This is a genomic window from Streptomyces sp. NPDC043738 (assembly GCF_056436545.1).
Genome location: NZ_JBWKCJ010000014.1, coordinates 1 through 57,671, shown reverse-complemented (window position 1 = coordinate 57,671; position 57,671 = coordinate 1). Strand labels below are relative to the sequence as shown.

Sequence of the window (57,671 nt, the reverse complement as noted above, 5' to 3'; positions counted from 1 at the left end):
GGAGATAGGTCTTATTGCGCGGCACGGAACGCAGCATTTCGGCGTCCCAGCGGTCAGGATTGAAGACGTCGGGGTCCGTGTAGTAGCGCGCTTGGCGGTGCACAGCATAAGAGCTGTACGCGATGGTCGTCCCGGCCGGGATGTCGTAGCCGCCCAGGCGGGTGTTTGCCGTGACGAGCCTGGTCCAAAGCATCCCGGCCGGCGGGTACAGCCGCAGCGTCTCGGTGATGATCTGGTTAGCAATTTTCAGGTCGGGCACGTGGTCGAGGGAAACCGGCCTGCCGTCCAGGACGCGATCGGTCTCGGCCCACAGCCGCTCCTCGATATCCGGATTGCAGGCGATGAGGTACAGCGCCCATGACAAGGCAATCGCCGTTGTCTCCGAACCTGCCACCAGGAAGGTCAGGACCTCGTTGCGGAGTTCGGCGCTGCTCAGCCGCTCGCTGTGGCTGCCGTCGGCCGGGTCATCGGGGTTGCCCGGATCGCGGGCTGTCAGGAGTGCCGAGAGCAGATCCCCGCGGTCCTCCGGGTCCACCTGGGCCTTGGCGATAATGTCGGTCACGGTGTTATGGAGTCCGGCCACAGCCCGCTGATAGCGCCGGTTGCCGGGGGTCGGAATCCGGTTCAGCAACGCTGGGCTGAATGTCTGCCGGTACGTCGCGTGTAGCACCTCGATGGCGTCGCTGACCGTCTGACGCAGGTCCTCTGGGGAGACCATCCCGCCGAGCATCGCCTGCAACATGTTGTGCATCGTCAGGCTGAGCATTTCCGCCGGCATATCCAGGACCTGGCCATCACGCCACGGGCTGGTCCGCAGGATTGTCCCCTCGGTCATGGCCCGGGCGTAGCCGGGAAGCCGACTGCGGTGGAACGCGGGCTGAACCAGCCGGCGCTCCCGTCGGTGCATGGCATGCGGGCAGGTCACCAGACCGTCGCCGAATACCTCCCTGGCCTTGTCGAACAGCAGGCCGCCCTTGTCGTAGGTGCGATCGTTGAGATATATCTGTGAGATCAGCTCCGGGTCACAGACCATCACCGCCTTGAGCGGGCCGACGTTGACGCGCATCATGTCGCCGTCCGCGGGCAGCGAACGCAGGAATCCCCTTGGGTCACGGAGTGCCTTCACCGCATGACCCACGACCGGGAGGCCTCCAGGTGCTACAGGAACGGTCTCGCTGGGATCTGCGGTGGTCCTCTTGCGTGCAAGCACGTTGCGCATGCGATTCCCCCCAGGTGCGTCAAGTCACATTCAGGCCCATCTGAAAAGAGGGCCGATAATGAGTGATTGAGTGTTGCGACGTAAATGAGCGCCTTTCGCGGCAGTCAGACTACCAGAATTCGTACCGTCTGGCCGGTTCAGTTTCCAGAACGTCGCCTTGCTCACTTTCAGGGCTCTCAAAAAAGTCGCCTCACGCCAATGCGCATACGAAAGGCGACGGTGCAGATCACGGCGGGAGAGTACCGTTCCACTCGCTCGGACGGAATCACCCCGGGCCACAGCCATGTTCACTGTGATCTCGCCCCGGTGGGAAACCGTAGCCGGATACGCTGCTGCCGTATCAGGCCCGCGCCGAGCAGCTAAATCGATGTGCGCCCCATGCGACCGTCGCACGAGTGGACCCGAAGCGGGGGTCCCAATGCCAGCAGCACAAATTCGTCATTGAGCGCGGTTTCCGGTTCACCTTCGGTTCACCGTTGAACTGGTCCATGGAACCTCCCTCGAGGCTGCCTCGGCGCCTACCGTAGAAGTTCCCGCGCCCCGGTCTACCGGTGTGGCAGCTAGATGCCACTCCCCCAAGGCACGCGCAAGGCATCCACAGACACGATCGTGCTCAACTCCGTGGCCGCCGCGCCCAGGCCCGCCGCCGCGGACAGTGAGGCAGCTCCGAAGGGCGCTGTCGAGCAGACCGCCCGGAACTGCAGGGATCCCCGTCATGGGCAAAGCCTGGGTGGACGACCAGTTCGAGAAGGTCACCGGCCGCGACTCCTTCGCCGAGGAGAAGCAGCGGCGGACCCTGCAGCCGCTCGGGGTGCCGGGCACCGTGGCGCCGGGCAACCGAACGGAGACACCCGCACCGCACGCCACGGCTACTGCCGCTGCCAGCACGCCGAACTGCCGCCACCAGCACGCCGCCCAGTGGGAGACGATCGACGTCATCCGCCAGGACCTCTCCCTACTGGCCGGCGCCGGCGACATGATCTCGATCACCCAGGAACTCCACACGTTCATCTCCGCCTTGATGAGCGGACCGTAGGGTCTTGACGGCAACCGCCAAAATAATGATCGAATAGCATCGTGCGTCGGGAGCCGAGACGCTTCATGGCTTCATGGCCTCATGTTGGCGGGAACTGCTACTCAGACGGGGGGCCGAAGTGCAGTTCGCAATCAGGGGGCCAGTTACGGTGCGCTTTGCGAACAGCGATCCCTTGGCAATTATGAGACCCCGCCAGCGGAGCACCTTGTTCCGCTTACGTAATGGCGAGCGCCGCTTTAGTAAAAAACTTCTTGCTCACGCGTTGTGGGGTGACGTGCCGGACCTGCATCGCCTCCAGAGTCTGGCCCAGCAGGTGCGGGCGGCCCAGCTGTTGGGCGGCGTCGACGGCGCCGCCCGGCTTTCCCGGCGCGCCCTCGACACCTGGGGCGACCCGCCGCTGGCAGACATCCCGGCCACGCCGACCACGGCCGGCCCCCGGCGACCTCGACAGCGCCGCCCTCTTCTCAGAGGTGACCGAGGCGTGCGCACGGCTGTCACCGGCGCTGGTGGTAGCGGCCACGCGAGCGTTGGCAAGACCCACGGTCCCACTGGCCAACGTGGAAGAAGACCGGCCACAGGACAACACGGCACCGTAGCGGTGTCGGCGATCGAGTTGTCGTCTGTGGTCGACCTGCACGGGATAACCGGCGGGACATCGTGGGCCATCTGATGCCCGGAGGCGCACGACGCCCGGGCCCTGGCCGAGTTGGCCGGCGCCGGGGCCTGCCGCAAGATCAGCCTGCTCCGCAAGGCGCTGGAGGGGGCCGAGTCCTTCACCGCGCGCCACGCGGCCCCTGCTGGAGGTAACACCAGGCCGGATCGACGGCCTCGATGCCGGGCAGGGACGCCGCGCCGCGCAGGACGCCTTGGCAGAGACCGGCTCGGACATGACGCGGTTCCCGACCGAAGCGCACCTGGCTTCCTGCGCCGGGTGCACCCCGCTGGACAAGGACTGCTGACACTGCAGGGACAGGTCGGCGCGGTGATCGCCGTCAGGAGCGGTCCAGTCGCCACCAGCGCAGTGGCCGCTCAGGTGGCGGCCGTGAGCAAAGGGACGAGGAGGAAGACCTTGAACAGGCAATCGCTGGCCAGGCTCCGAAATCGAGTGCGGCCGGGAGCCGTTCCGTTGCGGACCGACCGACCCATGGGAGAGGGAGACCGGGTTCCGCTGCCGTACCCGTCGGGGTGGTTCTGCCTGGCGCTGTCCCGCGAGGTGCCGGCCGGCGCGGTGGTGAACCGGCGCTTCATGGGCCGCGATGTCGTCCTCTACCGCACCAGGGGCGGCGTCCTGCGGGTCGTGGATGCCCACTGCCCCCACCTGGGCGCCCACCTCGGCGCCGGAGGGGCAGTTGAGGGCGAGCATCTGGTGTGCCCGTTCCACCGCTACGCCTTCGACGTCGAGGGATCCTGCGTCAAGGTCCCCGGCGGAGCGCCGCCCCGGACGACGCTGGCGCAGTACACCGTGCGCGAGCGGGGCAAGATCATCTACGTGTGGCACGGACATGACGCCGCACCGCCTGCCTGGGAACCTTCAGAGCTACCTGATGACAGGTTCGCGCCCGCCGCCTCCTGGAGCACGCTCCTGACCTCGCACCCCCAGGAGGTCATGGAGAGCTTCGTCGACTACCAGCATCAGCCGATCGTGCACAACGTTGCCCTTCGTGAGGTAACCCCGCCGATAGATGAAGGGCCGTTGCTGCGTATAGCCTTCAGCGCGGACATCAGGCTGTCCGTCCGCTTGGCGACCATAAACGTGGAACAGGGCGTGGTCCTGTCCGGCCCTGGCCTGGCGTCGGGGGAGGTGACGCTGCACCAGGTCGGAATGACGTTGGGCGTAGTGCTCACGGCGACCCCGGTCGGGCCATGGCAGACGCACTTGCGCGTAGTCATCGTGACAGAGGCCGCGTCGCGCGCGAATCCCTCCCGGCTCCGGAAGGCCGCCTCCATGTCCTTGTCCACGGTGGCGGCGCAAGCGCTCATGCAGACCGTAGCCCACCAGATGCGCCAGGATGCCAGGATCTGGAACTGGAAGCGGTACGAGCCAAACCCCGGGCTCACCCCTGAGGAGAGCGCCATCGGCCACTACCGCCGTTGGGTGCGTCAGTTCTACCCCCCGGACACGTTGCCCACCGGGACGTCATGACCGCCGCTGACTTGGTACCGCCTGCCACCGCACCCTCCGGCGCCGCGACTCCGGTCCTGGTCCGCGAGCGCGCGTTGATTCCGCAATCCGTCGTAGCACCCACTCGTGTCGCCGGCCCGCCCGCCTCATCCGGGGCCGGCGGGCGTCCCTCGGTTTTCGGATACGTCCACCTCCGCTTCCGCTTCCTATTCACCTGAGGGGTTTCAAGGGCCTGTATGCGGCAGCTCGCGCCGCCGTGGTCGATGGCTCTCGTGCGGTAGCCGGTGTCGGCTCTTGCTTTGGTCACGCGAGGGGCTTGCGCGGGAAAACTACGCCCGGTCGGCCAGGACGCGGGAGGGCCGGGTGCGCGGACTCGGACTGCTGTCCGGATCCGCATATCAATATCACGCCGCGTCAATCGCGCAGCAGGCGAACCGGACCGATCTCGACTACGCAACACCCTTGCGTGACAAGCACGTTGACAAGCACGTTGACAAGCGCCTTGACAAGCGCGTCCCGGAAGACGCGTCATCCGGACGCACGGAACCGTCGAAAATAGATTCGACCATCACTCCGCTGTCGCACATTCTTCCGGTCGCCATTCTTTGGGCGCTGGGAGAATATCGCGGATCCTGATGGATGCGAAGGGTTCTGCTGGTGACGCCAGGCTTCAGCGGATACGCTATCGCGCGCTGCTCGCGATGGCGGTCGGTGAGGTCGGGGGTGGGGGGCGAAGGCACCGTGACTGAGCTGCAAAAACACGCAACCCAGGGCGGCCCTGACCAAGGTCGTGAACGCGCGTTGGCTTTTCCTGGTCTGCGGCTCTTACCACTCCCGCAATATCCTCATGCATTCACCACGAAGCGGTCCACGCAACAGCAGTGGGCCCTTTTTTCTTCCGTCACGTTCGCGACCGGCGTTCGCACCTGCGGTCACGAAGTGGACCTGTAGCGAGTAGCGGGTGCTTCGTCTTCACGACATGAGAAGTGTGGAGTGTGATGCCATGAACCGACTCGGCAGAGACTCGCGCCAGTTAGCCAGGAGGCTTGCGGAGCCGCCGACGCGCATCGCGTTATCCGTCCTTTTGCTGGCGGGCGGCACCGTGGGAGCGACGACTGGACCGGCCGCCGCTTCGACCGCCGACGGCACGCTGACGGTTGAGGTGCTGCGCGACTTCTTCGGCACCGGCGTGATCAACGCGACGATGAACGTGCCGCAGCGGGGCATGAAGGTGGAGGTCTCCGACCCCGCTGGGCACGTTGTCACCGGCGTCACGGATGCCACCGGAAAGGTCGTGGTGTCGCGGTCGACCGTGCTGAGCGGCGGCCAGTACCGCGTCGACGTCAGCATCCCGGCGCCGTTCAGCGGCCATCTGCAGGCGGCGCCCGCGTCGACGGCGGGGAACCACTTCGACAGCTTCACGTCGTTCGTGGATGTGTCGGGTGGGAAGAACGCCTCGGTGGTGACGGGGGTGTGGGACCCGGCCGACTACGCGCTGCCGGACTCGCGGTACTTCGTACCGATCCACAACGGCGCCAACGGGACCGACAACCGGGCGTTGGTGGCGTTCGGAACGAAGACCCGGGGCACGTGCCCCACCGATGTGGCCTGCCCGACCACGCTGGCCACGCAGGCCCAGGTGGGCACGACGTACGGGCTGGCGTACGACAAGGACCGGACCCGGCTGTTCCAGAGCGCGTTCGCCCGCCGGTACGCCCCGTACGGGCCGCAGGGCGGGGGCGCGATCTACACGGTGCCGGCCAACGGCTCGGGTGCGCCGGAGCTCTTCGCGCGGGTGCCGGATGCCGCGGTGACGCGGCACGACACCGCCAACATGATCAAGGATCCCGGGTTCACCGACGCACCGGGCAAGGAGAGCATCGGCGGCCTGGCCCTGTCGGAGGACGGCTCCACGCTGTACGCGGTGAACCTGCGGACCCGCAGCCTGGTGAGCTTCGGCGCGACGGGGGCCACCGCCGCGGCGCCCGAGTCGACGGTCCCGATCCCGGACCCGGGGTGCGCGAGCCCCGACGACTGGCGACCGTTCGGTCTCCAGATCCACGACAACACGCTCTACGTCGGCGGCGTGTGCAGCGCGGAGAGCACACAGCGGCGCGCGGACCTGAAAGCCTTCGTCTCCACCTACGACGGCAAGCGGTTCACCACGGTGCTGAGCCACCCGCTCACGGCCGAACGCGGCAGCGTCTTCGGTTCCGGCGACAAGGCGACCCACTGGAATCCGTGGAACACCAGCCTGGACACGTGGGACGACCGGAAGTCGGGCAACGTCTTCATCGATCCGCAGCCGGAGTTGGCCTCCCTCGCCTTCGCCCGCGACGGCTCGGTGATCCTCGGTTTCCGCGACCGGTTCATGGACGTGCTCAGTTGGGGAGGGCTGGACCCCCGCCCGGGGAACGGCACGGCGGAGAACGGCATGTCCGGTGGTGACATCACCATGGTCTGCGCCACCCCTACCGGTGAATACCAGTGGGAAGGCACCGGGAGCTGCCCCAACCACGCCGCCCCCGCCAATAATGGCGGCCAGGCCGCCGATGTCGTCGAATACTTCCCTGGCGACTTCTACGCCAACGCGCACCAGGAGACCGCGCTGGGGTCGGTGGCCTATATCCCGCAGCAGCAGTGGGTCGTCAGCACGGAGTTCGACCCGGTCGTCAACGTCGCGACCTCAGGGACCGGTTACCACGACATCACGACCGGTCAGGGCCCGGGCAACAACCCGACCGCCAACGGGTTCCAGTTCGTCAGCCGGGAACAAGGCGGGTTCGGCAAGGCCGGCGGGCTCGGTGACATCGCGTACGCGGCGGCGAACGCGCCGATCCAGATCGGCAACGTCGTGTGGTTCGACGGCGACCACAACGGGATCCAGGACCCGGGGCACGTGCTGCTGCCGGGGGCGACGGTCAACCTGCTGGACGCGGACGGCAAACAGGTCGCCACGACCAGGACCAATGCCGCCGGCGAGTACTACTTCGGCGGTGTCGGCGCCGCGTACGAACTCACGCCTGGCGCGAAGTACACGGTGCAGTTCGACGTGTGCACCGCGGACACCAGCCAGGTGCCCGAGAAGCCCCCGGCGAGCGAGCTGAGGTTCACGCTCCCGCGGGCCGGTGCCAACCGTGCGCACGACTCCAATGTGACCCCGCCGACCACCGGACCGTTGTGCAACGGCAACGCGCCTGTCACGGCGCCGGACAAGCCGGGCGGGGTCGATCACACGATCGACGCCGGGGTGTACATCCCGAAGGAAACACCGACTCCCACACCGACTCCCACACCGACACCGACTCCCACACCGACTCCGACGCCGCCCGCGGCCTCCACTCCGCCGTCGCCCGCGCCGTCCGCCAACCACCCGGCCCCGGCCGGTCGAGGCGGGGGTTCGCTGGCGAACACCGGTACGCCCGGGGTGGCGGAGATGATCGGCATCGTCGGTCTGCTGGTGGGTGCGGGCCTGGTCATCGCGTTCGTGACCCGGAATCGTCGCGCCCGGCAACACTGAACGAACCGCACAACGGTGATCTGCCCGTCCGCGATCCGGACGGCGCGGACGGGCGGATCACGTCTCGGCCGGTCCAGGAGGGCCGGCCTCGGCGTCGTCTGCCACCAGGCTGCCGCGTGCCGCCGCGAGCCCGCGGCGGCCGGACGGTGTGGTGATCGAAGGGATGAATCGGAGAGTGTCACCCTCGAACCGCGTGCGGAGCGTGAGAATTCGGCAAGCCCCACCGAGGCGTCCGTCCGACCGGCGCCGATGGCCGCGGCCGCGTCGGGCCGCGGCGGTCATCGGCATCGCGGCCGTCGCGGTCGCCACGGCCGCCGCGTTCCTGGTCGCCGACGGCGGCTCCGACGCCGGCGGTCCGCGCCCGCTGACGACGGATGAGGCGGGCCGGCTGGCGATCACGCGATTCCGTAACTACCAGGCGCAGGGCCGCGCGGTGACGATCACCGTGCCGGGCACCGCCGGCGGGCTGACCGTCACCGGGTCCGTCGACTACCGGCGCAAGGTCGGTTACGGCGTGGTGCACGGCACCGGGCGCGCCAGGTCCAGCGACGGGCTGATCCAGTGGACGCCCACCTCGGTGCACGTCCGTCCGATGACGGACGCCCCGGCGCAGGCACCCGCGTCGCCGCCCCGTTCGGGCTGGTACGACCGTCCGCCGCTGTCGTCCGGCAGCGCGCTGGACACCTCCCTGTCCATCGCGCTCGGTCTCGGTGGCGACCGACCGGACAACGCCGAACTGCTGCCGCAGAACGGCGCCGCGTGGTGGGGGCGGGAGCAGGTGGACGGGCGCTGGATGGACGTCATGACCGGGCCGTCCTCCCCTGACCGCTCCGGTACGGCGGGCAATGTGCGCTACTGGATCGGCTCCGACGGCACCATGTACCGGGTCCGCGTCAGCGTGGGTTCACAGCCGGAGCCGGTAGTCATCGATTTCGACACCCACAAGTACGTGCCGGTCGAGCCGGTACGCGGAACCGCCCCGACCCGGTAGCCGCTGTTCAGGACGTCTGCACCCGCGCGTTCGCGGCGAGCAGGGACGCCGGCGGCAGCCGGATGCCCGCCGTCTTCGGCAGGGCCGGGACGGGCGGGACGGCGGTGGCGCCCGCGGTGGCGGCGTCGGGGAACTGCGGCTGCGGAGCAGGCGCCGCGACCTCGGTGAACGGGATGCCACCGGGTGCCGACGGCGCCGCCCACGTGCCGGCCGGCGAGGACGACCCGGCCGGAAGCGGGCAGGCCGCAGTCGTCGCGAGCCGGGCGGGCACGGTGGTGCGCAGATCGTTGCCCCGCAGGCAGTTGCCCCGTCCCCGCGTGGCGGTGGGGAACGTCCAGCCGACGTCGACGCCGTTGCCGCTGAACGTGTTGTGCACGATCTGGTTGCCGACCGGAGGTAGGTCGGCGGTCGCGGTGATCACCAGCCCGGCGTTGCGGTTGCCGGCGATGCGGTTGCGGACGAACCGGTTCTCGCTGCCGCCGTCGATGCCGGCGCCGATGCCCCACCCGCCGTCGGCCTGTTCCGGGGTGGCCGTCTGCTGGTTGGCGGCGATCAGATTGCCCGCGATGACGGAGCCCTTCTGCGGGAGCAGTTTCTCCTGGTGGTCGGAGTTGGTGGTCAGTCCGACCCGGTTGCCGACCAGGCGGTTGCCGACCACGTACATGTCCTCGCTGGCGTTGGTGCCTTCGTAACCGACGGCGTTGAGTTCGGCGACGTTGTCCCGCACCACGATGTTGCAGGGCCTGCACTGGCCGACATAGATGCCCGAGTCGGCGCCGCCCGACGCGTACGAGTGCTCGATGACACCGTTCTGGGCGGAGAACGCGTAGATGCCGTACAGACCGTTGCGGGTAGCGGTCACGTGGGAGACCAGGAACGACTTCAGGAAGGTGACGGGCTCGTCGCCGGTGTCGTAGCCGCCGCTTCCCCCCGGCAGGCCGGCGGCCACCTTCGCCGAACCGGTGACCAGGACCCCGTTCTGCGTGTTGTTCTCCACGGTCAGGTTCTCCACGGCCACCCCGGGCGCCGAGACGACGACGCCGTTCGGCTGCCGCAACCGCCCGTCGATGACGACCTTGTCCCGGGACACACCGCGGAGAGTGATGCGCGCGGTGTCGATCCTCACCGACTCGTGGTACACGCCCGGTGCGACCAGCACCAGGTCACCGGGCCGAGCCAAGGACACCGCATCCGCGATCGTCGGGGCATCGGCAGGTACTCGGATCGTCACCTGCGCACCGGCCGGACGCCGGCCCTTGCCCGATCCGCCATCGCCGCCGCAGCCTGCCACCAGTGTCAGCGTGCCCACTACCGCCGCCAACACGCGAAGGGTTAATCGAGGCATGATCCCAGTCTGGCATGACGCCCAATTCCACGCCAGAATCGCGAGGTTGAGCGGCGTGCGCGATTCGGGTGTGGCACTCTGCACCCCATGCGCCGAGCCGATCACCGTCCGTCACGCCGCACGTTCCTCGATGTCACCGGCGCCATGCTGGCCGCCGGTCTGACCGCCGGGTGCACATCGGACTCCGCCCGGCGAAGCCGGCACACCGCTGCCTCGGGCGCCACGCCCATGCCGGTTCCGGCGACGGGCCGCCATCAGGCAGGCATCACGCTCCCTCAGCCGGCCCAGCCCAACCTGCTCGCCGTGGTGGCCGACCTCGGTGCCACCGTGGCTGCCGGCCCGTTACTGGCCGAACTCGGCCAGGCCATCCGCACGCTCACAGCGGGGACCGACACACGGCTGCTGGGCCTGCCGCCGGGCGACCTCACCGTGACCGTCGGCGTGGGCCCCCGGCTGGTGCGCACGACCGGCGCCTCGCTGCCCGGCTCGGCCGACCTGCCGCGATTCTCCCGCGAGCGGATCGCCCCGCAAGCACGCGGCGGAGACCTGCTGATACAGATCTGCGCCAGCGACGCGCTGCTCTTACCGGTCGTCGCCGCCGCGCTTCTGGACCAGGCCGGTGACCGCATCCGCGAACGCTGGCGCCAGTCCGCACGCCGCGGTACGAACGTGTCCGTCGGCAACGGCCTTACCGTGCCACGCAATCCGCTCGGTTTCATCGATGGCATCGTGGGCCCGCACACGGCCGCCGAACAACAACGCGACCTGTGGCTGGCGGGGCCCCCTGCGGTCGCCGGCGGCACCCTTGCCGTACTGCGGCGCATGGAACTCGACCTGCCGCGGTTCGCCGCCTTGTCCGTAGCCGAACAGGAAGCGGTCTTCGGGCGACGCCGGGCCAGCGGCGTACCCCTCTCCGGCGGCACCGCCGCCTCGGGCCCGCAACTCGGAGCCAAGACACCCGACGGGCGCTACCTCGTCCCCGCGGACGCCCACGTGCGCAGAGCGCACGCCAATGTCGTCGGGGTCGGGCTCATGCTCCGCCGCTCCTACGGCACCGACGATCCCGCCCCCGGCCTGCTCTTCATCAGCTTCCAGAACGACCTGCGGACCTTCACCGCCACCCTCACCCACATGGACACCTCCGACGCGCTGCTGCCCTTCACCACCACAACCGCCAGCGCGACGTTCCTGATCCTCCCCGGCTTCGACCGGCAACGCCCGCTCGGTTCCCAGCTGTTCGGCTGAGCACGACCGACTCGCAGGCGGGGAGACCGCGCCGCGTCGTTCGCGGCAAATGGCAGGGCCGGTTGTCCCTGCGCGATCCGCGCCGGACGCGTGGAGCGATGCCGGCCGGTCCAACGCGCGGGCGCACTCACGTGACCGCGCCCCGTGGCCCGGGGCTGCGGCCATGACTCGGCCCCGCGACGGCACCCGCCGACCACAGCGGATGACTGGCCCCGACGCGCGACGGCAGCCACCTACCCTTCGGGGGCTGCTCACCGGCACACCTGCATGGCGGCCGCCAGTCGGTCCGCCTGTCAGCCTGGACAGCGCTCGCCGTCAGCGGGTGAGCAGCAAGGCGTCGCCCACCGCTCGCTCAGTGCCGTCCGACGGTGAGTTGATCAGCTTGCCGTTCACCATCGTGCTCACCGAACCGCCTCCGTCGAGGGCCATGGCGCGCACCGCACCGAGCGACTTCATCAGCTCCGCCCCGTCGCTGAGCCCGAGTCCGTCGCTGTAGCCGGGTTGGTACGCCGTCCACGATCGCGGACGCGCCGCCCGCGCGGACCCCGAGTTCCGTGCGGAGCTTGTTGAACTCCGGGCGCAGACCGTCGCCGCGCAGCACCGACGAGATCCGGCCGTTGGTCGCCGCGCTCTGCAGCTGCCCGTCGTACGCGGCGATCCCGGCCGAGGCACCCGGTATACGCCGCGCCAGTGCCTCCGCTCGCTGCTCGGTGGCGAGGCGAGCTCCTTCGGTGCGTACCGTGACCGTCCAGTGGTCCGCGCCGGGACGGCCCGAGATCCTCCCCTGGTACAGGTCGACATCGGAGGCGAGCCGGTCGTGCCGCCAGCCGGCGATCGGCCGAGGGGCAGCGCCCGTCGAAGCGGCGGCCGCGGAGTCTCCGTACCGCTCGACGACGGCACCTGGGACGACGAGTCCCGCCGCCGCGACGGCGATCACCGACGATCCCGCGGGTGAACATCGGAAGTCCGGTCGGCCAACTCGCCTGCTGCGCCGCCCTCGGACGAGAGTACGGTGCGCGGGTCCTGATGGCCGTAGGTCCGCGGACCATCGATGGCCTCGGCGCGCCGACTCGTGCGATTCGGGCGCGTCTCGGACCATGGGAAGGTGGGATGGAATCCGGATTTCGGCGGGGCGGAGCCGGTGGACGTGCTCGAGGTGGCGCCGACGGCCCGGACGGCGGTGGCCTGGCTGCCGCCGCGGGAGCTGTGGCCGGCGATCCAGGAGATCCGCTGGGAGCATGATCCGCAGGTACGGCGGTGGCCGCCACATGTGAATCTACTGTTCGGCTTCGTACCGGAGGAGGAGTTCGCACAGGCGGTGCCGCTGCTCTCCGCCGGCGCGGCGGAGTGCGCGGCGTTCACGGTGCGGCTGGTCGGCGTCCGGTACTTCCGGCACCGGCACTACGCGACGGTGTGGCTCGATCCGGCCGCGGCGGGCCTGGGTCCGTGGACCCGTCTGCACCGGGCACTGGGGCTGCGGTTCCCGCTCTGCCGTGGGCGTGGCGATCGCTTCACTCCGCATCTGTCCCTCGGCCGCACTCGCGATCCTCGTCCACTGGCCGCCGCGTGCGCCGGCCGGCTCGGCGCATCGTCGGCCGTGGTGGAGGAGGTGGTCCTGCTCTCCCGGCGCGGCGAGGGACCCATGCGGCCCCGGGCCGTGGTCACGCTGGGCAAGGGCGCGGTCCGCCGGCTGCCGGAGGAATAGCGGATCAGGCGCTGTCCGGTGGGTTTCGACGCCGTGCACCGCCCCAATGCGTGGCGGCTCCCGTTAGACGCACGGGAGTTGGCGGACTGACCGCCTGACGCCCCGTCGCAGGGGAGCACCCGTCGCCGGCGGTTTGAGAACGGATGGTTCTGGATGTCAGAAGTGAAGGATCTTGGACTTCCGGCGGGTACCCGGCGACCCTTGAAGCCGGCCTCGGCTCCGGTTCATCGCCTATCGGGGCCGGGGCCGATCCCACGGCGACTCAGCCGCCCCACGCCCCTGCACCGGAGCCGACGCACATGCGCATCAAAGTCGTCCATGGATTCGCCCTGCTGAGCACCGGCCTCCTCGCCGGTGCGTTCGGCTACGGCGCGGTCAATCTCGTCCCCACCTTCCGTGCGGTACCACTTGAGATGCGGCTGTCGTTCCACGCCGAACTGATGAAGATGAACGGCATCAGCATGCAGGCGGCGATGGGCGCGTCGATCCTGAGTTCCCTCACGCTCGCCGTCCTGACGGCAGGCCGGGCCCGGCTGCTCGCGGGGGCGGCGGGTCTCCTGGCCCTGGCGTCCTTTCTCATAACCCGGTTCGGCAACGTGCCGATCAACGGGCGGATCAAGCAGTGGGCGCTCACCTCGGCCCCGGCCGATCACGGGGAGATCCTGCGGCGCTGGGAACTGTTCAACACCATGCGCACATTCGCCGCCCTCGCCGCCTTCGTTCTGCTGATCGTCCTCGTCGTCGGCTGCTCGCGGACGGGGGCTGTGGTCGAGGCGAGCGGCGGGCGGGTGTGGGCACGGGGCCGGGAGCGTCGTAGTGCCAGGTGCCAGACGGTCATCAGGGCGGCGGTCAGCAGCGCGCTGTGCCACAGCAGGGCGTCCAGTCGGCCTGCCGCGAGGTAGGCGCCCGTGGCCACGGCCGCCAGTGCGCACACGGCACGGTCGACGATGCTCTCGACGGAGAGCAGGGTGGCACGGGGCGCGCCGTGGGGAATGGCGTCGTTCACCAGCTTGCGCTGGAGCGGGTAGACGAAGCCGCAGACGGCGGCGAACAGGCAGAGCAGGACGAGGACGGTCCACGGGCCGCCGAGGGCGAGACCTGCCAGTGTCGCGGCCATCGCGAGGCTGAGCAGTGTCACCCATGACGCCGGTCGCAGCCGGGGGGTGAGCCACTGCGGGCGGGCCGAGGCCACCGCCTCCGCGACGGTCATGGCGGCCAGTACCGCGCCGTGCGAGCCTTCGCCGATGCCGTGGTCCAGCAGAACGGGCTGGAAGAGGTTGACCTGGCAGATGCGGGAGAGGGTGAAGACCGCCACTCCCTGCACCATGACCAGCGCGAGCCACGGGGTGGCGCGCAGGGTGCGCAGCGCGGCGGTGGCGTCGTGCAGTGCCGCGGGCCGGCGGCGCGGGCCGTCCGCGTGCGGGGAGGGGGCGGTCCGGCCCGGCAGGACCATGGCGCAGAGGAGGGAGCCGGCGGCGCTGACGGCGCTCAGTGCGTACGGTGCGCCGTGCGCGAGGCTCATGAGGGGGCCTACCAGCGGCCAGCACAGCACCTTCGCGCCCAGGCCCCACGCCCTCGCCTGCCCCTCGGCTTTCAGATAGTGCTCGCCCGCGCCCTGGGCGCGCAGGCTGTCGTAGAGGTAGGCACTGGCGGCGCCGGAGGTCAGGGAGCGACCGGCGGCGATCGCCAGGAAGTGCGCCAGGAAGCCGGTGTAGGTGGGGGCGAGGAGGGGCGCCAGGTTCGCCGCGGTCATCACCACGGCGCCGGCGCGCAGGCAGTTGCGGGCCCCGATGCGGTCGGCCACCAGTCCGGTCGGGATCTCGAACAGGCAGAAGGCGATGTAGTAGATGCTCTGGATGCCGAAGATCTGTCCGTCGGAGAGGCCCGCCTGCCGTTGGTAGGCGTAGAAGACCGGCATCCACCACAGGAGGTTGAACAGCAGCTGGAAGGTGTTGTTCAGGCGGATGGTCCGGCGGGCCCGGGGGGTCGGAGGGTGGGGCGTGCCGGTGGTGCCCGGGTGTGCGCTGCGGCGGTTCATCGGGCGTAGGGGCGGATCTGGACCAGGTGGAAGGCGCCCTGATCGGTCATCAGCCACTCGATGTCGAGCGGACGGTCCACGTCCGGTGCGCTGAAGTGTGACTGGAGCAGCCGGCCGGCCAGGGCCAGGTCTGCCAGCCTCTCCCTCGTTGCGGCGGGCAGGTCACTGCCGCAGGACCCGAGCGCGACGGTGCGGCCACCGCCCTCGACCGTGTTGTAGAGGTACTGCAGGGGTTGCGCCGTGCCGTCGACGACGGCCTCGGGCGATCCGGGCGAGCAGTTGAGGCAGACGTTGCGGAAGTCCGAGCGCCTGGTCGGGTTGCAGGTCACCAGTACTCCGCCGAGGGTGGCCGGCAGGTACGGCTGGACGATCACGCCCATGTAGGTGTCGTCGAGGGAGATGCCCGCCTGGTGGCGGAGCCTGACGCTGCGCGGCGACAGCAGGGAGGCCCACACCTCGCGTACGGCGTCGAGGAGGTGGTCCGCTCCGTGCACCGAGGTGACCGAGGTGTAGACGCCCGCGGCGGAGAAGCCGGGCAGGTCCTCGGCGTTGGCGGACGAGCGGACCACGAGTCGGCTTCCGGCGGCCGGCCCGGTGGGCAGTGCCCGGAGGATTTCGCGGGCCACCTCGTCGGGGAGGGCCGTGGTGCGGACGAGTTGCTGCAGCCGCAGGCAGAGCGGTTCCACGGCCTCGGGAGCGCCGTCGTCGAGGGCCGCCTTGAGCCGGAGGACGCCCTGTCGCAGTTCCGGGGAGGAGAGCAGGAAGCGGTGCTGCAGGCCGAAGGGGAGGGCGGTGCCGTCCGGCGCGCCGACGGTCCCGGCCACGAAGTCGGCCGCCGCGGCGCGGAGTTCGCCGGGGTCGGCGGGGTGCGTGGTGCCGAGGCGGGCGGCCAGATGCCGGTAGAGGTCGGGGCGGGGCGGTCGCGGCTGCCCGTGGAAGGCGGTGAGGTCGGCGGTTCGGGCGTGCAGGACGTGATGGAGCTCCCCGAGGTTGGCCGCCTTGGTGCCGTAGCGGTTCTGATCCGTGAGGCGCAGTCGGTGCAGCGGACGTGCGGACAGGTCGTCCAGCAGCGGTGTCCGCAGCCGGATCAGCCGGCGGTGCGGGGTCGGTGCGGTCGGCACCGCCGTCGGGGCGAGCGGGACGAGGCTGATGTCGTCCTCGGTCACCCGGTAGCGGACCCAGCCGCCGTCCAGGCTGTCGTTCTCGATGAGCCGGTCCAGGTCGCGGACGATGGCGTTGGGGATGCCCCAGCCGGCGGCGAGGACGTTGGTGTGCGAGAGCGGTGTGGTCGTCGCGGTGTTGATGAAGCCCGCGACGCGCGGCACATCGTCCGGCAGGCACGGCATGGCCAGGATGTCGGACCCGCCGACCAGGCCGGCGACAGCCGCGTACTCCTCGGTGGTACGGAAGTGGCGGAGCCGGCCGACGGCTTCACCGGGGTTGAGCGGTGTGCGGGTGCGGTGGCCGAAGAGCTCGTGGCTGAGGATCCGCGGCACCCGGACGTCGCTGATGGCGGCGAGAGCGTGCTCCTGACCGTGGTTCGCCGGCTTCAGCAGCAGCGACAGCCGGCCGTCGAGCCGGTGGCGGACGAAGGAGTAGAACTCCTCCAGCAAGGGGCCGTCCATCGTGTCGGCCTCGGTCGTCTCCAGGACGAGGAAGGGCCGGCGGCGGCCCTCGGTGTCCTGGTCGGTGTGCAAGGAGAGCACTCCCAGCAGGAAGCGGCGGTCGGGGGCCATGTAGACCGAGGCGTTGAAGGCGTCCAGGCAGGAGTCCAGTTCCGCCGGTTCCATGCCGAGGACGCGGGTGGCTATGTAGTCGACGTGGAAGGGGTGGACGGCGGTGTCGAGCAGATGCCAGGTGTCCTCGGCGCGGTCCACCACGACCTTGAGGTACGGGTGGCCGGCGAGGGAGCCGGAGAGGCTTCGGAACAGCGGCAGTGCGAGGTGCTCGCCGACGGCCGTGCGATCGGTGGCGGGAGGTGCAGCGGCGGCCGGCGGGGTGAGGGTGGCGTTCATGAGCGGGCCTCCGTGGCGCCGGCGAGGGGAAGGACCTTCGGCAGGGCGTGCACGAGGGCCTGGAAGTCGTGGAGCACGGTCCCGGGGTCGGTGGCGGACAGCAGGCAGAGCGCTGCCATCGTGTTGGCGCCCGCGGTCGGGTCGTACACCGGTACCGGAGCGCCGTCGGGGAGCGAGTTCTCGGCCACCACGGTCAGCCGGCTGCCGGCGCTGAGCGGCAGCGCGTCCCGTACCGTCGGGAAGTCCCAGAGGCGACGGTCCGGCCAGGCGTCACCGGCGGCGTCGACGGCGAGTACGACGAGCGAGCCGGCCGCACCGGACGCGTCCTGGGAAGTGAGGGCGCGGGCGGGCCATTCGACCGGCCGTCCCAGCAACTGGTCGACGAGCATGCCGATGAGGTCCAGGCCGAAGACCTCCTCGATCTGGGGGACGGTCATCGCGCCCCCGAACCGTGCGGCGGTCTCGATCACCCACATCCGGCCGTCCGCACCGAGCTTGATCTCCGTGTGGGTACCGCAGTTCTCCAGGCCCAGCGCGTCGACGGCGTCGCGCGCGAGGGCCACGATGCGCCGCTGGGTGTCGTCCGGCAGCGGCACGGGGGTGATGCCGGCGCGCTCGGTGAAAGGGGCCACGGTCGGCATCCGGCCACTGAGGCACACCGGACGGAACTCGCCGTCGGCGACGACGCCCTCGACGCTGACGTAGTCGCCCCAGCCGCTCTGCTCGAACCAGCCGTCGGCGGTGCCGGGGACGATCTCCTCGACGAGGAAGTCCCCGCCGGCTCCGGCCACGTGGAGCTCGGCGTAGCCCAGCTCCGCGGATTCGGCCATCACGGCGCCTGCCCGGTCCCACGCCGCCGATATCTCGTCGGCGGAGCGGATGATCTGGTGTGCGGTGGAACCCGCGCTCCAGGCGGACTTCAGCAAGAGGGGGAGGCGGAGCGTGGCGGCCGCGTCGCGGAGTTCCTGCTCGTCAGCCACCGGACGGAACCGCGGCTGGGAGATGCCCCGCTGCATCCAGGTGCGGCGCATCAGCCGCTTGTCGCGCGCGAGCGCGCTGAAGCCGCCGGCCCCGGCGAGGCCGAGTTTCACACAGGCCTCGGCGACCGCGACGACCGCGTACTCGGAGAAGGTCACGACCGCGTCGGCGCCGACGGCCTCGGCCCGGGACACGATCAAGGACACCAGATCGTCCCCTTCGGTCCCTGCGGGGCTTAGCACCGAGGCGCACAGCCGCTCGGCGACCGGGGCCGCGCTGGGGGGAAGCGTGCTGAGCGCCAGCAGGTGCACTGCCGACCGCGCGGCGACCCGTGACAGGGCATACCCCAGGGGCGGACCGCCCTTGGCATACACGAACAGCACCGTACTCACTGGAATTCGACTCCTCTGCAGGTGGGGTGGGGCCGTACCTACCGGTGGACCGGGGCGGCCGACGGGCCCGGATCCGCTGTCCGTGCGCCGTACTTCAAGAGAACCAGCCGAACGCCTCCCGATGGGGCTCTGAGGGCCTCACGCACTCAGGCAAACGCCAGAGTTGTGGAGTTCGCCGGCAGCCCGTGAAGAATCCGTGATGCTGTATGGCGGTGAGGAGAGCGGACCGGCGGCCGGGGCCCGTGCCTCCAGATCGGCCGAGAAGCGGGCATGTGGCCGGGGAGCTCCGGATACGCATGGCGGTGGCGCACCATGCGCGCCGCCGTGGAACTCGTTGAACTCTTCGCCAAAGAGGGGCCGTTGTGGACGAGACCGGTCTGAAGTCGCTGCTCGAACGCCTTCCGGTGTCCTGGTGGGAGGCCGACGGTGAACTGCGGGTGATCGACAGCGGGGGTGGTGCGTTCGGTGACACGGGGACCGCGCAGCGCTTCCTGGACACCGTGTGCCGGGAGTCGCCCGGCCCGTCCGCCTCCGGCGTCGGCCACCGGCAGGCGCGGTTCGACGGCCGGCTCTTCGACGTGCACTGGCGTCCCGGAACGCCGCGGCAGGGCCGCTCCCGCGGGCTCGCCGTGGAGGTGGGCACGGGCCCGGCCGCCGACCGCCGTTACGACGCCTTCGCCGACCTCGCCCCCGCCGCGGCCTTCATCCGGGACGCCGGCGGTCGCTACCTGTGGGCCAACCACGCCTACGCCCACCTGTACGGCACCACACCGGAGCATGTGATCGGCAAACACGTCGCGGAGGTCGACTCCCCCGTCGACGCGGCGCGGGTCCTCGCCCTCGACGAGGACGTGCTCACCCGCGGGAAGCCGGTGCGGCACACGCTCACCTATCACCGCCCGGACGGCAGCAGCGGGCAGGCGGCCGGCCATCGCTTCCCCGTGCAGGAGGGCACCGAGACCTGTGTGGCCGGCATCTACGTCGACATCAGCGACTACACCCGCGCGCTCCACCAGCGGCGGGAGGCCGAGGAGAGCCTGTGCGCGCTGCGCGACCACAGCGGGCTGCCGTGCGCGCTGATCTCCGCGGGCGGCCGGATCCAGCAGGCGAGCGCGGCGGCCGCCGAACTGCTGCAGATCCGGCTGTCCGACCTGGTCGGCCGCCGGGCCGACAGCGTGCTGGCGCCCGCCTCGGAGTCAGCCGGGCTGTGGCGCGGCTGGCGCGATCTGATAGTCCGCCGCAGCCGGCGGATCCAGACCTCCGCCGTGCTCGTCGACGCCCACGGCCGGCAGCGCAGGGCCCGGCTGCACCTGACGACGGTGGGGCGGGGCACGGCCCGCGCCACCAGCGTCTGGGCGGTCGTCACCCACCAGGGCATCGCCCACGAGTCCCACCCCGACCTGACGGCAAGCCAGGAGCGCATCCTGTCGCTGCTGGCGGTCGGCCGCAGCAACGCGGATATCGCCGTCTCGCTGCACCTCTCCCGTCAGACCGTCGACTACCACCTCAGCCGCCTCCGGGACCTCCTGGGCGCCCCCAACAGGTGCGCGCTGGTCGCTCGCGCCTACGCCCTCGGCATCCTCGTCCCGCAGTCCTGGCCCCCGCGCTCGGCGACCGTCACCCCCTCACCGAGGGCCGTGTAGACGGGCCCACCGGCCAGGACACGGCTCCTCATGGTCATGTCCATGGCCCATTCCTCGCGCCCAGTCATGATTCGCCCCAGCAGGGCGTGATGGAAAATGGTGATATGCGCAGGTTCGGCTGGCGCTCGGTACTGGGTCGCCCACTCTGGCGCGCACCGCGCCGTCTGTGGGCCGACAGACGCCGAGGCCACCAGCGGGGTCACCGGAACCCCGGCCATGGGCATGACGCCGGAGAAGTGGGCTCTGCGTCGCGCCGCGCCGCCGGCCGGTCCTGGAAGACGTACCTGGCGTCGCTCTTCAGCTTGCGGAGCGTCGCAGGCCAGGCGTTCGTATGGCAGCTGACGGTGCTCTTCCTGCTCGCGGCCACCGCGATGGTGGTCCTGGTGCTCAAGACCACGAACGACGCCCAGACCGACGCCCGCCACCGGTCACTCGCTGTGGCGGAGGGCTTCGCGCACTCCCCCGGCGTCGTGCAGGCGCTGCAGTCGCCCGATCCCACGGCGGCACTCCAGCCGCTCGCAGAAGCCGCCCGGAAGGGATCCGGCGTGGGTTTCCTCTCCGTGCTCAGCAAGAGCGGGGTCCGCTACACCGACCCCGAGCCGGGTCTGATCGGCCGGCGCGCCCAGGGCGACATCGGGCGGGCCGCGGCCGGCCAATCGTTCACCGAGCTCTTCAAGGGCGAGCCGCAGAGCGCGGTCCGGGCCCTCGTGCCCGTCACCGACGCACGGGGCACGGTGATCGGAATCGTCACCGCGGGCGTGCAAACCGTGGATGTCGGCGCCACGGTCAGCCGTCAGTTGCCGGTCCTCGTGGGCGTCGCGGCGGGCTCGCTGGTCCTCGCCGCGGGCGGGGCGGCGCTGGTGAGCAGCCGGCTGCAGCGTCAGACGCACGGCCTGGGACCCGTCGAGATGACCCGGATGTTCGAGCACCACGACGCCGTCCTGCACTCGGTCCGTGAAGGCGTGCTGATCCTGGACGCGGAGCGGCGGCTGGTGCTGGCCAACGACGAGGCCCGGCAGCTGCTCGGCATGCGCGCGAGTGCGGAGGGACTGCCCCTGGACGCATTGGGCCTGGACCCGGAAATGGCCGCGCTGCTGGGCACGAGGCGCACCGTGACCGACGAGGTGCATCCGTCCGGGAGTCGTCTGCTTGCCGTCAATCTCCGGCCCACCGCTGTTCACGGCGGGTCCGCCGGATGGGTCGCGACGCTGCGCGACACCACGGAGCTGACTGCGCTGGCCGGCCGGGCCGAGGAGGCCCGGGAGCGGCTGAAGCTGCTGAACGAGGGCAGCACGCGCATCGGCAGCACCCTCGACCTGGGGCGCACGGCGGAGGAACTGGCCGACGTGGCGGTACCCCGGCTCGCCGACTTCGTCAGCGTGAACCTGTTGGAGCCCCTGCTGACCGGAAGCGAGCTGCGTCCGGGACCGGTCACCGGCGCCGAGTTGCGCCGGGTGGCGCACCAGTCCGTTCTGGAGGGCACACCGGAGGCTCTGGTCGAGGTGGGCGACGTCGTCTTCTACCCCGAGGAGTCGCCGCAGGCGCGCTGCCTGACAACCGGGCGGTCGGAGCTGCACCGCGTGGCGGATCCGGCCATCGACGCATGGCTGGCGACGGACCCCGCGCGTCTCGCCAAAGGGCGCGAATACGGGTTCCACTCGTGGATCGAGGTGCCGTTGATCGCCCGGGGCACGACGCTGGGAGTGGTGGATTTCGCCCGGTCCCGGCACCCCGAGCCGTTCGAGAACGACGATCTGGCGCTCGCCGAGGAGCTGGTCGCCCGGACCGCTGTCTGTCTGGACAACGCCTGGCGCTTCCACCGCGAGCGCACGGCGGCTCTCACCTTGCAGCACAGCCTGCTGCCAAGGCGCCTGCCGGAGCAGTCCGCCGTGGAGGCGGCCTTCCGGTACCTGCCGGCCGATCCCCGGCTGGGGGTGGGCGGCGACTGGTTCGACGTGATTCCGCTGTCCGGCGCACGCGTCGCACTCGTCGTCGGTGACGTGGTCGGACACGGCATCCACGCATCCGCGACGATGGGCCGACTGCGCTCCGCGGTACGGACCCTGGCCGATGTCGACCTGGCTCCTGACGAGCTGCTCACGCACCTCGACGACCTCGTCATCAGGCTGGCCGCCGAATCCGAGACGGACGGGGAGTCGGCCGCCCCGGGAGACGTCGGCGCCACCTGCCTGTATGCCATCTACGACCCGGTCTCGGGTCGCTGCTGCCTCGCCCGCGCCGGACACCCGGCACCCGCGGTGGCCCGCCCGGACCACACTGCCGCCGTCCTGGACCTGCCGGCCGGACCCCCGCTCGGGCTGGGTGGGCTGCCCTTCGAAGCGGTGGAGACGGTACTGCCCGAGGGGAGCCTGCTCGCCCTCTACACCAATGGCCTGGTCGAGTCCCGACAGCGTGGGATGGACGCGGGGATCGACGCGCTGCGGCAGGCGCTGACGGCCCCGGACCTCCCGCTGGACGCCCTGTGCGACGAGGTCGTCGCCACCCTGCTGCCAGACCGCCCCGCCGACGACGCCGCCCTGCTGCTGGCCCGTGTCCAACGCCTCGACGTCGAACGGGTCGCGACCTGGGACGTGCCCGCCGACCCCGCTGCGGTGGCCGGGGTCCGCACGGCCGCCGTCCGCCAACTGTCGGCATGGGGCTTGGAGGACAGCGCGTTCGTCACCGAACTGATCGTCAGCGAACTCGTCACCAACGCCGTCCGGTACGGCGCCGCTCCGATCCGGCTGCGACTGATTCGCGACCGCGCGCTGATCTGCGAGGTGACCGACGGCAGCAACACGGCACCACACCTGCGCCGGGCCCGCGTGTTCGACGAGGGCGGCCGGGGTCTGCTGCTCGTCGCACAGCTCACACAGCGCTGGGGTACGCGGCAGACCACCACCGGCAAGGTCATCTGGTGTGAGCAGACGCTGCCTGCGGACGTATGAGACTCGCCCGCTGAGCACCTGATCGTCCCGGACGGCCCGGCTGCCGGTGCCGCTCGTCACCGCCGTGAACCGATCCCGAGGATGTCCCGGTCGGCCGACGAGTGGCCGACCGGGGCATCGGACTCAGGCCAGGTCGAACCGATCGAGGTTCATCACCTTGTCCCACGCTGCCACGAAGTCCCGCACGAACTTCTCCGCCGCGTCCTGGGACGCGTAGACCTCCGAGACGGCTCGGAGCTGGGAGTGCGAACCGAAGATGAGGTCGACGGCGGTGGCGGTCCACTTGGGCTCGCCCGTGGCACTGTCCCGGCCTTCGAACACGTTCTCGGCCGAGGTCGACGCCTTCCACTCCGTGCCCATGTCGAGCAGGTTGACGAAGAAGTCATTGGTCAACGTCTCCGGCCGGTGCGTGAAGACACCATGTGAGGATCCCGCGAAGCCGGTGTCGAGGACCCGCATGCCGCCGAGCAGAACCGTCATCTCGGGAGCGGTCAGCGTCAACAGGCTGGCGCGGTCCAGCAGGAGCGTCTCCGGCGACAGCTTCTCCCCCGCCCGGAGGTAGTTGCGGAACCCGTCCGCCCTGGGTTCGAGCACGGCGAACGACTCCACGTCGGTCTGTTCCTGCGAGGCGTCCGTGCGCCCCGGTGCGAACGGGACGGTGATGTCGTGCCCGGCGTTCTTCGCGGCCTGCTCGACGGCCGCGCAGCCGCCCAGGACGATCAGGTCGGCGAGGGACACCTTCTTCCCGCCGGTCTGCGAGCCGTTGAAGTCCTGGCGGATCTGCTCCAGGGCCTGCACCGCCTCGGTCACCTGGGGAAGGTCGTTGACCTCCCAGTCCCGTTGCGGCGCGAGGCGGATCCGTGCCCCGTTGGCGCCGCCCCGCTTGTCGGTGCCGCGGAAGCTCGCCGCCGACGCCCAGGCGGTGGTGACCAGCTGGGAGACGGACAGCCCCGAGGCGAGGATCCCGCCCTTGAGGGCGGCGATGTCCTCGTCCGCGACCAGTTCGTGATCGACCTCGGGGACGGGGTCCTGCCACAGTTGCGGCCCGGGAATCCACGGGCCGAGGTAGCGTGAAATGGGCCCCATGTCGCGGTGCAGCAGCTTGTACCACGCCTTGGCGAACGCCATCGCGAGCTCGTCCGGGTTCTCGTGGAAGCGCTTCGCGATCGGCCCGTAGACCGGATCCAGCTTCAGCGCGAGGTCCGTCGTCAGCATCATGGGTGCGTGCCGCTTCGACGGATCATGGGCATCGGGCACAGTGCCGTGGGCCGACGGGTCCTTGGGAGTCCACTGCTTCGCGCCGGCCGGGCTCGTCGTCAGCTCCCAGTCGTACCGGAACAGGTTGTCCAGGTACCCGTTGTCCCACTTCGTCGGCTCCGCGGTCCATGCGCCCTCAAGCCCACTGGTGAGCGCGTCGGCGCCCTTGCCGCTGCCGCAGGTGTTCCGCCAGCCGAGGCCCTGCTGCTCGAGGGGCCCCGCCTCGGGTTCCGGACCGATGTACGAGGGGTCGACCGCGCCATGGCACTTGCCGAAGGTGTGGCCGCCGACGATGAGCGCAACGGTCTCCTCGTCGTTCATCGCCATCCGCCCGAACGTCTCGCGAACGTCCCTGGCGGCGGCCATCGGATCCGGGTTGCCGTTGGGCCCCTCCGGATTGACGTAGATCAGCCCCATCTGCACGGCGCCGAAAGGAGTGGCGAGTTCCCGGTCGCCGCTGTAGCGCTCGTCTCCGAGCCAGGTGTCCTCGGGCCCCCAGAAGATTTCCTCGGGTTCCCAGATGTCCTCCCGCCCGAATCCGAAACCGAACGTCTTGAACCCCATGGATTCCATGGCACAGTTGCCGGCGAAGATCAGCAGGTCGGCCCAGGAGATCTTCCGGCCGTACTTCTGCTTGACCGGCCAGAGCAGACGGCGTGCCTTGTCGAGACTCGCGTTGTCCGGCCAGCTGTTGAGGGGGGCGAAGCGCTGAGCACCGGCGCCGCCACCGCCCCGGCCGTCGGCGATGCGGTACGTTCCCGCGGCATGCCAGCTCATCCGGATGAAGAGCGGCCCGTAGTGACCGTAGTCGGCGGGCCACCAGTCCTGCGATGTCGTCATCACCTCGAAGACGTCCTGCTTCAGCGCGTCGACATCGAGGGTCGTGAACTCTGCTGCGTAGTCGAAGTCCTCGTCCATCGGATTGGACCGGGACGAGTGCTGGTGGAGAATCTGAAGGTCCAGCTGATTCGGCCACCAGTCCCGGTTCGTCCGGGGCCGAGTCGGCGTGGGGGCCGGGGAGGAGATTACCGGGTTCTCGCTTTCGCTGCCGGACACGTCCGTCCTTCTTCCTGTCGCGGTGTTTCCTTCTGCTGGCTGCTTGCTCTTGCCGGCGATTGCTCTGCCGGCGTCAAGCGCTGCGACCCGCGCTCGTAGCGCGCCATGGCACCCGCCGGCTGGAAACGCCCGACCAGACCCGCGGCAGTCAACGCGGGCTGGCGGCCGGCGAGAACCTTCCCTCACACACGACGTCGATGATCGAGCCCGGGTCGGCGTCCGTATGGTCGCGCACCGAAGACCGCACCGCTACGAAACACGCAGAGCATCGCCGCATCACACAATTCGACGCCCGGCGAGGTGGTCGGCGGCGCCCCGGCCCGACGCCGCTCTGTACGGGCGATCACCCATCGGCGATGGCGGCACGGCCGATGATGGTCATACCGCCACGGCATGCGATCTCCGCGCCGCGAAGGTGTCATGAAAGGGAAGGAGGTGATCTCGGCATGGCCCGACCCGTGTGGAATGGAGTTCTGACCTTCGGGCTGGTCACCCTGCCGGTGCGGATGTACTCGGCGACCGACAGTCACACCATCCGATTCCATCAGCTCCAGCGCGGGACCGCCGACCGGATCCGCATCAAGCGCATCAATGAGCGCACGGGGAAGGAGGTTTCCGCGGACGATATCGTCAAGGGGCTCGATGTAGGAGACGAGTACGTGGTCGTCGAGCCGGACGAACTCGACGAGATCGCACCGGGCCGATCCAAGGCACTTGAGATCACCGAGTTCGTGGACCTGGAAGAAGTTGAGCCGGTATTTTTCGACCAGACATACTATCTGGGGCCGGCAGGGAAGGAATACGGAAAAGTCTACACACTGCTGCACCGGGCACTGACGGATTCCAACAAGGCCGGCATCGCCACGTTTGTGATGCGCAACCGTGAATACCTCGTCGCGGTGAAAGCCGAGGACGAGGTGCTGGCCCTGCACACCTTGCACTGGGCCGACGAAGTGCGCAATCCGCACAGCGAGGTGCGCGACCTGCCCGGCAAAACCAAGGTCACGAAGAAGGAAATACGGACCGCAACGCAGCTCATCGACGCACTGACCGCCCACTGGTCACCCGAGGATTTCCACGACGAGTACCAGGAGCGGGTCCGTCGACTGGTGGAGGCGAAGAGCAAGGGCGAGAGCGTGGAGAAGGCCGAAGAACCACCGGAGTCCACCAATGTCGTGGATCTGATGAGTGTTCTGCAGGAAAGCGTCGAATCAGCTCGGAGCCGAGGCGCGAAGGGCGGGCCCAGTAAAGGAAAAGGCCGGAGAAAGGCCAAGAAAAGCGATCTCGAAAGTCTGACCAAGTCCGAGCTGTACGAGCGCGCCAGTGAGGCCGGTATCCGCGGACGTTCCTCGATGAACCGCGAGGAGCTGATCGCGTCCCTTGCCGGACGTGCGCGCCAGGGGCGTCGGAAGGCAGCCTGACCGGAGGGGCGAGCCCGGGGAAACGTCCGGTGGCGCGCCACGCTCCCGCACGGCGGAGAGTCGAGGAATGATGCCCGAACTGCCGGATGTCGAGGGGTTCCGCCAGGTGCTGATCGGCTGTGGCCGGCGGTGTGTCACGGGCGTCGACGTGCGTGATGCGGGGGTGCTGCGGGGGGTCACCGAGAAGCGGCTGCGGAAGGAATGCGAGGGAAGGCGGCTGGGGAGGGCCTGGCGGCACGGCAAATGGTTGTTCGCGCCTACGGACGGCGGTCCCACCCTCGTCTTTCATTTCGGCATGACGGGCGCACTGTGGTGCTGTTCGCCTGGTGAGCCGTTCGCCGTGCACGACCGCCTTGCGCTGACCCTCGACGATGCCCGTAGCCTGCGCTATCGCGACCAACGCAAGCTGCAGGGCGTGCAGTTGGCCGACGATTCCGCCGTCGACCGGATCCTGGACCGGCTGGGGCCCGATGCCCTGGGCGTGGACCGGGCGGAGCTGACGGATCTGCTGTCCGGGCGGCGGGGTGCCGTCAAGAGCGCGCTGATGGACCAGTCCGTCATCGCGGGTCTGGGGAATCTGCTGTGCGACGAGATCCTCTGGCGGGCCCGCATCGCGCCCCGGACCGCGGCACGGGACCTGAGCGAGACGGCGTACCGGGACCTCCACGCGGCGATGGGCCGGGTGCTGCGCACCTCCGTGAGGGACGGGTGCGTACCGCCGCGGCGATCCTGGCTCACGGGGCGACGCGACGACAGCGAGCCGCTGTGCCCTCGCTGCGGCCGGCCCCTGAGCTCCGGTCGCAGCGCCGGGCGCCGCACCGTCTGGTGTCCGCAATGCCAGTCCTGAACGGCGCTCCGCCTTGGCAGCGGCTGAGGGCGGGGATGACGCCTGCGACCGCGGTGTCTCCTCGTCCACCTGGGAAAGGGGACTGGTCGTACCGAGAGGACTACGGCTCGCGGCCCAGGGCCCGGGCCGCGACCCGCAGGTCCGAGACGAGTCCCGCGTAGGGTGCCTCGCGGTCTTCGGCGCGCAGGATCGCCGCCGGGTGGAGTGTCGCGACGATGAACCCTCTGCCGCCGGTGGCTGCGCCGGAAGCCCCCTCTCCCGGCGCCCTGATGAGCGTGCCCCGGTCCTGCGTCACCCGGAACGAGGTCCCCAGCAGTGCCTTGCCCGCGGTCGCGCCGAGTGCCACCACCACCTCCGGGTCGACCAGCCGCAATTCGGCGGTCAGCCAGGGGCGGCAGGCCGTCATCTCCCGCAGGCTGGGTGGTTTGTGGATCCGCCGCTTGCCCTTTGCCGCGGTGGCGAATTTGAAGTGCTTCACCGCGTTGGTGAAATAACTCTGCCCCTCGTCCAGGCCGGCCTCCCGCATCGCCTTCCGCAAGAGGCCACCGGCCGGCCCGACGAACGGTTGTCCTTGACGGTCCTCCTGATCGCCCGGCTGCTCACCGACGAGCATGAGGCGCGCCGAGGAACCGCCCGATCCGAACACGGTCCCCGACGCGTCCTGGAAGAGCGGACAGCCCCGGCAGTCCGCTGCCGCACGCCGATGAGCCGCGAGTCCTCCGCGCCGGGGCAGGTAGGGGGTGGCGTCGTACTGCTTCCCGTCGTGCTGCCCGTCGGAGTCGTGGTCGCTCCCGGCCTTCGGCGGCTTCACCGGCCGCGTCCGGTCACGTCGTTCCGGGCCGGCCGGGACAAGCGGTCGTGGACCTGCCCGCGGTCAGCGGTCGGCTCCGCGATGACGTCCTCGCCGTGGCTCATGCCGTGCCGCCTCCTTGCGGCGGTGGGCTCCGGCCGGCCCGGCGCCCGCACCACGGGTTCCCGGACACGGGGAGCCCTTAACCCGCCGGCGGGAGGATGGACACCACTGGTCGTACGGCAGGCGAACCCTACGGACCCGACGCGAGCAGCTGACGGCGGGCGCTCTCCCATGGGGAGCGCCACGCCGGTACCTACGGTCGCGGGAGCAGCCGTGGCTCTTCTCGCCCGTATCGCTCAAGGGTTCGCTTCTGGCGTTGATCACCCGGTAAGCGTCTGTTGATTGCCTTCGCTCATTCTGCGGCAGTCGGTACAACGGGGGCGAGACGAGGAACATAAGTGCTGGATACACGTGTCACGGTGTCGGTGCACGCCACCGACCCGCTCAGTCGGGCCGGAGTCGTCAGTCACTTACAGCACCAGCCCACCGTCGAGATCGTCCAGGACCAGGGCGGCGCGGCGGTCAGGCGGGCGGAACAGGCGGAACGTGGGACCGGGAAGGAAGGCGGGCGGGAGGCGGTCGGAAATGTGGCCATCATGCCCATCGACCAGTTCGACGAGATGGCGGCGACCGAACTGAGACGGCTCGTCCGGGGTGGTGAGCAGCGGGTGGTGCTGATTGCCCGGGATCTGCGCGAGCCGGAGCTGATGGCGGTCGTGGAGTACGGCGTGCGGGCCATACTCTGGCGTCATCAGACCACCCCGCAGCGGCTGTTGCGGGCGGTGCAGAGCGCGGCGCGCGGTGAGGGAGACCTTCCGCCGGACCTCATCAGCAGGCTGCTCACACAGGTGGGCCAGTTGCAGCGGTCGATGGAGGCGGCCACCCCCGCGGGGCTCGTCCCGACGCTCGGCATGGCGCCGCGCGAGGTCGATGTGCTGCGGCTGGTCGCCGAGGGGCTGGACACCCGGCAGATCGCCGAGAAGCTCGCCTACTCCGAACGCACCGTCAAGAACATTCTGCACGCCCTGATGACGCGGCTGCAGTTGCACAACCGCGCGCACGCCGTCGCGTACGCGCTGCGAGAGGGATACATCTGATGGGCGCGGGAGCCGACCCGCACGTGGGTGCGAATGCAAGGACAGGTACGGATGCGAGAGCGGACGGCGAAGCGGTGACGGAGTCGGTGGCGGAAGTTCGGGCGGCGGATCGTCGGGCGGGGGAACGAGCGTGATTCACGAGGTCGACGCGGCGATGCGGTCCGTACTGCGCGGCGGAGTACTGCCGGACGGCGCCGGGGACGTCGCCTTCGAGGCGCCGACCCGCGACTGGGCGGCGCGGCGCAACGCACCCACGCTCAATGCGTATCTGTACGACATACGCGAGGAGGTCGCACGCCGAGAGCGCGGGGCGATCTCGGAACGCGACGCCGATGGTGTGGTCGTGCGCAGACGTCAGCCGCCACGCTGGTTCCGGCTGTCCTACCTGGTCACGGCGTGGACCACCCGCCCGGAGGACGAGCACCGGCTGCTCTCCGCCACGCTGGGGTGCCTGCTCTCGCACGAGATCCTGCCGGCGGCCGCGCTGCCGGAGGCGCTCCGCGCGCTGGAGGTGAGCATCCCGCTGACGGTTGCGGTGCCGCCCCCAGAGTCCCGCTCGATCGCCGATATCTGGTCTGCGCTGGGCGGCGAACTCAAGCCGTCCCTGGACGTGGTGGTCACCGTGCCGTTCCCGGTCTCGCCCGCCTACGAGGTGGCGCCGCCGGTCACGGAGGGCGCGGTCACGGTCGTCCGCGGCCTCGACGGCGTGCCCGGCGACTCCCGGCCCCGGATGCTCCGGTCCGCTCCGGGTGCGCCGCCCTCCGCAAAGGGCAGCGAGGAGGAACGGTGAGCGGCACAGCGGTGATCGAGACCGCCGGCGGCGCGCTGATCGGCCGGCTGGCGGGGCTGCGGGAGCGGGTGGCCGCACTGGTCGAGCGGCGCAGCGCCGATGATCCGACGGCTTCGGACCCGCTGCGCGGGCTGTATGTGACCCCGGATACGGCCAGAAGGCTGGCCGCGCGGTCGCCGGCGGCGGGCATGGGCGAGGCCTACGCGGACGAGGGGTTTGCGCGTGGGGCGGATGGGGGCGAGCCGGACGGCGAGGGCTCAGCTCCCCGGGACCCCTCGGATCGAATGGCCGCGCTCGCCGGGCGCTTCGGGTTGTCGCGCTTGGACCTGCATGTCCTGCTGTCCGCGCTCGCGCCCGATGTGGACCGGAGCTTCGAGCCGCTCTACGGCTACCTCAACGACGATGTCGGGCGTCGCCGTGCCACGGTCTCCCTGGCTCTGGACCTCGCCGGTACCGGCCCGTACGAGCCCGCGGCCCGCGCCCGCTTCCACCCGTCCGCACCGCTGCGCTCCGGTGGGCTGCTCGTCGTCGAGGACGAGGAGCGGCCGCTGCCGGGACGGGCGCTGCGGGTTCCGGAACGGGTGGTGGCCCATCTGCTGGGCGACGACGGACTCGATCCCGAACTCTGCGGCGGCGAGGTGGAGTTGCTGCCCGTGGGGCAGCGGGCCGCCGGCCGTACGGGCGGCGAGGCCCGCACCGAAGCCCGGGCGTTCGCCGGGCGACTCGCCGCGCTCGCGAGCGGGCGGCCGCTCGCCGTACATCTGCGGGAGCGCCGGCCCGGTACCGTCGCCGAAGCGGTGACCGACGGGCTGCGGCGTGCCGGCCTGCCCGTGCTGCGGTATCGGCCGGACGGTCACCGCGGTGACGGTCCGGGCCCGGCGGGTGCGCTGCTGCGGGAGGCGCGGCTGCGGCGGGCCGCGGTCGTGGTGGGGCCGCTGCCGGAGCGTCCCGACGCGCTCGTCCGGGCGCTGGCGCGCGGGGACGTACCGGTGGTCTTCTTCGGAAGCGAGCCGTACGACCCGGGCTGGGCCCCGGATTCGGGGCTGTTCGCGCTGGACGCGCCGGACGACGGAGCGGCGGCGGGCGAGGTCTGGAGCGGCGAACTGAGCTGCGTGGACGGCGGCTTCGACCTCGCCGCGGCCGTCGCACCGTACCGGCTGGGCGCCGCTCAGATCCGGCGGGCGGCCCGTGCGGCCACCGCCCTCGCCGCCTTCGACGGGACGCCGGTGACCGCCGCCCACGTCCAGCGCAGCGCGCGCCAGCAGTCCGCGCCGCTGCTGGACCGGCACGCCCGGCGGGTACGGCCCGCCGTCGGCTTCGACGGGCTCGTCCTGCCGCCCGAACCGCTGGCCCTGCTGCACGAACTGGTGCAGCGGGCGCGGCATCGGGAGAAGGTGCTGGGCGAGTGGCGGCTGCACACCGGCGGTGGGCGCGGCAGGGGCGTGGTGGCCCTGTTCGCCGGGGAGTCCGGAACCGGAAAGACGCTGTCCGCCGAGGTCGTGGCCGGTGAACTGGGTCTGGATCTCTATGTGGTGGAGCTGTCCGCGGTGGTGGACAAATACATCGGGGAGACGGAGAAGAACCTGGAGCGGATCTTCTCCGAGGCCGACCGCACGGACGCCGTGCTGCTCTTCGACGAGGCCGACGCCGTCTTCGGCAAACGCTCGGAGGTCAAGAGCTCTCACGACCGGTACGCGAACCTCGAGAGCGCGTATCTGCTGCAGCGGCTGGAGGCGTTCGACGGGATCGCCGTCCTGACCACCAATCTGCGCGCCAACATCGACGACGCCTTCACCCGACGGCTGGACCTGGTGGTCGATTTTCCGTTCCCGGATGCCGGGCAGCGGGTCGCGTTGTGGCGGTCCTGCCTTGCGGCCACCCCTTGTGCCGACGAGCTCGACCTCGATGTCTGCGCCGACGAGTTCGAGCTGTCCGGTGGCGCGATCCGGTCGGCCGCGGTGACCGCGGGCTATCTCGCGGCGGGCCGCGGCGGGCCGGTGACGGCGGCGGACGTACGGGCCGGGGCGCGGCGCGAGTACCGCAAGATGGGGCGGCTGGTGCCGGACGCGTCGCCGTTGTGGGACTGACAGCTCCTGGTGCGGCCCGGGGCCGGTCGGCTCTTCGTCGACCGGCCCCGGTCGGCCTCACGGCCCTTCGGCGATCTTCCAGTCCTGCGCGTCGTTGGGCCCGTCGGAACACTGCCAGGACAGCGCGCCCTTGTCGTTCTGCGTGTCGGTCAGGCACTCCTGGTTGCGCATGTTGACGATGTGGGTGCGACCGTCGCCCGAGTCCACCAGCCGCCACTTCTGCTGAGGCGGCAGCTGGCCGGACTTGAGTTGTTCGGGGTCGGCCTTCCAGAGCTCGACCTCGTTGGTGTTCTCCTTCAGCTGGACCACGCTGCCCGGGGCGCTGCCCGACTCCAGGGCAACCGTGTTGTCCTCGGGGTAGTGGTGGATGATCCACCACTGGTTGCGGCCGAACTGGTCACCCGTCCACTGGGCGCTCTGGCCGACCTGCGTACCGTCCACCTGGCTGCCCCCGTTGGCCTGGAGGTACCAGCCACCGTTGGCGTTGGACCGGATCGTCTGCGCCTGCGGGCCCTCGTCCTTGGGGGGATCCGGCTGAGGCTCCTCGGGCTTCTCCTCCTCCGGGGCCTTGGACGGCGGTGGCGGCGGTGGCGAGGGCGGCTTCGGCTGGTTCTGCGGGAGCTTGCGGGACACGCCGGCCTTCTCCCGTGCGCTCGTGGTCACATTGGGCTCTGCCTTGAACCACAGCGCCACGAAGGCCAGCGCCGCCACGACCAGCAGTGAGCACACCGCCATCGCCCAGCGCGGCAGCACGGACGGCTGGAGATAGGTGCCGCGCAGCTCGGTCGGCTCCGGGGCTCCGGCTCGCAGCACGGAGACGGTGAAGGGGTGCTTGTTGGTTCCCCCGACCCAGCTCACCGCGCCGGGGCGGATGGTGAGCTGTGCGAAGCCCGCGCGGCCCGGCGCGACCTGGACCGATGTCGGCTCGGACTCGACGGTGAGGGCGTCGCCCTTCTCACGGCCGGAGAGGGAGACCGTCAGCGGCTGGTTGCCGAGGTTGTCGACGGCGACCGCCGCCTTGGCGCGCCAGCGGCCGCGTACGGCCAACGGCACCAGCTCACAGCGGAGTTCGGTGAACGGCCCCACCGTGACCTGTCCCTCGACGACGTCGCGGATCTCGGGGTGCTCGGCCGGCTCGACGCGGATGCCGAAGGGCGTGGGACCGGCCACGGCGTCCGACGTGCGCGGGGGCGCGAATTCGACCTCCGCCGTGCCCTCGGCCCCGGGATACAGCCGCAGCACGTCCGGCTCCACCCGTGTCCAGCCCGCCGCGGCGCCGACCGGTCGCAGCCGGTACTCCTCGACGGTGTCACCCGTGTTGCGTACCCGCAGCCTTACCCTCGCGACGGAACCGGGGTCGACGGTGATCGCGGCCGGTTCCAGTGAAGTCCACATGCTCACCAGGGCAGTCAACCGGTGGTTCCGGGCCCGGGTCAGCGTGCGCAAGGGCAGAGCCGGGGGCAGAGCCGGATGTCCTTACGGCTCCCCACGGCTCCTTGCCGATCCGTTGCTCACGGCTCCGTGGGCAGGCACGAGCAGCGGGCGCGGTGGCACGGGGCCGCCGGTGGGAGCCGTCCGGGCTCGTACCCGCGGCGTCAGCCACGCCGCCGCGTACTGTGCCGGGGTGCGGCCGCGGGGTCGCGGGCTCGATGCCCGACCGGCCCCGCGGTGCCCCGGCGGGCAGGACACGGCCGAGGGGGACCGGCGCCGGGAGAGTGGCGCGCGAGCCGGGCTCCACCGTCACGGCGGCCGGGTCCGGAGGGGATACGGAATCCCGTCCAGGAGCGGTTGCCGGGGCGGATCCGGAAACGACGGCCCCTCGATGCTCCGCAGCGGCCGGGCTTCCCTCGTCGTCTCGGCGCGGCCCGCCGCGGAAGCAGAAGGTGCCGGGCGCGTGCCGTGGCCCGGTCGTCGCCGTGCCGCCGGGCACTGGCCGCGGCGCGGTGAACGAGTGGTTCGAGGTCGCGGTGGCACGTGGCGCCGCCGAGCGCGTGCGACCACGCGGTGAGGAGGTCCACAGCGGGCCCCAGCAGCCCCGGCGCCGCGTCCAGGGCCCGTTCCACGGCCGTGCGCAGCCGCGTGTGCGCGAGGTGCAGCCACTCCCGCGCGGTGTCGGCGTCGGCGAGCTGTCGGCCCGGGGAGCCCGGGCGGCGCGATGGATCGGGCGGAAGGCCGTGCGGCCTGATCAGCCGTACCGCGCTCTGGACGGTGGCCAGCAGATGGTCGAGGAAGCGATGCTGCGCCGCCGCCCGCTCCCCCGGGCTGTCATGCCGTTGGCCCAGCCGCCGAGCGAACAGGCCGACCAGCTCGTGGTACCGGTAGTGGTCGTCGCCGCACAGCTCCACGAGCCCGGCGTCGACCAGCGCCTCGACCGCCGCCTCCGCCTCGTCCTCGGTGGTGTCCAGCACCGCGGCCGCGGTGCCCCGGCAGAAGGCCGGCACACCGCACAGGGCGAAGGCCCGGAAGGCCTGGGCGAGACCGGGCTCCAGCGCCTCGTAGTCGGCCCGGAAGGCCGCCTCCACTCCCAGGTCGCCCACCCGCAGCTCGTCCAGCCGCCGCTCGTCGCCCAGCCGAGCCACGAGGTCGGCCATGGCCCGGCCCGGCCGGGACGCCAGCCGGGCGGCGGCGATGCGTACCGCGAGCGGCAACCCACCACAGGCGGCGACCAGTTCGCGCGCGGCGTCCGGCTCGGCGGCCGTCCGCTCCGCCCCCACGATCGCGCCGAGCAGCTCCAGCGCCCCCGCTTCGTCCATCACCTCCACGTCGACCCGCCGGGCACCGGGCAGCGCGAGCGTCCGCCCCCGCGTGGTGACCAGCACCGCGCACCCCGGTGCACCGGGCAGCAGCGGCCGCACCTGGGCACTGTCGCGGGCATCGTCGAGCAGTACGAGGACCCCGCGGTCGGCGATCAGCGAGCGGTACAGGGCTGCCTTCTGCTCCACCCCGTCCGGTACGGCGCGCTCGGCGACGCCGAGGGCACGCAGGAACTGCGTCAGAACGGCGCCGCTGTCGGCCGGGGCCGGGCCGGTGCCCTTGAGGTCCACATACAACTGCCCGTCGGGGAAACGAGCCCGCACGGACTGCGCGACATGCACGGCCAGTGCCGTCTTGCCGACCCCGCCGAGCCCGTTGAGCGTGGCCACCACCGGTGCCCGTCCGCCTGCCGCCCCGCGCAGCGCCGAGGCCAGCAGCGCGACGGTCTCGGCACGCCCCGCGAAGTCGGCGATGTCGGGCGGGAGCTGAGCCGGTACGGGCGGTCGGACGCGATCACGACAAGGGCCGGCGCCAGGTATGGACCTCGCACCAGGACCCGGCCCGGACATCGGACCGGCACCCGGCACGGGCCTCAGACCGGTACCAGGCCCGGGCCTCGAACCGGGAACAGGCCCGCGTCCCCCCGAACCCGCACGCAACTCCGCGTATCGCGCGCGGAGTTCATGGCCGGGCTCGGCGCCGAGTTCGGCGGCGAGGGTACGGCGGGTGGCCGCGTACACCGCAAGGGCCTCCGCCTGGCGGCCCGCGCGGTGCAGGGCCAGCATCAGCAGGGCCTGCACCCGTTCGCGCAGCGGATGCTCGGCGGCGAAGGCGCGCAGTCCGGCGATGGGGTCGGGGACCGATCCGGTGTGCCCGCCCAACTCAATCACGCACTCGTAGAGTTCCTCCCGAGCGCTGACGCACAGTTCGGTCAGCCGGTCGCGCTGCCGCCCTGCGTACGGCCCGGGCAGCCCGGCCAGTGCCGCGCCCTCAAAGAGCGAGAGCGCACCCCTCAGCTGCTCGTACGTGCCCGCGGTGTCGCCCGCCTCCCGCAATCGGCGCGCCGTGACCAGCCGCTCCTCGAAGAGCGCCGAATCCAGCGCCCCGGCGGCCACCCGTAGTGCGTAGCCGCCGTCACAGGACACCAGCACGCGGGCAGGCTGGCGGGGCTTGCGTTCCGGCTCCAGTAGGGCGCGCAGCCGAGAGGCGTACGTCCGCAGGGTGCCCACCGCTCGCGGCGGCGGCCGCTCGCCCCACAGAGCGTCCACCAACTGCGCCACGGAGACCGGCCGGCCCGCGTGCAGAAGCAGCACCGCCAGCATGGCGCGCTGCTGTGGTGGGCCGAGAACCAGCGGACGGTCCCCCGTCGAGGCCCGCACCGGGCCGAGGACCTGAAACCGCAACCCGTCGCCCCGGTTCGGGCTGCTCGCCCCCTCCGCGCCCTCGGGCCCGGCCGGATCGTCCGCGTCGCCGCGCACCGCCTGCCCGCTCCCCTGCCCCTGTCGACCTGCCACGCCGCCCCCCGACCTGCGTTGATGCACCAGCTCCATCGAACGTAACGCAGCGCACGGACACCGATCCTCCGGAAACGTCCGATTGTGGGCCAACGCCCGATCCCCCCGATTTCTCCGGCCGCCAGGGCTTCTCGCCGGTGCACTCCGGCGCTTCGCCGGTGCACAGTGGCGCTGCCCCGGTGTTCGCCGACGCTCCGCGGTGTTCGGCAGGGCAACCGTTCTGCCCGTTCGGCTCCCCTTCCGCCTCTGGATGCGCTCCTCGCTGCGGCTGAAAATCGGCGGTGGGGCCGCCCGGGACGGACCACGGACCGAAGAGCCGGCGGCCGCCAGAACGGAGCCATGGTGCACGCACACGAACGCCGGGCCACGGGAGGGGAGCCGGCGCCACGGACCGCGATCCGCGGTGCCGAGCGCCCCCGCACGCCCGCCTCAGCCCTGTCCACCCTCAAGTCGGAGGCGCTGCGCACCCTCCAACGGACGGCGGGCAACGCGGCGGTCGCTCGCGCGCTGGCCACGGCGCCGGGGAAAGCAAAAGACCCCCGGTCCCTTCAGCGGTACGCCGAGGGACCGGCCGCCCACGGCTTCGACAAGGTCTCCACGCACGGCGGCATCGCTCTCCGGGGCCGCTACGAGGCATACGCCGACGCGGATCTGATCACCGCCGCCGCGGACCGCCTCGACGCCCAGGAACAGGTGGCGATCACCGTGGAGCGCGGGGCGGCGGTGCAGGTCGGGGAGCGCACCCTGTACCGGGTGCGGCCCGTGTACAAGGACGCGGCCAGGGCTGCGGCCGCCGTACGAGCGGCGGGCCGGAGCCCGGAGGGGGCCGGTCACGAGCCCGTACGCGGGGACAGTGCGGCACAGCGCGGCGACAAGCGTGCCGCGTATCTGCGGTCGCTGACCGACCCGCCGGAGGTCGGGCGGCTCGTCGCGCTCACCCGGCGCATCGTGACGGCGCTCCAGGCGCGTGCCGAACCGCGCGGCTCCGCAGTCGACGGTCTGCGGAACGAGGCCATGAAGCTGGCGATGGCCACGATGGGCGGTGGCTGGGTCGCCGCGCGGTTCCCCTACCCCGAACGCGCCGGCCGGGAGGGCCTGACCGACCTCGCCGTCATCATGCCGAGCCTGACCGCCGACTTCCTCGCCGGACTCCCCGCCGTCGAGGACCAGGAGGCCCAGGTCCACGAGCTGCTCATCACTCTCCCCAACGACTGCAAGGCAGCGGCCGCCCAGCTCATCGGCACCCCGCCGGACGGCGGCCTCAGCGTGCGACGTGACGCACCCGCCGTCGGCGAGAACCACTTCGTCGACCTGACCGGGGCGGCCCCGGACGGCTGGGCGAACCACTTCGCCGCCGTCATCCTGCGCGACGGTCCCGACAGCCTCACGTACGAGTCGGCCGCCGACCGCGGCAGTGCGCTTCAGCACGGCAAGTCCCTCGGCTACTTCGCGCTGTACGGCCGGGCCGGCACCGACCAGGCCTTCGACACGGTCATCCGCGCCGAGAACCAGGCCTACGCGGCGCGCTCGGCGCCCCCGGCGTGACCGAACGGGCAGTGCGCACTGCCCCCGACGGCGCCCGTTCGTCTCTACAGCCCGGCCCGGACGTCGGCCAAGGTCGAAAGCGTAGGGAGCCAAGACAGCAGCAGTGGTGACGGGGGAGGAACGTCGTGCGGGCACAGGACCGGCAGCCCGGCTCGGACAGCGACCGCTCGGGGGCGGCGCGCGCGGGCCGTACGGCGTCCGCGCCCGCTTCCGACGCCGCCCGTCAGGCAGCGGCCGGCGAGGCGGAGCGTCTCACCCCGGAGGCGGTCGCCGCCCTCCAACGAGCCGGGGGAAACGCGGCGTTCTCAGCCGTCGTCGCCGGCCTCGAGCGGCACCAGCACCACGCGGGCTGCGGACACGCCGCACCCCCCACCGTGCAGCGCTCGCCCGTCCAGGACGTGCTGCGCACACCCGGCCGGCCGCTCGACGAGCCGGTCCGCACCGACATGGAGGCCCGCCTCGGCGCGGACTTCTCCGACGTGCGCGTGCACACCGACACCTCCGCCCATGAATCGGCCGCGTCCGTCGATGCCCACGCGTACACCTCCGGTTCGCACATCGTCTTCCAGCGCGGCCGCTACGACACATCGTCCGCGGCGGGCCGCCATATGCTCGCTCACGAACTGACCCACGTCATCCAGCAGCGCAACGGCCCGGTCGCGGGCACGGACCGCGGCGACGGGACGAAGGTGAGCGATCCGTCCGACCGGTTCGAGCGGGAGGCGGAGGCGAATGCGAGCCGGGTGCTGTCCGCGGATGTGCAACGGACGGCAGACACCGCGCACACCCCGGGCGGCGGCACTGCGGGCGGGCCTCGGCCCGTGCAGCGGACGTTCAAAATGGCGAACAAGACCATCGAGGCCGCTGAGGACGTCCTCCCACTCGAAACCCTCATCGCCAAGGGCAAGGCACGCCACAGCCAATGGACGGCCGATTCCAAGGAAAAGGTCCGGGCCGAAATCATCAGGATGGCGAGCGATGAGCGGGACTTCGGTCGGTTCTCGTCGTACGAAGAACTCTTGGATGCCGCCGCGAGGCGGGTACAGGAGGCAGCGGCGGCCCACCTTCCCCCTGTCGTTCCCACCGCCGTCAAGACCGGTTCGTCGAATCCGGAGCACATGGAGGTGGACCTCTCTCCGCGCGAGCGGATCGCCCGCCTCGCCAATGTCCGCCGGCGGCTCTCCCTGCGCGGGACGGAACAGCAACTTGCCGGGTTCCGCAACCGTCAGGAGATGGTGAAACCGTTCAAGCACAAGCCGACCGGAGAGACCTACTCCATCGGCCATACCGGGAACTTCGTCCTGGGCGGCCCCCAGGAGGGCGAGTACGACACCCTCTTCAAGCGCACCAGGGACAGCACCGGTCTGTCCGATGCGGAACTCGCCAAGCACTTCATACGGGCCCTGACCGAGCCGGGATACGACTTCGAGGGCGTGAGCGAGGACGGTCGTAAGTACTGCGCGAAGGTCGTCGCCATCATCCAGGGCGCCGAGTTCCGCCGTGCCGCGGCCAATCCGACCATGGCGATCGCCGCCTTCAACCAGGTCGTCACCGGCGCGGCCGGAACGCTGCACGAGGCCCTCAACAGGTACGCGATCTTCGCCAAGGCCAAGGGGAAATCCGCTACCGGCGGTTCCAAGGGCTCTCAATTCCACCGTGACACGGATGTGGACCAGCAAGCCGACGACTTCAAGGAGCGAGCGCTCAACGAGTACCAGGCGCTCGCCCAGCTGGTCTCCGCCAACGGCTTCGACCCGAATGACGAGGAGGAGTTCTACAAGGGGTGCGACAAGATCGCGGCCACCTCGATGAGCTCCTTCGCCGCCACCTTCGAGTACGAGATGCCCTGAGCCTCATCGCCGCCCCTCCCGGGCCGCACGGCGGTCATTCGCCACCGCAGAGCACCAGAAACAACCGAGCAGACCAGTTCGCACATCCAGGGAGTAACAGAACATGCCCACCTACCTGTCCCCCGGCGTCTACGTCGAGGAAGTCGCCAGTGGATCGCGGCCCATCGAAGGGGTCGGAACGTCGGTGGCGGCCTTCGTAGGGCTCGCTCCCACCGGTCCGCTCAACGAGCCGACGCTGGTGACGAACTGGTCCCAGTACGTGGCCGCCTTCGGGGAGTTCACGGACGGCTACTACCTCGCGCACTCCGTGTACGGGTTCTTCAACAACGGGGGCACGGCCGCGTATGTCGTGCGGGTGGGCGGTTCCGGCGACGCGGAGTCCCAGACTGCCGTGGCTCCCGAGGCGCCCAGGGCGCTGACAGCCGGGGAGCCGGTCGCGCTCGGGTCCTTCAAGGTAGCGGCGATCGCCACTGGTTCCGCTCCCGGCGGGGCGCTCACCGTCGAGGTGCAGGACGTCGAGGGCGAGGGCAGCGCCGACCGGTTCAAGCTGGTAGTCAAGGACGGTGACAGGGTCGTCGAGAGTTTCGACGTCAGCGCGAAGAAGAGTTCGCGCAACTATGTCGTGGCACAGGTCAAGCAGCGCTCCAAGGCGATCGTGGTCGAAGAGGCCGTCCCGGCCGGGCAGGTGACGAAGCCGGACGCCCAGACCGTCACGCTGGCTCCGCCCACCCCGGCTCCCGCGGCCCCCGCGGGGAACGGCGCCGTCGAGCAGCTCGCCTCCGGCCAGTTCATCGGCGACTCCGCCGACCGCACCGGCTTCGGCGGCCTGGAGGCGCTCGACGAGGTCAACATGGTGGCCGTACCCGATCTGATGGCCGCCTACCAGCAGGGCCTGATCGACCTGGAGCAGGTCAAGGCCGTCCAGCTGGGCCTGATCGCGCACTGCGAGCTGATGGGCGACCGGATGGCCGTCCTGGACCCGCCGCCGGCACTCAACGCCCGTGACATCCGCAAGTGGCGCCAGGAGATCGCGGGCTACGACTCCCGCTACGCCGCGCTCTACTACCCGTGGATCAAGGCCTTCGACCCGGCCACGGGCCAGACCCGGACCATCCCGCCGTCCGGACACATGGCCGGCGTGTGGGCCCGTAACGACACCGAGCGCGGCGTCCACAAGGCCCCGGCGAACGAAATCGTCCGTGGCGCGGTCGACTTGGAGCTGCAGATCACCCGCGGCGAACAGGATCTGCTCAATCCGGTCGGCGTGAACTGCATCCGGGCCTTCCCCGGACGCGGAATCCGGGTGTGGGGCGCGCGGACCATGGCCTCCGATCCGGCCTGGCGCTACCTGAACGTACGGCGGTACTTCAACTACCTGGAGGAGTCGATTCTCATCGGCACCCAGTGGGTGGTGTTCGAGCCGAACGACCAGGCCCTGTGGGCCAGGATCCGGCGCAACATCTCGGCGTTCCTGGTGAACGAGTGGCGCTCCGGCGCTCTGTTCGGGCAGCGGCCGGAGGACGCGTTCTATGTGAAATGTGACGCGGAGACCAACCCCGTCGAGTCCGTCGACCTGGGACGGGTCGTGTGCGAGATCGGCATCGCGCCCGTCAAGCCCGCCGAATTCGTGGTCTTCCGACTGGCTCAGTTCTCGGGCGGTGGCGGCGAGTTGGAGGAGTAGGTCCAGCGCCCTCCCCTCCCCGTCCACGTTCCCTCTCTCCTCGTCACCGTTCTTCTTCCCCGCCACCATTCTTTTCCCAACAGGAGTGAACCACCTTGTCCCTTCAGCCCGGTGATGCCCTCACCTCACACAACTTCGGCCTGCAGATCGACGGCGTGATGGTCGAATACCTCCAGGAGGTCAGCGGTCTGACCATGGAGCAGGACGTCATCGAGTACCAGCAGGTCTCGGCGGACGGAAAGCCCGTCGTGAAGAAGATGCCCGGCACGAAGAAGGCCGGCGAATGCACGGTCACCCGCGGCATGACGCAGAGCGGTGCGTTCAGCGAGTGGATCAACAAGTCCATCGCGGGCGATATGGGTTCGGCCCGGAAGAACGCCACGATCATGATGATGGACTACCAGAACAACCCCGTGAAGCGTTACAACATGCGCAATGCCTGGTGCAGCAAGGTCGAGACCAGCGGGGTCAAGGCAGGCGACGCCGCCGCGCTGACCGAGCAGGTCACCATCGTCTTCGAAGAGCTGGTCATCGAGTAATGCGACGCGACGGCCCGGCGGGGGCGCAACAGCAACGCGAGCCCTTGCGTACGGAATTCGAGTTCGAGTTGCCGCGCGGATTCGTGGACGAGTCCGGCGCGGTGCACCGAAACGGCGCGATGCGGCTCGCGACGGCACGGGACGAGCTGATCCCGCTGCGGGATGTGCGCGTGCGCGAGAACCCGGCGTATCTGTCGGTCGTGCTGCTGGGCCGGGTCATCACCCGGCTCGGGACGCTCGCATCCGTGCACGACGGGACGGTGGAGAACATGTTCGCCTCCGACCTGGCCTTTCTGCAGGACTTCTATCGGCAGATCAATGCGGAGGGACACACGCGCGCGGCGGTGTCCTGTCCGCACTGCGAGGAGCCCTTCGAAGTGGAACTGGCCGGGAGCCGCCTGGGGGAATCGTGACGTACGCGACCGGGCGTATCGAGGAGGAAGTCGCCTATCTCGCCTACCACTTCCACTGGGGCATCGACGACATCCTCGACCTGGAACACGCCGACCGGCGCGCGTACGTGTCACAGATCGCCGCTCTGGTGGAGCGGGCTGAACGGGAGCAGTGACTGAGGATGGGGTTGTTCGGGTGGCGGCGGGGGTCGCGGGGTGGCCGGGGTACGCAGCGTGCCCACCACCGGTCTGAGGTCGGGACGGCTGCGGATGCCGCTGCCGCCGCCGGCAGCGCAGACGGTAGCGGCGGTGGCGGTGGCGGCTGGTCCGCCGTGCCCCCCATCCAGCGGGTCCTGGGGGCGCCGCGCACCGTCGCGGAGGCCGGCTTCGCCGCGTCGTTGAGCGCGCACCGCAGCCCCGTCTTCGGAGGGGAGCTGGGGCATGACGTCCGTGCCACGGCACCCGGTGGTGTGGTGCGCGATGCGCTGGTGCCGGTCGCCGGCCGCCCCGCCGACCTCGGGCTATCGGTCCTGCGGCTTCCCGTCGCGGGGCGGATGGCCGAGCCGACGGCCGAGAGCGCGGGGACGGCCCCCGGAATCGCTGCCGCGCGGCAGGTGGGCGCGGGGGCGGGGGGAAGCGCGAGCGCGGGGCCCGGTGCGGGCGCGGGCGCGGGTGCGCGGCAGGGCGTCGGGGGGCGTTCCGAGCCGCGGCGGGAGCCTGGAGGTAGGGCAGCACCACCGACGAGGACCCGGGGTACGGCACGTACCGAGACCCGAGAGGCAACACGTGACGACACCCGAGCTGCGGCCACGGTTCAGCGGGCGGCGTCGCCTGGTGCGGCGGGTACCCCGACGGCTGCCACACATGCTCCTGGTCAACCCGCCGGCGATCCGCATCGGGGCCGCGCCCACGTGCCTGGCGCCGAGGCCGCGCCCAGTACGACGGACGTCCCCGCGGGCGGAGGGGAGGTCGCTCGCTCCACGTCGCATGGGGAGAGGTCAGCCCTCCTCCCCTCGGCTCTGCCCGTAGCCAGGCCCGTACGGAAGGCCGTCGACGCGCGGTCTCCGCTCACCTCGGCAGGCACGGTCGCGATACCGCCGCGCCGGCTGCGGACAACCACCTCGTCGCGCGCCGGGAACGGCGGCACTCCTGCCGCCGGACCGGCGAACGAGGGGCCGGCACCGGCCCCCGCCACCGTGCGACCCGAACTTCCCCAACAGGTCGTACAGCGGCGGGCGGCCGGCCCGCGCCGACCGATCGCCCCGAACCAGAACAGCGCGCCGGAGGCCTCCCCGCGCACGGGCGCGGCACTTGGTGCCGGCCCGGCGCAGAGTGGTGGCACGACTCCGCCGGCTCCCAGCTCGGCAACGAGCACAAGCCCGGTCCCGAACCCACGGCCGGTTTCGCCCGGGCCCGCACCCGAGGGGACACCGCCAGGCTCGGGCGACGACAACAGCAATCGCACGGCCAGCAGCCCAGCGCCGACCACCGCCGCGAACCCGGCCGCGAGCGACGACGACCGAACGCGCCGGCCGGTCCAGCGAGCAGTTGGACGGGTGACCGGTCGGCCCGTGCGGCAGACCTCAGGCACAGGTGGAAGCGGAACAGGCGGAAGCGGGACGGGCGGAAGCGAGACGGGCGGAAGCGGGACGGGTCGACGCGAGACGGGTGGAACATCTGGAATCGGCGGAACCAGCGGTCGGCGTCTGGGACTTGGTGCGCCGCTGCTCCCGAGTGCGGACGCCGCACGGCCGGTCAAGGATGTTCCGGTCGACGCGCAGCCGGTCCGGCCTCCGACCGACGATGCCCGTACGCCAGGCCCCGGGCAGCCTCCGCAATCCATGGTCCAACGGAAGCCACTGATCGGCGCACCCACCGAGTCCACCGCCATCCGTCGCCAGAGTGCCGCACCGACGCGTCCGGCCACAGCGACGACGGCTCCGGCACCAACAGCGACACCGGCCGCGCCCCTGGCACCGGCCCCGTACCCGGCTCCAGCCCCTTCCCCGGCTGCGGCCCCAGTCCCGTCCCCGTCCCCGTCCCCGTCCCCGTCCCCGGTGCAGCGTTCCGAGACGGCCGCCGCAGGTCCCACTCCCGTAGGTCCGTCGACGCCGGCACGTACATCACGGAGCCATGCATCGGCAGGCCATGCACCGGCAGGCCGTACATCAAAGAGCCCCCCGCCGACTCCCCGTACCCCGGAATCCCACACACCGGCAACCCGCGCGCAGGCAGCCCACACATCAGTAACCCGCGCGCAAGAAACCCACACGCCGGATACCCGCACGCCGAGATCCGGGACACCGGAATCCCCCGTGCCGGCATCCCGTACTCCGCACTCCCACCCCCGGGAATCCCCTGCGCCGGCGGTCCGAGTGCTGACGCCCAGCGCCCCCTTCCCTCCTCTCGCCGCTCCCCGCGCCGCCCGCCGCGCGCCGCTCGCGTCGGCACGCGCGCTGGCTCCTGGCGTCCGGCAACGGACCCCCGGGCACCGGGATCCGGAGCCCGCCGGCCCCCCAGCGGTGCAGCGCTCAAGCGTGCAGGCCGACGTCCCCGCACCCGCCGTTCCCCTCCGCCAGGTGGCCGGTACGGCCGGCGCTGCGAGCACGGCTGGCACAGCAGGGCCGGTGCCCCGACGAGCGGGGACCGTGCCGGCCGTCGCCCTGCACAAGCCGACCTCGGCTCCGGCACGAACACCGAACCCCTCGCGCACTCCTTCTCGTACGGTCCAGACCGCACCGGCTCGTACGGTCCCGGCCGCACCCGTACGTACGGTGGTCCAGACCGCACCCGCTCGTACGGTCCCGACCGCACCTGCGCGTACCGTCCGGACCGCACCGGCCGCCCCCGGCATTCCCGTGGTGCGGCACGCGCCCACCGCGACTGCTCCCGGCGCCCCGGCTCAGGCCGCGACTCCGGCCCGGCAGCCCCTCATGCCGGCCGCCCCACCCGGACGGTCGCTGCCGGGCACACCCCCCGGGCCCGCCCCGGCGGGAACCCCCCGTCCGATCCAGCGCGCAGCCAGTTCCTCCACGACCGCCCCCAAACCCCCAGCGCCCCCAGCACCCGCAGCACCCGTCGCGAAGAGCATCCCCAAGACCACCTCGAAGGCCACCGCGATCCCCCCGGCTGCCTCCACAGCTCCGACTGCCCCAACGCCCCGCACGTCCCCAACGACCTCAACGACCTCAACAGCCCCCATTACCCCAACCACCCCAACCACCCCAACCACTCCTTCCACAACAACCACCTCGTCCATCACCAACACCACCACCGACACCACCGACCCCGCCGCTCTGGACGCCCTGGCCCGCCGGTTGGTGGCCCCACTCTCACGGCTGCTCCGTGCCGAGTTGCGCGGCGACCGCGAGCGCATCGGCCGACTGCGCGATCACGGCCGCTGACCCGCCCCGTCCCCCCCGCCGGCCCCGCCCACCACCACTTCACCCGAAAGACCATCCACATGCCCCAGGCCCAGGACCCCGGCTCCACCGTCTTCTTCAAGCTGACCATCGACGGGCAGGACCTCGGCCTGTTCAACGGCTGCGACGGCCTGGCCTCCGAGGTGCAGGTGGAGCAGTGGCAGGAGGGCGGCAACAACGGCTTCGTCTGGCAGTTGCCCACCCGCGTGACGTTCTCCACGATCCGTCTCACCCGGCCCCTCACCGCCGACACCTCCCGTGTGGCCGCCTGGATCTCGTCCCTCGCCACCGGTATCAGCAGGCCCACCGCGCAGATCGCCGCCCTTCGCGCCGACGGCTCGGTCGTCGCGCAGTGGGGGCTGGTGGAGGTGCTGCCGGTGCGCTGGCAGGGGCCGAGCCTGGACCCGGCCAGCCCTGGCGTGGCGACCGAGACGCTGGAGATCGCGCACCACGGGTTCACCGACGCGGGAGGTGCCTGAGGTGGCCGCACCGACCGGCGGGAAAGCGGGCGCGAGCCTCGTACGGGCCGCCCTCGCGATCCATCAGCCCCCCACCGACCTCGGCGGCTCCATCGGCGGCCGCATCGGTGAGGTGGAGTTCCAGTTCAATCCGACCCAGTTGCAACTCGGGCGGGAGGCGGAGTGGCACACCCAGGCCGCGGTCGCCTATATGCGGGGGGCACCGCCCAAGTTCACCGGAACCCGGCCCGCCACGCTGCAGCTGGAGGTGTTCCTGGACGCCTCCGGCACGCCGAATTCCGGAAAGGTGCAGAAGCAGATCGAACTGCTGCTGTCCTGCTGCGAGGTGACGGCGCAGAGCGTCAATTCCAAACGGCCGTCCCCGCCTTGGGTCCGGTTCTCCTGGGGGTCGTTCAACACGGTGCAGTTCGTGGCGTATGTGACGAGCGTCAGCGCCACGTACACGCTCTTCAACCCCACCGGCGAGCCGATCCGCGCCACCTGCACGCTGTCCCTCACCGAAGTGGCGATGCCCACCAAGGGGCAGAACCCCACCTCCGGCGCGCTCTCCGCACGGCGTATCCACCGCACGGTCGCGGGTGACTCGCTCGCCTCGCTGGCCTGGCGGGAGTACGGGGACGCCACCCGTTGGCGGGTGATCGCGGAGGCCAACGACATCGACGATCCGATGCGGCTCCGGCCGGGCACGGAACTGCTGCTTCCCGCCGCCGACGAAGACCGTCCCGAAGACCGGTTCCCGAGCAGTCCCCCACACGGTCCCACCGGCCGCCCCACCGGTCACCCGACACCCCACGAGGCCGCCCGATGATCAGCGAGAAGATCCGATGAGTGAGAAGACGTACACCAGCGTCGTACACGCCGAGATCGGCGGCGCCCCGCTGCCCGACAAGCTCGCCGCCCTGCTCACCGCATGCTGGGTAGACGCGAGCGTCAATGTGCCGTCCGCCTTCCAGCTCACCTTCAGTGACACCGGATCGGACATCCTCAAGACCTTCCCGCAGCTGAAGGTCGGCGCGAAGGCGGTGCTGTCGCCGTTCACGGACGGGCAGCGCGGCACGCCCATGGTGACCGGCGAGGTCACCGCTCTCGAGGTGGACGCGGATGCCGGCGGCAAGTCGCTGGTCGTGCGGGGGTACGACCCGGGGCACCGGCTGTTGCGCAATCGCCGCGTCGCGGGCTACCCCAACATGACCGCCAGCGACATCGTGCGCCGTCTGGCCGGCCTCAACGGCCTCTCCCTCGGCAAGGTGGACGCCACCCGCACCGTCTACGAGCTGGCCACCCAGCCCAACATCACCGACTGGGACTTCCTGACCCGCCTCGCCCAGGAGAACGACGCCCATCTCTCCTTCGACCCGCAGGGCAGACTGCGGTTCGGCAAGCTCAGCCCGGCCGCGTCGGCGCCCGCCGACACCACACCGGCCGCGCAGAGCCCGTACGTCCTGGAGTTCGGCCACAACGCGCTGCACAGCCGCATCGCCGTCACCGCCGCCGGGCAGGTCGACAAGGCGGGCGCGCGCGGCTGGGACATGCGGGCCAAGCGTGCGCTGTCGGCTCAGTCCCCGGCCACGGCGAGCAAGGACATCGTCGCGGACATCGCGCCCGGGGCGCTCAGCAAGCCCTTCGGGGCAGCCGAACTGACCGCCACGGACACCCCGTTCACCACCCAGGCCCAGGTCACCCATGCCGCGCGTGCGCTCGCCGACGATGTGGCGGGCTCCTTCGCGGAGCTGGAGGTGGCGGTGACCGGCAATCCTCAGCTCAAGCCGGGGCAACCCGTCGCGCTCAAGGGCGCCGGCTTCCCCTTCGAGGGGAAGTACACCGCGACCGGCGTCCGCCATGTCTTCGAGTCCGGGCGGCAGTTCACCACCTGGTTGACCGTCTCGGGGCGGCAGTTCCGGTCGCTGTACGGGCTCGCGTCCGGTGGCGTGGATCCGGCGCCGCCCATGCCGGGCGTGGCCATTGCGCTGGTCAGCAATGCCAAGGACCCGCTGAAGCTGGGCCGGGTCAGGCTGCGCTTCCCCTGGCTGTCGGACACCTACGAGAGCGACTGGTGCCGGGTCGCGCAGCTGGGCGGCGTCCGAGGCGGCGGGCTGATCCTGCCGGAGGTCGGCGACGAGGTGCTGTGCGCCTTCGACCGGGGCTCGCTGGAGCATCCCTACGTCCTGGCCGGGCTGTACAACGGCATCGACAAGCCGACGCCCAGCACGGACGGGCTGCAGCCGGTGGACCCGACCAGCGGCCGGATCAACTGGCGCTCCCTCGCCTCGCGCAGCGGTCACACCGTCGAGCTCGTCGACGCCAAGTCCCGTATGAAGAGCGGCATCAGGCTGCAGACCGGCAACGGCAAGCTCACCGTCCACATGGACGAGACGCGCACCCAGGTCACCATCCGCAGCGACGGCTCCGTCTCCATCACGGGAACCCGGAACGTGAGCATCAGGGCGGGCGGCAACCTGTCGCTCACCGCAGGGGGGTCGCTGACGATGAGTGCCGGCGGGGCGGTCGACATCAAGGCGGGCGCGAAGTTCGGCGTCGCGGCAGGCGCCGTGGCGGACATCAACGCGACCGGTGCCATCAGCCTCAAGTCGGCCGGCGCGGTGGCCGTCAACTCGGTCGGCGCGGTCTCCGTCAGCGCGGTCGGCGCGGTGGCCGTCAACGCGGGCGCCGCGGCAGCCATCAACTCGCCGGCCACGGTCACCCTGAACGCACCGGCCGTCCTGCGCAACGGCATTCCTTTCTAGGAACTCGAGGAAGTTGAGGGCCATGCATTTCAAGGGGGTCACCGGAGATGAAGGGGGTCACCGGACATGAGTGAGCAGTTCGTCGGCGCGGGCTGGGCCTTTCCGCTGCGTACGGACGCGGGCGGCGGTATCGCGCTGGCCCGCCGCGAGCGCGAGGTCGAGGAGTCGATCCGGCTCGTTCTCGCCACCGCGCCCGGCGAGCGCCCGATGCGGCCGGAGTTCGGCTGCGCCGTCCACGACATGGTGTTCGCTCCGGTCAACGAGGCGACGGCCGGGCGCATCCGCTACGAGGTGCGGTCCTCTCTGGACCGTTGGGAGCCCCGTATCGAGGTCCAGGACGTCGAGGTCAGCCCGGCGCCGGACGATCCGTCCGTGCTCTTCATCGACGTGCGCTACAGCGTGCGCGGCACCAACAATCCGCGCAGCCTCGTCTTCCCCTTCTATGTGATCCCGTCCACGGAGTCCGGCTCCGACGCGTCCCTCGCCTCCACCGAAAGCGAAGCCTGATGGCCCTGCCCGCACCCCATCTCGACGACCGTCGCTTTCAGCAGTTCGTCGACGACGCCAAGCGTTACATCCAGCAGCGCTGCCCCGAGTGGACCGACCACAATGTCTCGGACCCCGGGGTGACCCTCATCGAGGCCGTCGCGCACATGGCCGACCAGATCGTCTACCGGCTCAACCGGGTGCCGGAGAAGAACCATCTGGCCTTCCTCGACCTGCTGGGCGTCACCCTCTTCCCGCCCTCCGCCGCCCGCGCCGACGTCACCTTCTGGCTCTCCGCCGCGCAGCCGGAGCCGGTCGTGCTGCCCGCCGGGACGGAGGTGGCCACCGGCCGGACCGAGACCGAGGAGTCGGTGGTCTTCGCCACCGAGGACGATCTGACCGTGGTGCCCTGCGAACTGGCCGCCGTACTGCGCCAGGGGGCGGGGACCACGCCCGAGGACCGCAGCCAGGACGTCTTCGCCGGCAGCGATGTGGCCGTTTTCGCGGCCGCCCCGCAGCCGGGCGACACCCTCTTGTTCGGGCTGTCGGCGGCGGTGCCACGGTGCGCGGCCGTACTGCTGCTGGACAGCCGGGTGGACGGCGTCGGCGTAGACCCGCGCCAGCCGCCGCTGCGCTGGGAGGCCTGGACCGCCGACGGATGGGCGGAGTGCGAGGTTTCGGAGGACTCCACCGGCGGCCTCAACCGGCCCGGTGAGGTCGTGCTGCACGTCCCGGCCGGGCACACGGTCTCCCGCGTCGGCAGGACGGACGCCGCGTGGCTGCGCTGCCGGGTCGTCGAGGCCGCGCCCGGCCAGCCGTTCTACAGCGCCTCGCCGACCGTGCGGGCCGCCTCCGCCTTCACCATCGGGGGAACGACAGCGGTCGTGCACGCCACCGTGGTCAAGGACGAGCCGCTCGGCGAGTCCGCGGGCGTGCCCGGCCAGCGGGTGCGGCTGGCGCACGCGCCCGTGGTCGCCGACCGCCCGCCGCTGCGGCTGGAGGTCTCGGACGGGGACGGCTGGCAGGAGTGGCGGGTCGTCCCCGACTTCGCGTCCTCCGGCCCGCAGGACCGGCACTTCACACTGGAGGAGGCGACCGGCGAGATCGCGTTCGGCCCTTCCGTGCGCCAACCCGACGGCACGGTACGGCAGTTCGGGGCGGTACCGGCCAAGGGCTCGGTGATGCGCGTCCCGTACTACCGCACCGGCGGCGGACGGTCCGGCAATGTGGCGCGCGGTGCGATTCAGGCGCTGCGCAGCTCGATCCCGTACGTGGCGCGGGTGGAGAACCGCGAGGCGGCGCGCGGCGGGGTCGACGGCGAGACGGTGCAGGAGGCGAAGGTCCGCGCACCGATCACGCTCCGGGCGCAGGAGCGGGCCGTGACCGCCCGCGACTACGAGGAACTGGCGCGGCGCGCGGCCCCCGAGGCCGCCCGGATCGCCTGTCTCGCGGTCGATCCCGCGGAGCGCTCGACGGCCGCCGTGAGCCCGGCGGGCGCCGGGGCCGGCCAGGCCGGGGGGACCGACCGGACCGGCGAGAACGCCGTCCGGGTGCTGGTCGTCCCCCAGGCCGTGCCCGACCGCGGCGGCCGGCTCCGCTTCGAACAGCTGGTGCCCGGTGAGGAACTCCTGGGCCGGGTCACGCAGTTCCTCGACGAGCGCCGGCCGGTGGGCACCCGCCTCGCGGTCGGCCCGCCCTTCTACCAGGGCGTCACGGTCGTCGCGACGCTGCACTCGTTCCGGGCTGCGAAGGCCGATCGTGTCCGCGCCGAGGCCTTGGACGCCCTCTACGCCTACCTCGACCCGCTGACCGGCGGAGCCCATGGCGACGGCTGGCCCTTCGGCCGTCCGCTGCGCTCCGGTGAGATCTTCGCGGCCCTGCAGCGCGTACCCGGAGTGGAACTCGTCGACGAGGTCCTCCTGCACCCCGCCGACCCGCTCACCGGCCGCCGGGGGGATGCCACCGACCGCATCGAGCTCGCCCGCTCCGCGCTCCTGTTCCCCTTCGACCACCGCGTCCGCGTGATCGAGGCCCGATGAGGGGCACACCCGCGGGGATGGCCTCCCCGCACCCACTGGGCGGGCAGCTCCCCGCGGTCTACGCCGACGACGACTTCGCCCAGCGCTTCGTCGAGGGACTCGATGTCGTGCTCGCCCCCCTCTTCAACGTGCTGGACTGCCTGGAGACCTACTTCACGCCCGCCCTCGCGCCCGAGGACTTCGTCGACTGGCTGACCACGTGGGTCGGCACCGAACTCGACGGGACGGAGCCGCTCGCCACCCGCCGTCGCGCCGTGGCCACGGCCGTCTCGCTGCACCGCGTGCGCGGCACCCGACGCGGCCTGTCGGAAGCCGTCCAACTGGCCTTCGGGGTAGCCCCGGAGATCATCGAGAGCGGCGGGGCGACCTGGTCCCGGCGTCCGCTCGGATCCTTCCCGGGCTCGCCGCACCCGGGGCTGCGGGTCACGCTGCGGCTCCGCGACCCCTCCGCCGTCGACCCGCACCGTCTGCACGCCGTCGTCGCGGCGGCCCGTCCCGCGCACCTCCCCTTCGCGGCCGAGGTGACCCACCTGCTCACCCCTGAAGGAACCTGATCCATGCCGACCGACCACACCCTCTGCCCCGACTGCGGCTCCCCCGCCCCCCAGACGGGCCAGTCCTTCTGCGACTCCTGCGGGGCCTTCCTGCGCTGGGACCGTCCGGCACCGCAGTCGCCCACGGCGGCCCCGGGGCGTCCGTCCGCCGCGGCCCCTCCGACCCCCACGGCTCCCGCCGCCGCGCACGCCCCGGAACCCGCCCCCGGCCAGAGCGCCCCGCACCACCCCGCACAGGCCGACTCCACCATGCCCGCCACGCCGCCCCCCGCCCCTCCCACTCCCCCCACCGCTCCTGCTCCTCCTCACCCTCCCGCTCGCGCCACCGGGGACGGCACCCACGCGGCCGCCGCACCACAGCAGGGCGCCGGTGCGGCCCCGACCGTCCCGCTCCCGTCCAGCACCGCGAACGACGGGGACGTGGGCCGGTCCCCGTCCAGGCCGGACAGCCAGGACGGCCCGGCCGCTCCCCGTCCGGCCGGCGAAGGGGGCGTCTCCGAAACCGGCATCCGCGCCCTTCTGGTCCCCGTACCGGGCTCCTCCCCCACTCCGCCTCCCGAGGCACCGGGCAGCGTGCTGCCGGGCCGTCCCGATGTGTCCCGGCCCCGGGTCCGTACCCCGCAGGCGACCCCCGAGCACGGCGCACCGTGCCCGACCTGTGGAGCGCTCAACGGGCCACGCCGGCACTTCTGCCGGAGCTGTGCCAGCCTCCTCGTCGACACCGCGCCCGAGGTCGCCGAAGGCCCTTACGCCGGCGAGCGGCCTCGGCTGAACCGCGACCGCACCCGGTGGATCACCCGGGCGGTGGTGGCGGCGGTGATCGCTGCCGTCGTGGTCGGGGGGATCATCGGGGGGCCGCCCGCCGCACAAGCCGTACAGGACCACTTCGCCAAGCGCGTCCCGGTACCCGCCGCCACCTGGAAGGCCTCGCACTCCGGCCCCAAGCACGATGCGAAGCTCGCGTTCGACAGCTACTCCAACACCTGGTGGGGGACGGGCTATTCGGGCAACTCCGACGGCCAGTACCTGGAGGCCGGATTCGGCCAGCCCACCGACCTGCTGAACATCCTGATCACCCCCGGGGCCTCCGCACGCACCCCGCAGGCCACCGACCCGGCCCGTCCGCGCGAGTTCGACCTGATCGTGACCGACTCCGCGGGCAAGCAGCACGTCTCGCACCCCCGGATCAATGACGGCGGGGCACAGAAGATCGATGTGGCTGTACGGGATGCGCTGACCGTACGGCTGGTGCTGCACACCGCGTACGGCGCGACGGACACCAGGCAAGTGGCCATCGCCGAGCTGGAGTTCTTCGGCCGGTCGGCCCGATAGCCGGCGGGAGATGGACACCGGCTGCGGCAGGTGTCCGTCCAGACGGCGGGCGGCCCCCGGCCGCTGAGCGGAGCCGGGGGCCGCCCGTCGTCCGGGACGGTCGGCCGTCGTCAGCCGGGGCCATGCGGGAGGGCGAAGGCCCTCACCGTTTTGCCGTCGTGCTGGTAGACGACCTTGGGCGTGGCATCGGCCTGCGCCGCAGGCTTCGGGTAGGTCAGCGTGTACGTCCCGTTCGGGTCCAGCCGGCTCTGCACCGGGCCGGGCTTGTCCTCGTTCATGACACCCGTGACGCCGTGCTCGGGATCCTTGACGGTCGCGGTGCCGGTGTTGCCGTCCAGCGTGAGGGTTTCGCCGCTGTCGGCCTTGACCTCCTTGACGTAGTCCGTGGGCATGGCGAACGCCGCGCCGGCCGGTACGGCGAGGGCGGCACCGGTCACCGCGACGGCGAGGGCGGCACGCAGCCCGTTGCGCTTGGCGCGCGGGGCGTCCGACATGGCTTGCTTGGGCATGGCTGCTCCTTCACAGATGGGCATTCGGTACGGAGGGCGCCGAAAAGCACCCATGCCCGGCACGCTAGGCAGCGCCCGTTTCAGCCGTCCCAAGATCCTGTATCAGGCGTATCGCGATCGTTCGTCGGCCCCGTCTCACCGACCGGAGACCGGCTCCACCTGGCGTTCTTCCCGTGCGCCCGCCGAGGCCTTCGGGCTGCGCGAGGTGCCGCTCCCGGGCACCGGCTCGGAGGCGTCGGCGCCCAGGGCGACGATCCGGTTGTCCGCATCGACATGTACGACCTTCGGACGCAGCGCGCGGGCCTCCGCATCGTCCACCTGGGCATAGCTGATCAGGATGACCAGATCCCCCGGGTGCACCAGATGCGCCGCCGCCCCGTTGATCCCGATGACACCCGAGCCCCGCTCGCCCTCGATGACATAGGTCTCCAGACGGGCCCCGTTGTCGATGTCGACGATATGGACCAGCTCGCCGGGCAACAGGTCGGCGGCCTCCATCAGCGCGGCGTCGATCGTCACCGACCCCACATAGTGCAGATCGGCCTCCGTCACCGTGGCTCGATGGATCTTGGACTTGAACATCGTGCGCATCATCGAGGTACTCCTGGATCTAGGCTCCCTGCCTGCGCTTTTGCAGGTCAAGGGCGGTTTCCCTACCCTACGGCGAGTCGCGTCCCCGGGCAGCACTCCCCAGCTTCCTCAGGGCTCATGCTGACCACTTGCCGACTCTCCTGACGCATCGCCAGGCAGGACCGGGAGGGCTGCGCCGCCCCATCCACTCCCCTACCGCGACGACACAGCCAGCCTACGCAACGCTCCCCGGAGACTCTCTGTGATCGCCGTCACTGCGGCATCCAGTGGCGAGCCCCCCGTACGGTCAACTCCGGCCGACGGCTCGACGGAGCACCCGCCACGGAGGGCAGCCGCAGCCGGCGTACGGCCTGTCCGGCGGGTCACGCCTGGGACGCGGTGGTCTGGCACGCCCATCTGCGGCGTGTCGTCTGGTGAGGGGAGAATGAGTGGCATGGCCATGGTGGAAGACATCGATGTTCGCGGTATGCAGCACTGCGAGACGACGACGCTGGGCGCGCTGCTGCGGCATGAAGGGCTCGACTTGTCCGAGCCCATGCTGTTCGGGCTCGGCTCCGGGCTGTCCTTCATCTACTGGGACAGCAAAGGCATGGTCCTGCCCTTCCTGGGAGGCCGGGTCAAACCGTTCGAGCTCACGAGGAACCTGACCGCCGCACTCGGACTTGAGCTGCTGGTCGAGGAGACCACCTCCCCGCGCAAGGCATGGCAGAACGTGGCGACACGCATCGACGCCGGTCGGCCGGTCGGCCTTCAGCTCGACAGCTATCACCTGGACTACTTCAGCACCAAGGTGCACTTCGGTGGGCACGTCGTGGCGATGTACGGCTACGACGAACAGAACGCCTATCTGGTGGACACCGTCCCGCAGGGCGGAGCCGTCGCCACCAGCCTCGCCGGCCTGGCCAGGGCCAGGGCCGAGCGTGGCCCCATGACCGCCAGGCACCGCTCCTTCACCATCACGGTGCCCAGCAGCCCGACGTCACCGCAGGACCGGATCATCCCCGCGATCAAGAACTGCGCCACCGCCTTCCTGAACCCGCCCATCGCGAACCTGGGCCACCGGGGCATCGAGAAGGCCGCCAAGCAAGTGCCGAAGTGGCTGCAGCGCAGCGACACTCCGCAGGAGGACCTGCCACGGGCCGCCGTCCTCATGGAGAGGGCCGGCACCGGCGGCGCCCTGTTCCGCAATCTCTACCGGGACTTCCTATCCGAGTGTGCCCAGCTGATCGACAGCAGCCACCTGCGCACCGGCCACCGCCTGTATACCGAGGCCGCCACCCTCTGGACACAGGTGGCCGCACTCATCGCAACAGCAGGCCGATCCGGCGACGCGAAGCACCTCATGCAGGCCGGCTCCATCCTCCATGAGCTCTCGCGCATCGAACGCGAGGCGATGCAGGCACTCAGCATGCTCTAAAGGGCCTGTCCGGCGGGTCGTGTGCGGAGCCAGAGCCGGACCGAGGCAAAGGTGACGGTGCCATGGAAGACAGCGCGCCGAACTCGCCTGGGGTGGGAACGAGTTCTGCGAACCGAAACCGATCCGACGCTGCGCGATCTCCGCACGGCTCTTCTTGCTCCTGCTCGGGCAAAGGACCGTTGATGAGAGTTGATGAGAGACGACTACGGCTTGCTTTCGGTGTCCGCGACGATGGCCAATCGGCCAACAAGTCGGCGGCCCGCGTGGGCGAGTTCGGGCGGGTGGAGGTCGGTGAGTTCGGTATCGAAGGTGGCGAGGATCCCGGCGATGCCGGCCCAGGACCAGGCACCGAGGGTGAGGCGGCAGTGCTCGCTGTCGAGGTGTTCGACGACCGAGCCGCTTGGTGCCCAGCGGTCGACGATGCCGGCCGGCAAGTCGAGTCGGGCTTTGCCGGTGCACTGCCAGGCGGCGGGGGTGTCGCCGACGTGACGAGTTTGCTGGCGCCCGGCGACAGCCGCCGCTGACTCGGGCGGCGGCCGGGACGCGGGCGTCGTTGAGGACCAGTGATCGATCTCGGTGAACTCCCAGACGTCGGTGCTGAAGCGGAAGCCGTCGAAGCCGAGCGCGGCGAGCGCGGCGAGCGCGGCTCTGGCGCCGGTCAGGTGAACCGCCGCCGAGTGGATTCGTCGGCCGGTAGGAAGGTCTCCAGGCGCAGACCCTCCAGGGCGGCGTCGGCGGGAGTGGTCAGCTGCGCCGAGGTGCTGAAGAAGCGCAGCGGGCCGCCCTTGCCCGCGGCGATTTCCAGGGCGAGGACCGGGCTGGCGGTCGGCGCGATCTGGTGGGTGCCGGCGAGATGCCTCCCGGCCTCCTCGACCAAGGCGAGGTGGCGCGGGTCGTGGGTGCGCTCGGCCCGGTGGACAAGCTGGTGGTGAAGGTGCGACGCCCACTCGGCGAAGTTGTTGATCCGCGGCGCCAGCCCGTTCGGGTGCAGGCACAGCCGGATGACATTGATCGGGGGTTCCAGCAGTTCCGGCGCGCACCCCTCCAGCAGCGCGTCGACGCCGGCGTTGGAATCGACGACGTCCCAGTAGTCGTCCAGCAGCAGCGCTGGGTAGGGCACGTGCGCGTCGAGCAGCTGTCGCAGCCCCTCCATGACGACGGTGACCGACGCGTCGTCCAGGCCGCGGTCCCGGTAGTGCGGCGCGTATCCGCCCGCCA

43 protein-coding genes and 1 pseudogene (1 of these 44 running past the window's edge) are annotated in these 57,671 nt (G+C 71.1%); 30 read left to right on the top strand and 14 right to left on the bottom strand.

Annotation, left to right across the window (positions count from 1 at the left end):
* On the bottom strand, positions 1–1,219 hold the 5' portion of the coding sequence (locus AC0680_RS19600) for a cytochrome P450 (RefSeq protein WP_478630241.1). Its footprint begins 200 nt before the window's first position; only the first 1,219 of its 1,419 coding nucleotides appear in the window; it begins with the start codon at positions 1,217–1,219; the stop codon falls past the left edge of the window.
* Between the two features lie 715 nt (positions 1,220–1,934).
* Between AC0680_RS19600 and AC0680_RS19595 the strand changes: the two genes are divergently transcribed.
* The 6 genes from AC0680_RS19595 to AC0680_RS19570 all read left to right on the top strand — a co-directional run bounded on the left by AC0680_RS19595 (position 1,935) and on the right by AC0680_RS19570 (position 8,888).
* Complete coding sequence (locus AC0680_RS19595; RefSeq protein ID WP_478630238.1) at positions 1,935–2,255, top strand: hypothetical protein; 321 nt, start codon at positions 1,935–1,937, stop codon at positions 2,253–2,255.
* A gap of 73 nt (positions 2,256–2,328) precedes the next feature.
* A complete protein-coding gene (locus tag AC0680_RS19590) occupies positions 2,329–2,925 on the top strand; it encodes a BTAD domain-containing putative transcriptional regulator (RefSeq protein ID WP_478630235.1) in 597 nt (198 codons plus the stop codon).
* A gap of 372 nt (positions 2,926–3,297) precedes the next feature.
* Complete coding sequence (locus tag AC0680_RS19585; RefSeq protein WP_478630232.1) at positions 3,298–4,398, top strand: aromatic ring-hydroxylating oxygenase subunit alpha; 1,101 nt, start codon at positions 3,298–3,300, stop codon at positions 4,396–4,398.
* 342 nt (positions 4,399–4,740) lie between these two features.
* Positions 4,741–5,013 carry a hypothetical protein gene (locus AC0680_RS19580; protein ID WP_478630229.1) on the top strand — a complete coding sequence of 91 codons (273 nt, stop codon included), beginning with the start codon at positions 4,741–4,743 and terminating at the stop codon, positions 5,011–5,013.
* A 466-nt stretch (positions 5,014–5,479) separates the two neighbouring features.
* Positions 5,480–7,897 carry an SdrD B-like domain-containing protein gene (locus tag AC0680_RS19575; protein WP_478630226.1) on the top strand — a complete coding sequence of 806 codons (2,418 nt, stop codon included), beginning with the start codon at positions 5,480–5,482 and terminating at the stop codon, positions 7,895–7,897.
* 202 nt (positions 7,898–8,099) lie between these two features.
* Positions 8,100–8,888 carry a hypothetical protein gene (locus AC0680_RS19570; protein ID WP_478630223.1) on the top strand — a complete coding sequence of 263 codons (789 nt, stop codon included), beginning with the start codon at positions 8,100–8,102 and terminating at the stop codon, positions 8,886–8,888.
* Between the two features lie 7 nt (positions 8,889–8,895).
* On the opposite strand, the gene AC0680_RS19565 is transcribed toward AC0680_RS19570, so the two are convergent.
* Positions 8,896–10,233: a right-handed parallel beta-helix repeat-containing protein gene (locus AC0680_RS19565; protein WP_478630220.1), complete on the bottom strand. Its 1,338-nt coding sequence runs from the start codon at positions 10,231–10,233 to the stop codon at positions 8,896–8,898.
* Between the two features lie 87 nt (positions 10,234–10,320).
* Between AC0680_RS19565 and AC0680_RS19560 the strand changes: the two genes are divergently transcribed.
* Positions 10,321–11,478: a Dyp-type peroxidase gene (locus AC0680_RS19560; protein WP_478630217.1), complete on the top strand. Its 1,158-nt coding sequence runs from the start codon at positions 10,321–10,323 to the stop codon at positions 11,476–11,478.
* Positions 11,479–11,793: 315 nt separating this feature from the next.
* On the opposite strand, the gene AC0680_RS19555 is transcribed toward AC0680_RS19560, so the two are convergent.
* Complete coding sequence (locus tag AC0680_RS19555; RefSeq protein ID WP_478630214.1) at positions 11,794–12,279, bottom strand: phosphodiester glycosidase family protein; 486 nt, start codon at positions 12,277–12,279, stop codon at positions 11,794–11,796.
* A gap of 304 nt (positions 12,280–12,583) precedes the next feature.
* Here AC0680_RS19555 and AC0680_RS19550 point away from each other — a divergent pair, with 304 nt between their 5' ends.
* Both AC0680_RS19550 and AC0680_RS19545 read left to right on the top strand, forming a co-directional pair.
* Positions 12,584–13,183: a 2'-5' RNA ligase family protein gene (locus AC0680_RS19550; RefSeq protein ID WP_478630211.1), complete on the top strand. Its 600-nt coding sequence runs from the start codon at positions 12,584–12,586 to the stop codon at positions 13,181–13,183.
* Between the two features lie 143 nt (positions 13,184–13,326).
* Positions 13,327–13,848, top strand: a pseudogene (locus AC0680_RS19545) (anthrone oxygenase family protein); the annotation flags it as partial.
* Here AC0680_RS19545 and AC0680_RS19540 read toward each other — a convergent pair.
* The 3 genes from AC0680_RS19540 to AC0680_RS19530 are packed head-to-tail and all read right to left on the bottom strand — an operon-like array spanning position 13,833 to position 18,606.
* Entirely contained in the window at positions 13,833–15,221 is a 1,389-nt protein-coding gene (locus tag AC0680_RS19540) for an MFS transporter (protein WP_478630208.1), read from the bottom strand. The pseudogene AC0680_RS19545 and the gene AC0680_RS19540 overlap by 16 nt on opposite strands.
* Positions 15,218–17,236, bottom strand: coding sequence for a PEP/pyruvate-binding domain-containing protein (locus AC0680_RS19535; protein ID WP_478630205.1), 2,019 nt, complete (start codon positions 17,234–17,236; stop codon positions 15,218–15,220). Before AC0680_RS19535 ends, AC0680_RS19540 begins: the two co-directional genes overlap by 4 nt.
* Entirely contained in the window at positions 17,233–18,606 is a 1,374-nt protein-coding gene (locus AC0680_RS19530; protein WP_478630202.1) for an ATP-grasp domain-containing protein, read from the bottom strand. The genes AC0680_RS19535 and AC0680_RS19530 overlap by 4 nt, the downstream gene beginning before the upstream one ends.
* 362 nt (positions 18,607–18,968) lie before the next feature.
* Between AC0680_RS19530 and AC0680_RS19525 the strand changes: the two genes are divergently transcribed.
* Together AC0680_RS19525 and AC0680_RS19520 are read left to right on the top strand one after the other, a co-directional pair.
* Positions 18,969–20,249, top strand: coding sequence for a helix-turn-helix transcriptional regulator (locus AC0680_RS19525; RefSeq protein ID WP_478630199.1), 1,281 nt, complete (start codon positions 18,969–18,971; stop codon positions 20,247–20,249).
* A gap of 104 nt (positions 20,250–20,353) precedes the next feature.
* Positions 20,354–23,197, top strand: a complete 2,844-nt coding sequence (locus AC0680_RS19520) for a SpoIIE family protein phosphatase (protein WP_478630196.1) — start codon at positions 20,354–20,356, stop codon at positions 23,195–23,197.
* 123 nt (positions 23,198–23,320) lie between these two features.
* Here the strand turns inward: AC0680_RS19520 and katG are convergent, their stop codons facing one another.
* Positions 23,321–25,510: a catalase/peroxidase HPI gene (gene katG, locus AC0680_RS19515; protein WP_478630193.1), complete on the bottom strand. Its 2,190-nt coding sequence runs from the start codon at positions 25,508–25,510 to the stop codon at positions 23,321–23,323.
* A 446-nt stretch (positions 25,511–25,956) separates the two neighbouring features.
* Here katG and ku point away from each other — a divergent pair, with 446 nt between their 5' ends.
* Positions 25,957–26,931 (top strand): non-homologous end joining protein Ku, encoded by a 975-nt coding sequence (ku, locus tag AC0680_RS19510; protein ID WP_478630190.1) that lies wholly within the window; start codon positions 25,957–25,959, stop codon positions 26,929–26,931.
* A gap of 70 nt (positions 26,932–27,001) precedes the next feature.
* Positions 27,002–27,778, top strand: a complete 777-nt coding sequence (locus tag AC0680_RS19505) for an Fpg/Nei family DNA glycosylase (RefSeq protein WP_478630516.1) — start codon at positions 27,002–27,004, stop codon at positions 27,776–27,778.
* 100 nt (positions 27,779–27,878) lie between these two features.
* Here the strand turns inward: AC0680_RS19505 and AC0680_RS19500 are convergent, their stop codons facing one another.
* Entirely contained in the window at positions 27,879–28,589 is a 711-nt protein-coding gene (locus tag AC0680_RS19500) for a UdgX family uracil-DNA binding protein (RefSeq protein ID WP_478630187.1), read from the bottom strand.
* A gap of 440 nt (positions 28,590–29,029) precedes the next feature.
* On the opposite strand from AC0680_RS19500, the gene AC0680_RS19495 reads away from it, so the two are divergent.
* The 3 genes from AC0680_RS19495 to AC0680_RS19485 all read left to right on the top strand — a co-directional run bounded on the left by AC0680_RS19495 (position 29,030) and on the right by AC0680_RS19485 (position 32,605).
* Positions 29,030–29,728, top strand: coding sequence for a helix-turn-helix transcriptional regulator (locus tag AC0680_RS19495; protein ID WP_478630184.1), 699 nt, complete (start codon positions 29,030–29,032; stop codon positions 29,726–29,728).
* A gap of 130 nt (positions 29,729–29,858) precedes the next feature.
* Positions 29,859–30,518 (top strand): Pvc16 family protein, encoded by a 660-nt coding sequence (locus AC0680_RS19490; protein ID WP_478630182.1) that lies wholly within the window; start codon positions 29,859–29,861, stop codon positions 30,516–30,518.
* A complete protein-coding gene (locus tag AC0680_RS19485) occupies positions 30,515–32,605 on the top strand; it encodes an ATP-binding protein (RefSeq protein WP_478630179.1) in 2,091 nt (696 codons plus the stop codon). Before AC0680_RS19490 ends, AC0680_RS19485 begins: the two co-directional genes overlap by 4 nt.
* Before the next feature lie 57 nt (positions 32,606–32,662).
* Here the strand turns inward: AC0680_RS19485 and AC0680_RS19480 are convergent, their stop codons facing one another.
* Together AC0680_RS19480 and AC0680_RS19475 are read right to left on the bottom strand one after the other, a co-directional pair.
* Positions 32,663–34,000: an RICIN domain-containing protein gene (locus tag AC0680_RS19480; RefSeq protein WP_478630176.1), complete on the bottom strand. Its 1,338-nt coding sequence runs from the start codon at positions 33,998–34,000 to the stop codon at positions 32,663–32,665.
* A 200-nt stretch (positions 34,001–34,200) separates the two neighbouring features.
* Positions 34,201–36,873 carry an AfsR/SARP family transcriptional regulator gene (locus AC0680_RS19475; RefSeq protein WP_478630173.1) on the bottom strand — a complete coding sequence of 891 codons (2,673 nt, stop codon included), beginning with the start codon at positions 36,871–36,873 and terminating at the stop codon, positions 34,201–34,203.
* Positions 36,874–37,212: 339 nt separating this feature from the next.
* On the opposite strand from AC0680_RS19475, the gene AC0680_RS19470 reads away from it, so the two are divergent.
* The 13 genes from AC0680_RS19470 to AC0680_RS19410 all read left to right on the top strand — a co-directional run bounded on the left by AC0680_RS19470 (position 37,213) and on the right by AC0680_RS19410 (position 53,936).
* Entirely contained in the window at positions 37,213–38,418 is a 1,206-nt protein-coding gene (locus AC0680_RS19470) for a hypothetical protein (protein WP_478630171.1), read from the top strand.
* Positions 38,419–38,543: 125 nt separating this feature from the next.
* Positions 38,544–40,268, top strand: a complete 1,725-nt coding sequence (locus tag AC0680_RS19465; protein WP_478630169.1) for an eCIS core domain-containing protein — start codon at positions 38,544–38,546, stop codon at positions 40,266–40,268.
* 103 nt (positions 40,269–40,371) lie between these two features.
* Positions 40,372–41,949: a phage tail sheath family protein gene (locus tag AC0680_RS19460; protein ID WP_478630166.1), complete on the top strand. Its 1,578-nt coding sequence runs from the start codon at positions 40,372–40,374 to the stop codon at positions 41,947–41,949.
* Between the two features lie 95 nt (positions 41,950–42,044).
* The gene (locus AC0680_RS19455; protein WP_018087540.1) at positions 42,045–42,488 is read left to right on the top strand and encodes a phage tail protein; all 444 of its coding nucleotides are present in this window, start codon (positions 42,045–42,047) and stop codon (positions 42,486–42,488) included.
* Entirely contained in the window at positions 42,488–42,901 is a 414-nt protein-coding gene (locus tag AC0680_RS19450) for a hypothetical protein (RefSeq protein ID WP_363153592.1), read from the top strand. The genes AC0680_RS19455 and AC0680_RS19450 overlap by 1 nt, the downstream gene beginning before the upstream one ends.
* On the top strand, positions 42,898–43,056 hold the full coding sequence (locus AC0680_RS19445; protein ID WP_164764585.1) for a DUF6760 family protein: 159 nt from the start codon (positions 42,898–42,900) through the stop codon (positions 43,054–43,056). Before AC0680_RS19450 ends, AC0680_RS19445 begins: the two co-directional genes overlap by 4 nt.
* A 3,287-nt stretch (positions 43,057–46,343) precedes the next feature.
* Positions 46,344–46,781: a phage tail protein gene (locus AC0680_RS19440; protein WP_362923098.1), complete on the top strand. Its 438-nt coding sequence runs from the start codon at positions 46,344–46,346 to the stop codon at positions 46,779–46,781.
* Position 46,782: 1 nt separating this feature from the next.
* Positions 46,783–47,589 (top strand): CIS tube protein, encoded by an 807-nt coding sequence (locus tag AC0680_RS19435; RefSeq protein WP_478630161.1) that lies wholly within the window; start codon positions 46,783–46,785, stop codon positions 47,587–47,589.
* Between the two features lie 16 nt (positions 47,590–47,605).
* Entirely contained in the window at positions 47,606–49,525 is a 1,920-nt protein-coding gene (locus tag AC0680_RS19430) for a VgrG-related protein (RefSeq protein WP_478630159.1), read from the top strand.
* Between the two features lie 66 nt (positions 49,526–49,591).
* Positions 49,592–50,032, top strand: coding sequence for a GPW/gp25 family protein (locus AC0680_RS19425; protein ID WP_478630156.1), 441 nt, complete (start codon positions 49,592–49,594; stop codon positions 50,030–50,032).
* Positions 50,032–52,050 carry a putative baseplate assembly protein gene (locus tag AC0680_RS19420; RefSeq protein ID WP_478630155.1) on the top strand — a complete coding sequence of 673 codons (2,019 nt, stop codon included), beginning with the start codon at positions 50,032–50,034 and terminating at the stop codon, positions 52,048–52,050. The genes AC0680_RS19425 and AC0680_RS19420 overlap by 1 nt, the downstream gene beginning before the upstream one ends.
* Positions 52,047–52,604, top strand: a complete 558-nt coding sequence (locus AC0680_RS19415; RefSeq protein WP_478630153.1) for a phage tail protein — start codon at positions 52,047–52,049, stop codon at positions 52,602–52,604. Before AC0680_RS19420 ends, AC0680_RS19415 begins: the two co-directional genes overlap by 4 nt.
* Positions 52,605–52,607: 3 nt before the next feature.
* On the top strand, positions 52,608–53,936 hold the full coding sequence (locus AC0680_RS19410) for an NADase-type glycan-binding domain-containing protein (RefSeq protein WP_478630151.1): 1,329 nt from the start codon (positions 52,608–52,610) through the stop codon (positions 53,934–53,936).
* Between the two features lie 110 nt (positions 53,937–54,046).
* On the opposite strand, the gene AC0680_RS19405 is transcribed toward AC0680_RS19410, so the two are convergent.
* Positions 54,047–54,445 carry a hypothetical protein gene (locus AC0680_RS19405; protein WP_478630149.1) on the bottom strand — a complete coding sequence of 133 codons (399 nt, stop codon included), beginning with the start codon at positions 54,443–54,445 and terminating at the stop codon, positions 54,047–54,049.
* Between the two features lie 135 nt (positions 54,446–54,580).
* Positions 54,581–55,039 carry an aspartate 1-decarboxylase gene (panD, locus tag AC0680_RS19400; RefSeq protein WP_478630146.1) on the bottom strand — a complete coding sequence of 153 codons (459 nt, stop codon included), beginning with the start codon at positions 55,037–55,039 and terminating at the stop codon, positions 54,581–54,583.
* 430 nt (positions 55,040–55,469) lie between these two features.
* Between panD and AC0680_RS19395 the strand changes: the two genes are divergently transcribed.
* Positions 55,470–56,453: a BtrH N-terminal domain-containing protein gene (locus AC0680_RS19395; RefSeq protein WP_478630144.1), complete on the top strand. Its 984-nt coding sequence runs from the start codon at positions 55,470–55,472 to the stop codon at positions 56,451–56,453.
* A 203-nt stretch (positions 56,454–56,656) separates the two neighbouring features.
* Here the strand turns inward: AC0680_RS19395 and AC0680_RS19390 are convergent, their stop codons facing one another.
* Together AC0680_RS19390 and AC0680_RS19385 are read right to left on the bottom strand one after the other, a co-directional pair.
* Positions 56,657–56,887, bottom strand: a complete 231-nt coding sequence (locus tag AC0680_RS19390; protein ID WP_478630142.1) for a WYL domain-containing protein — start codon at positions 56,885–56,887, stop codon at positions 56,657–56,659.
* Between the two features lie 224 nt (positions 56,888–57,111).
* A partial coding sequence (locus tag AC0680_RS19385) for an MmyB family transcriptional regulator (protein ID WP_478630139.1) occupies positions 57,112–57,671 on the bottom strand: 560 nt, incomplete at its 5' end.

Bases quoted from the DNA above. Each gene is read 5' to 3' on its own strand.
- AC0680_RS19595 (WP_478630238.1), top strand. From the start codon at position 1,935: ATGGGCAAAGCCTGGGTGGACGACCAGTTCGAGAAGGTCACCGGCCGC.
- AC0680_RS19590 (WP_478630235.1), top strand. From the start codon at position 2,329: ATGGCCTCATGTTGGCGGGAACTGCTACTCAGACGGGGGGCCGAAGTG.
- AC0680_RS19565 (WP_478630220.1), bottom strand. From the start codon at position 10,233: ATGCCTCGATTAACCCTTCGCGTGTTGGCGGCGGTAGTGGGCACGCTG.
- AC0680_RS19560 (WP_478630217.1), top strand. From the start codon at position 10,321: ATGCGCCGAGCCGATCACCGTCCGTCACGCCGCACGTTCCTCGATGTC.
- AC0680_RS19555 (WP_478630214.1), bottom strand. From the start codon at position 12,279: ATGTCGACCTGTACCAGGGGAGGATCTCGGGCCGTCCCGGCGCGGACC.
- AC0680_RS19540 (WP_478630208.1), bottom strand. From the start codon at position 15,221: ATGAACCGCCGCAGCGCACACCCGGGCACCACCGGCACGCCCCACCCT.
- AC0680_RS19535 (WP_478630205.1), bottom strand. From the start codon at position 17,236: ATGAACGCCACCCTCACCCCGCCGGCCGCCGCTGCACCTCCCGCCACC.
- AC0680_RS19520 (WP_478630196.1), top strand. From the start codon at position 20,354: ATGCGCAGGTTCGGCTGGCGCTCGGTACTGGGTCGCCCACTCTGGCGC.
- ku (WP_478630190.1), top strand. From the start codon at position 25,957: ATGGCCCGACCCGTGTGGAATGGAGTTCTGACCTTCGGGCTGGTCACC.
- AC0680_RS19505 (WP_478630516.1), top strand. From the start codon at position 27,002: ATGCCCGAACTGCCGGATGTCGAGGGGTTCCGCCAGGTGCTGATCGGC.
- AC0680_RS19480 (WP_478630176.1), bottom strand. From the start codon at position 34,000: ATGTGGACTTCACTGGAACCGGCCGCGATCACCGTCGACCCCGGTTCC.
- AC0680_RS19470 (WP_478630171.1), top strand. From the start codon at position 37,213: ATGGTGCACGCACACGAACGCCGGGCCACGGGAGGGGAGCCGGCGCCA.
- AC0680_RS19460 (WP_478630166.1), top strand. From the start codon at position 40,372: ATGCCCACCTACCTGTCCCCCGGCGTCTACGTCGAGGAAGTCGCCAGT.
- AC0680_RS19450 (WP_363153592.1), top strand. From the start codon at position 42,488: ATGCGACGCGACGGCCCGGCGGGGGCGCAACAGCAACGCGAGCCCTTG.
- AC0680_RS19440 (WP_362923098.1), top strand. From the start codon at position 46,344: ATGCCCCAGGCCCAGGACCCCGGCTCCACCGTCTTCTTCAAGCTGACC.
- AC0680_RS19430 (WP_478630159.1), top strand. From the start codon at position 47,606: ATGAGTGAGAAGACGTACACCAGCGTCGTACACGCCGAGATCGGCGGC.
- AC0680_RS19425 (WP_478630156.1), top strand. From the start codon at position 49,592: ATGAGTGAGCAGTTCGTCGGCGCGGGCTGGGCCTTTCCGCTGCGTACG.
- AC0680_RS19420 (WP_478630155.1), top strand. From the start codon at position 50,032: ATGGCCCTGCCCGCACCCCATCTCGACGACCGTCGCTTTCAGCAGTTC.
- AC0680_RS19415 (WP_478630153.1), top strand. From the start codon at position 52,047: ATGAGGGGCACACCCGCGGGGATGGCCTCCCCGCACCCACTGGGCGGG.
- AC0680_RS19410 (WP_478630151.1), top strand. From the start codon at position 52,608: ATGCCGACCGACCACACCCTCTGCCCCGACTGCGGCTCCCCCGCCCCC.
- AC0680_RS19405 (WP_478630149.1), bottom strand. From the start codon at position 54,445: ATGCCCAAGCAAGCCATGTCGGACGCCCCGCGCGCCAAGCGCAACGGG.
- panD (WP_478630146.1), bottom strand. From the start codon at position 55,039: ATGATGCGCACGATGTTCAAGTCCAAGATCCATCGAGCCACGGTGACG.
- AC0680_RS19395 (WP_478630144.1), top strand. From the start codon at position 55,470: ATGGCCATGGTGGAAGACATCGATGTTCGCGGTATGCAGCACTGCGAG.